Origin of the sequence: Maledivibacter sp., assembly GCA_025210375.1 — a bacterium.
Taxonomy (GTDB): Bacteria; Bacillota; Clostridia; order Peptostreptococcales; family Caminicellaceae; genus JAOASB01.
In genome coordinates, this window is sequence record JAOASB010000023.1 from 57,672 (window position 1) to 115,342 (window position 57,671).

At 33.4% G+C, this 57,671-nt stretch carries 48 protein-coding genes, 2 pseudogenes and 1 riboswitch (2 of these 51 cut by a window edge); of the genes and pseudogenes, 12 read left to right on the top strand and 38 right to left on the bottom strand.

Annotated features, from left to right (window positions below; all coding sequences use genetic code 11):
* The 3 genes in view from N4A68_07955 to N4A68_07965 are tightly spaced (at most 19 nt apart) and all read right to left on the bottom strand, a layout consistent with a single transcriptional unit that may run on beyond the window.
* A protein-coding gene (locus N4A68_07955) for an ABC transporter ATP-binding protein (GenBank protein MCT4564244.1) crosses the window boundary here: on the bottom strand, nt 1-1,030 show its 5' portion. It extends 497 nt beyond the left edge of the window; 1,030 of the gene's 1,527 nt are visible here — the first part of the coding sequence; the start codon lies at nt 1,028-1,030; its stop codon lies off the left edge, out of view.
* A gap of 9 nt (nt 1,031-1,039) precedes the next feature.
* Nucleotides 1,040-2,167: a BMP family ABC transporter substrate-binding protein gene (locus N4A68_07960; protein ID MCT4564245.1), complete on the bottom strand. Its 1,128-nt coding sequence runs from the start codon at nt 2,165-2,167 to the stop codon at nt 1,040-1,042.
* A 19-nt stretch (nt 2,168-2,186) separates the two neighbouring features.
* On the bottom strand, nt 2,187-2,756 hold the full coding sequence (locus N4A68_07965; protein ID MCT4564246.1) for a xanthine phosphoribosyltransferase: 570 nt from the start codon (nt 2,754-2,756) through the stop codon (nt 2,187-2,189).
* A gap of 159 nt (nt 2,757-2,915) precedes the next feature.
* Nucleotides 2,916-3,017: riboswitch (purine riboswitch) on the bottom strand.
* A 145-nt stretch (nt 3,018-3,162) separates the two neighbouring features.
* On the opposite strand from N4A68_07965, the gene N4A68_07970 reads away from it, so the two are divergent.
* Nucleotides 3,163-3,870 carry a zinc dependent phospholipase C family protein gene (locus N4A68_07970; protein MCT4564247.1) on the top strand — a complete coding sequence of 236 codons (708 nt, stop codon included), beginning with the start codon at nt 3,163-3,165 and terminating at the stop codon, nt 3,868-3,870.
* A 74-nt stretch (nt 3,871-3,944) separates the two neighbouring features.
* On the opposite strand, the gene N4A68_07975 is transcribed toward N4A68_07970, so the two are convergent.
* The 4 genes from N4A68_07975 to galU all read right to left on the bottom strand — a co-directional run bounded on the left by N4A68_07975 (nt 3,945) and on the right by galU (nt 6,955).
* The gene (locus N4A68_07975) at nt 3,945-4,136 is read right to left on the bottom strand and encodes a PspC domain-containing protein (protein ID MCT4564248.1); all 192 of its coding nucleotides are present in this window, start codon (nt 4,134-4,136) and stop codon (nt 3,945-3,947) included.
* A 13-nt stretch (nt 4,137-4,149) separates the two neighbouring features.
* Complete coding sequence (locus N4A68_07980) at nt 4,150-4,683, bottom strand: hypothetical protein (protein MCT4564249.1); 534 nt, start codon at nt 4,681-4,683, stop codon at nt 4,150-4,152.
* 195 nt (nt 4,684-4,878) lie between these two features.
* Entirely contained in the window at nt 4,879-6,006 is a 1,128-nt protein-coding gene (locus N4A68_07985) for a glycosyltransferase (protein MCT4564250.1), read from the bottom strand.
* A 76-nt stretch (nt 6,007-6,082) separates the two neighbouring features.
* Nucleotides 6,083-6,955, bottom strand: coding sequence for a UTP--glucose-1-phosphate uridylyltransferase GalU (galU, locus tag N4A68_07990; GenBank protein ID MCT4564251.1), 873 nt, complete (start codon nt 6,953-6,955; stop codon nt 6,083-6,085).
* A 490-nt stretch (nt 6,956-7,445) separates the two neighbouring features.
* Here galU and N4A68_07995 point away from each other — a divergent pair, with 490 nt between their 5' ends.
* Both N4A68_07995 and N4A68_08000 read left to right on the top strand, forming a co-directional pair.
* The gene (locus tag N4A68_07995) at nt 7,446-9,542 is read left to right on the top strand and encodes a methyl-accepting chemotaxis protein (protein ID MCT4564252.1); all 2,097 of its coding nucleotides are present in this window, start codon (nt 7,446-7,448) and stop codon (nt 9,540-9,542) included.
* Between the two features lie 316 nt (nt 9,543-9,858).
* Nucleotides 9,859-9,933 (top strand): annotated as a pseudogene (locus N4A68_08000) (cell wall hydrolase).
* A gap of 36 nt (nt 9,934-9,969) precedes the next feature.
* Here N4A68_08000 and N4A68_08005 read toward each other — a convergent pair.
* A complete protein-coding gene (locus N4A68_08005; GenBank protein ID MCT4564253.1) occupies nt 9,970-10,095 on the bottom strand; it encodes a hypothetical protein in 126 nt (41 codons plus the stop codon).
* Between the two features lie 433 nt (nt 10,096-10,528).
* Between N4A68_08005 and N4A68_08010 the strand changes: the two genes are divergently transcribed.
* The 5 genes and pseudogenes from N4A68_08010 (at nt 10,529) to N4A68_08030 (ending at nt 14,265) form a co-directional block, all read left to right on the top strand.
* Nucleotides 10,529-11,197 (top strand): hypothetical protein, encoded by a 669-nt coding sequence (locus tag N4A68_08010; GenBank protein MCT4564254.1) that lies wholly within the window; start codon nt 10,529-10,531, stop codon nt 11,195-11,197.
* 79 nt (nt 11,198-11,276) lie between these two features.
* Nucleotides 11,277-11,615, top strand: coding sequence for a YjgN family protein (locus N4A68_08015; GenBank protein MCT4564255.1), 339 nt, complete (start codon nt 11,277-11,279; stop codon nt 11,613-11,615).
* A gap of 91 nt (nt 11,616-11,706) precedes the next feature.
* Nucleotides 11,707-13,215, top strand: coding sequence for a recombinase family protein (locus tag N4A68_08020; protein MCT4564256.1), 1,509 nt, complete (start codon nt 11,707-11,709; stop codon nt 13,213-13,215).
* 54 nt (nt 13,216-13,269) lie between these two features.
* Nucleotides 13,270-13,647 (top strand): annotated as a pseudogene (locus N4A68_08025) (cell wall hydrolase).
* 219 nt (nt 13,648-13,866) lie between these two features.
* The gene (locus tag N4A68_08030) at nt 13,867-14,265 is read left to right on the top strand and encodes a hypothetical protein (protein ID MCT4564257.1); all 399 of its coding nucleotides are present in this window, start codon (nt 13,867-13,869) and stop codon (nt 14,263-14,265) included.
* Nucleotides 14,266-14,317: 52 nt separating this feature from the next.
* Here the strand turns inward: N4A68_08030 and N4A68_08035 are convergent, their stop codons facing one another.
* Entirely contained in the window at nt 14,318-15,067 is a 750-nt protein-coding gene (locus N4A68_08035; GenBank protein ID MCT4564258.1) for a transglycosylase SLT domain-containing protein, read from the bottom strand.
* 425 nt (nt 15,068-15,492) lie between these two features.
* Between N4A68_08035 and N4A68_08040 the strand changes: the two genes are divergently transcribed.
* Nucleotides 15,493-16,599 (top strand): DUF3810 domain-containing protein, encoded by a 1,107-nt coding sequence (locus tag N4A68_08040; GenBank protein ID MCT4564259.1) that lies wholly within the window; start codon nt 15,493-15,495, stop codon nt 16,597-16,599.
* A gap of 17 nt (nt 16,600-16,616) precedes the next feature.
* Here the strand turns inward: N4A68_08040 and N4A68_08045 are convergent, their stop codons facing one another.
* The 7 genes from N4A68_08045 to N4A68_08075 form a co-directional block, all read right to left on the bottom strand.
* Nucleotides 16,617-17,975 (bottom strand): citrate/2-methylcitrate synthase, encoded by a 1,359-nt coding sequence (locus tag N4A68_08045; GenBank protein MCT4564260.1) that lies wholly within the window; start codon nt 17,973-17,975, stop codon nt 16,617-16,619.
* A 91-nt stretch (nt 17,976-18,066) separates the two neighbouring features.
* A complete protein-coding gene (locus N4A68_08050; protein MCT4564261.1) occupies nt 18,067-19,068 on the bottom strand; it encodes an isocitrate/isopropylmalate family dehydrogenase in 1,002 nt (333 codons plus the stop codon).
* 16 nt (nt 19,069-19,084) lie between these two features.
* Complete coding sequence (locus N4A68_08055) at nt 19,085-21,013, bottom strand: aconitate hydratase (GenBank protein ID MCT4564262.1); 1,929 nt, start codon at nt 21,011-21,013, stop codon at nt 19,085-19,087.
* Nucleotides 21,014-21,324: 311 nt separating this feature from the next.
* Nucleotides 21,325-22,542, bottom strand: coding sequence for a 6-phosphofructokinase (locus N4A68_08060; protein ID MCT4564263.1), 1,218 nt, complete (start codon nt 22,540-22,542; stop codon nt 21,325-21,327).
* A 197-nt stretch (nt 22,543-22,739) separates the two neighbouring features.
* Nucleotides 22,740-23,873 carry a hypothetical protein gene (locus N4A68_08065; protein ID MCT4564264.1) on the bottom strand — a complete coding sequence of 378 codons (1,134 nt, stop codon included), beginning with the start codon at nt 23,871-23,873 and terminating at the stop codon, nt 22,740-22,742.
* 323 nt (nt 23,874-24,196) lie between these two features.
* Complete coding sequence (locus N4A68_08070) at nt 24,197-24,361, bottom strand: DUF1427 family protein (GenBank protein MCT4564265.1); 165 nt, start codon at nt 24,359-24,361, stop codon at nt 24,197-24,199.
* A 45-nt stretch (nt 24,362-24,406) separates the two neighbouring features.
* Nucleotides 24,407-25,225, bottom strand: a complete 819-nt coding sequence (locus N4A68_08075) for a purine-nucleoside phosphorylase (protein ID MCT4564266.1) — start codon at nt 25,223-25,225, stop codon at nt 24,407-24,409.
* 634 nt (nt 25,226-25,859) lie between these two features.
* Between N4A68_08075 and N4A68_08080 the strand changes: the two genes are divergently transcribed.
* Together N4A68_08080 and N4A68_08085 are read left to right on the top strand one after the other, a co-directional pair.
* Nucleotides 25,860-26,042 (top strand): hypothetical protein, encoded by a 183-nt coding sequence (locus tag N4A68_08080; GenBank protein MCT4564267.1) that lies wholly within the window; start codon nt 25,860-25,862, stop codon nt 26,040-26,042.
* 272 nt (nt 26,043-26,314) lie between these two features.
* On the top strand, nt 26,315-27,031 hold the full coding sequence (locus N4A68_08085; GenBank protein MCT4564268.1) for a response regulator transcription factor: 717 nt from the start codon (nt 26,315-26,317) through the stop codon (nt 27,029-27,031).
* Nucleotides 27,032-27,293: 262 nt separating this feature from the next.
* Here the strand turns inward: N4A68_08085 and N4A68_08090 are convergent, their stop codons facing one another.
* From N4A68_08090 to N4A68_08105, 4 genes are all read right to left on the bottom strand, one after another.
* A complete protein-coding gene (locus tag N4A68_08090) occupies nt 27,294-28,439 on the bottom strand; it encodes a 2-aminoethylphosphonate--pyruvate transaminase (protein ID MCT4564269.1) in 1,146 nt (381 codons plus the stop codon).
* 121 nt (nt 28,440-28,560) lie between these two features.
* A complete protein-coding gene (locus N4A68_08095; GenBank protein MCT4564270.1) occupies nt 28,561-29,862 on the bottom strand; it encodes an MFS transporter in 1,302 nt (433 codons plus the stop codon).
* 253 nt (nt 29,863-30,115) lie between these two features.
* Nucleotides 30,116-30,946, bottom strand: coding sequence for an HAD hydrolase-like protein (locus N4A68_08100; protein ID MCT4564271.1), 831 nt, complete (start codon nt 30,944-30,946; stop codon nt 30,116-30,118).
* A 376-nt stretch (nt 30,947-31,322) separates the two neighbouring features.
* On the bottom strand, nt 31,323-32,621 hold the full coding sequence (locus N4A68_08105) for an MFS transporter (protein MCT4564272.1): 1,299 nt from the start codon (nt 32,619-32,621) through the stop codon (nt 31,323-31,325).
* Between the two features lie 302 nt (nt 32,622-32,923).
* Between N4A68_08105 and N4A68_08110 the strand changes: the two genes are divergently transcribed.
* On the top strand, nt 32,924-34,714 hold the full coding sequence (locus N4A68_08110) for an ATP-binding protein (protein MCT4564273.1): 1,791 nt from the start codon (nt 32,924-32,926) through the stop codon (nt 34,712-34,714).
* Nucleotides 34,715-34,944: 230 nt separating this feature from the next.
* Here N4A68_08110 and N4A68_08115 read toward each other — a convergent pair whose 3' ends face one another.
* The 18 genes from N4A68_08115 to N4A68_08200 form a co-directional block, all read right to left on the bottom strand.
* On the bottom strand, nt 34,945-36,120 hold the full coding sequence (locus N4A68_08115; GenBank protein MCT4564274.1) for a M20 family metallopeptidase: 1,176 nt from the start codon (nt 36,118-36,120) through the stop codon (nt 34,945-34,947).
* Between the two features lie 21 nt (nt 36,121-36,141).
* On the bottom strand, nt 36,142-37,137 hold the full coding sequence (locus N4A68_08120) for a dipeptide ABC transporter ATP-binding protein (GenBank protein MCT4564275.1): 996 nt from the start codon (nt 37,135-37,137) through the stop codon (nt 36,142-36,144).
* Nucleotides 37,130-38,116, bottom strand: a complete 987-nt coding sequence (locus tag N4A68_08125) for an ABC transporter ATP-binding protein (protein MCT4564276.1) — start codon at nt 38,114-38,116, stop codon at nt 37,130-37,132. Before N4A68_08125 ends, N4A68_08120 begins: the two co-directional genes overlap by 8 nt.
* Before the next feature lie 15 nt (nt 38,117-38,131).
* The gene (locus tag N4A68_08130) at nt 38,132-39,067 is read right to left on the bottom strand and encodes an ABC transporter permease (protein ID MCT4564277.1); all 936 of its coding nucleotides are present in this window, start codon (nt 39,065-39,067) and stop codon (nt 38,132-38,134) included.
* Between the two features lie 4 nt (nt 39,068-39,071).
* Complete coding sequence (locus N4A68_08135; protein ID MCT4564278.1) at nt 39,072-40,037, bottom strand: ABC transporter permease; 966 nt, start codon at nt 40,035-40,037, stop codon at nt 39,072-39,074.
* A 96-nt stretch (nt 40,038-40,133) separates the two neighbouring features.
* Nucleotides 40,134-41,750, bottom strand: coding sequence for an ABC transporter substrate-binding protein (locus N4A68_08140; GenBank protein ID MCT4564279.1), 1,617 nt, complete (start codon nt 41,748-41,750; stop codon nt 40,134-40,136).
* Nucleotides 41,751-41,856: 106 nt separating this feature from the next.
* A complete protein-coding gene (locus N4A68_08145) occupies nt 41,857-42,720 on the bottom strand; it encodes a MurR/RpiR family transcriptional regulator (protein ID MCT4564280.1) in 864 nt (287 codons plus the stop codon).
* A 290-nt stretch (nt 42,721-43,010) separates the two neighbouring features.
* Nucleotides 43,011-45,122, bottom strand: coding sequence for an ADP-ribosylglycohydrolase family protein (locus N4A68_08150; protein MCT4564281.1), 2,112 nt, complete (start codon nt 45,120-45,122; stop codon nt 43,011-43,013).
* Between the two features lie 25 nt (nt 45,123-45,147).
* Complete coding sequence (locus N4A68_08155) at nt 45,148-46,317, bottom strand: ADP-ribosylglycohydrolase family protein (GenBank protein ID MCT4564282.1); 1,170 nt, start codon at nt 46,315-46,317, stop codon at nt 45,148-45,150.
* Nucleotides 46,318-46,391: 74 nt separating this feature from the next.
* On the bottom strand, nt 46,392-47,909 hold the full coding sequence (locus N4A68_08160) for an extracellular solute-binding protein (GenBank protein MCT4564283.1): 1,518 nt from the start codon (nt 47,907-47,909) through the stop codon (nt 46,392-46,394).
* A 29-nt stretch (nt 47,910-47,938) separates the two neighbouring features.
* A complete protein-coding gene (locus tag N4A68_08165; protein MCT4564284.1) occupies nt 47,939-48,826 on the bottom strand; it encodes a carbohydrate ABC transporter permease in 888 nt (295 codons plus the stop codon).
* A gap of 15 nt (nt 48,827-48,841) precedes the next feature.
* Entirely contained in the window at nt 48,842-49,771 is a 930-nt protein-coding gene (locus tag N4A68_08170) for an ABC transporter permease subunit (GenBank protein MCT4564285.1), read from the bottom strand.
* A 33-nt stretch (nt 49,772-49,804) separates the two neighbouring features.
* On the bottom strand, nt 49,805-50,689 hold the full coding sequence (rbsK, locus tag N4A68_08175; protein ID MCT4564286.1) for a ribokinase: 885 nt from the start codon (nt 50,687-50,689) through the stop codon (nt 49,805-49,807).
* 59 nt (nt 50,690-50,748) lie between these two features.
* Nucleotides 50,749-51,063, bottom strand: coding sequence for a DUF4387 domain-containing protein (locus N4A68_08180; GenBank protein ID MCT4564287.1), 315 nt, complete (start codon nt 51,061-51,063; stop codon nt 50,749-50,751).
* A gap of 2 nt (nt 51,064-51,065) precedes the next feature.
* Nucleotides 51,066-52,421, bottom strand: coding sequence for a DUF1446 domain-containing protein (locus tag N4A68_08185; protein ID MCT4564288.1), 1,356 nt, complete (start codon nt 52,419-52,421; stop codon nt 51,066-51,068).
* Between the two features lie 17 nt (nt 52,422-52,438).
* Entirely contained in the window at nt 52,439-53,134 is a 696-nt protein-coding gene (locus N4A68_08190) for a FadR family transcriptional regulator (GenBank protein ID MCT4564289.1), read from the bottom strand.
* A gap of 239 nt (nt 53,135-53,373) precedes the next feature.
* A complete protein-coding gene (locus N4A68_08195; GenBank protein ID MCT4564290.1) occupies nt 53,374-55,563 on the bottom strand; it encodes a DNA topoisomerase III in 2,190 nt (729 codons plus the stop codon).
* Between the two features lie 229 nt (nt 55,564-55,792).
* Nucleotides 55,793-57,671, bottom strand: the 3' portion of a protein-coding gene (locus N4A68_08200; GenBank protein ID MCT4564291.1) for a DEAD/DEAH box helicase. The gene runs 1,364 nt beyond the window's last position; the window shows 1,879 of its 3,243 coding nt (coding positions 1,365-3,243); its start codon lies beyond the right edge, outside the window — the gene reads right to left on this strand; the stop codon is at nt 55,793-55,795.

Sequence of the window (57,671 nt, forward strand, 5' to 3'; positions counted from 1 at the left end):
GCCTATCTTCGGGAATAAAACTCATGCTTATTCCCATTTTAATTATATCCCTTGGATTTTTTCTAACTATACTTTGCCCCTTATAAATAATGTCACCTTCAGAAACTGAATGAAGCCCGGCTATAGACTCACAGAGTTCCTTCTGTCCACTTCCTGCTACTCCAGCTACACCTAGTATTTCTCCTGATTTAATATCAAAGCTTATATTATCCATAGCCTTTGTACCATCTTCATTGGTAGAAGAAAGTTTATTAACGCTCAATATAGTCTTTTTATTTTCAGTCTCTATCCTCTGAATGGATAAATCAAGGGAGCGTCCCACCATCATATCCGCTAATTGCTTTGCACTTACATCCTGCTTATTAACTGTTTCAACAACTTCTCCCCTTCTAAGAACTGTGATTTTATCGCTTATCTCCATAACTTCATTTAGTTTATGAGTTATTATTATTACCGAGCAACCTGCTTCCTTCATTTTTCTAATTATCTTAAAGAGTCCCTCTGTTTCTTGTGGGGTGAGTACAGCAGTTGGCTCGTCTAATATAAGCACCTCAGCTCCTCTATATAGCACCTTTAATATCTCTAATCTTTGTTTCTCTGCGACTGACATATTATAGACTTTTTTATCGGGAGATATCTCTAGTCCATATTTTTCGGATATATCTTTTATTTCCTTTGATAGCTTCTTACCATTTATAAAAAAACTTCCCCTTTGGCCTGCAATAATATTTTCCTTTGCAGTTAAAACATCTACAAGCTTAAAGTGTTGATGTATCATACCTATTCCCATTGATATGGAATCCTTAGGTAGATTGAATTTAACCTTCTTATTTTTTACAAAAATAGAACCACTGTCAGGGGTATAAATCCCTGACAGCATATTCATTAATGTACTCTTACCTGCTCCATTTTCTCCTAAAATAGAGTGAATTTCTCCACTATAAAACTTTAAGCATATATCTTTATTTGCAATGACTTTACCAAAGGTCTTAGATATGTTGTGTATATCTATAAGTATATTTTTTTCCATGTCATCACCTTATTTTTCTATTTTGCCTTCTACTCCTTCTACAAACCAATCCATTGATAACATCTCGCCATCAGTAAGCATTTTACCGTCTTCAACTACAACTTCTCCCTCTTGATTCTTAAGTGGTCCACCAAAAATATTAAGCTCTCCATTTAAGATTTTTGCTTCCACTTCTTTGATTTTTGCTTCAGCAGCCTCAGGGGCATTTTCAGTAAGTGGTGCAAGCTCAACGATCTTATCCTTCATACCACCCCAATAGCTATGACTTTCCCAGCTTCCTTCCTTCGCTGCTTTAACCTGCTCTACATAGTATGGTCCCCAATTCCAAACCGGTGCTGTCATATATGCCTTGGGAGCCTTATCAAATGAATCTGTATTATAGCCAATTGAACAAGCTCCTGCTTCTTCAGCAGCTTGTTGTGGTCCAGCAGTATCTTGATGCTGTGCTATTACATCTGTACCTTCATCTAAAAGTGACTTAGCAGCTTCCTTTTCCTTAGCAGGATCATACCATGTATGGGTCCATCTAACCATGACCTTTGCATCGGGATTTACTGAACGTACTCCTAATGTAAATGCATTTATTCCTCTGATTACTTCTGGTATTTCAAATGCAGCAACATAACCAACTTTATTGGATTTTGTCTTTAACCCTGCAACTACACCTGATAAATATCTTGGTTCATACATTCTACCAAAATAATTTGACATGTTCTCAGTAGTTTTATATCCAGAACAATGAAGGAATTTAACGTCTGGATGTTCCTTTGAAACCTTTTCTACATAATCCATATAACCGAAGCTTGTAGCAAATATTACCTTGGCCCCTTGATCAATCATATCATTCATAACCTTTTCAACCTCTGGCCCTTCTGGTACAGACTCTCTATAAATGGTTTCAACGCCTAACTCTTGTTCAAGATATAATCTTCCCTCGTTATGGGAATAGCTCCATCCGCCATCACCAATAGGCCCTACATAAATAAAACCAACCTTAAAATCTTCCGACGTTGATTCTTCTGTCCCTGGGTTTTCCTCTACCGCTGATGCGGGCTTTTCTATAGCCTCATTCCCACATCCTGAAAAAAGTGATAATGCCAATAATAATGTCAATAAAACTGAAATAGTTCTTTTAATCATATTAATTCCTCCCTTTTCATCTAAACTTTACACTTCCATCTTCCATTGATTCAATAATTGCTAAGGATTTAAGATTTATTCCAATATCACGTAAAATCTTTCCTCCTTCTTGGAAACCCTTTTCGATTACAATCCCAACTCCTACGATATTAGCCTCAGCTTGTTCAACAAGATCCTTTAAACCAAGTACAGCCCTTCCATTTGCTAAAAAATCATCTAGTATTAATATATTTTCCCCTTTTTCTATATACCTTTTAGAAACCCTGATTTTATAAGTTTTATCCTTTGTAAAAGAATATACTTCACTTTCATATGTATCTTCATCAAGATTCTTTGACTGGGTTTTCTTAGCAAAGACAACGGGGACATCAAAATATCCAGCAGTTATACAAGCGATTGCTATACCGGAAGCTTCAACTGTTAGGATTTTATCTACTTTTTTATCTTTAAATATTTCCTTAAATTCCTTTCCGATTTCATTAAGGAACTTAATATCTAATTGATGATTTAAAAAATTATCAACCTTTAGAACATCATTATTTACAACTCTTCCTTCTTTAATAATTTTTTCTTCTAAGAGCTTCATCTATTGCCTCCTCTCCTACCTATAATTAAATTCGACCTTTACTTTATAAAATAGCCCACAAAAAAACTCCCACCAAAAGTAGGGAGTTCAGCATTCTATATTAATGTAACAAATATTATTTAAGTAAATTAAACAAAGATTATTTACTGTATCATTTAATATAGATCACTCAACACCCATAGTCAGACTATTTACGGTAGCCTGGTAGAAACTTATGGTCCATATTACCAGAATTATACGGGCGAACTTTATAAAGTTTTTTGGAGTTGATTGTTCGAATTAATGTTAATTCTATATCATCTATGGAAAAAAATCAATATTTATATAAAATAATTTTTCATTATTTGTATATCCTATAGATAAATTAAATATTATTACTTTACAAGCATTAAGGCAGGTGTGAAAAATGAATTTTATTGAAAAAACATATGGTAATGTTCTTCAATCTGCATTTACTTTTCTTAATCCCTTTAAGAAAATGGTCATTAATACACATTGCGATGTCCATAAGTTTATAAATATACAAGCATTAAGAATCATAAAAAATGACAAACATATAGAAGCCTTTGAGCTTTTCACCCTAAATATATCTCATATTAATGAAGGTGCTTTTTGGGCTGACCAAGACTTTAAAAGCAGTTGTCATCTATATAATCCCTACACAAAAAAAGGTCTTTATGGACGAAAAAATGCTATGGATCTAGCTGTGGAATATTACAATAAGGCTAAACTATTATGGATTCATAATAATGATAAGAAAGCAATGTTTTACTTAGGTGCTGCACTTCATATAATTCAAGATATGACTATTCCCCAACACGCAAATGTAAAATTGCTAGATAATCATAAACAATATGAGACCTTTGTAAAAAGAACCTATCAGTATATAGATAAATTTAAAGCATCCAAGGATGCTTATATACTAGATACTATTGAGGAATATGTACGATTTAATGCAAGAATTGCATTGAAGGTTTATAAAAAATTTAAGAACATTAAAGAAAATGAAATAAGATACTATAAAGTGGCAAATTGTACCCTTCCCTTAGCTCAAAAAACCACAGCAGGATGCATGTTGACATTTTATAATGACGTAATAAAAAAAATCCACTAGTGTGGATTTTTTTAGGATACCCTAAAGCTTTGAACTTAAAACTAACAAGTGTGTCTACAGACATATTTGTGTTTTTACGGTCTTTGGGGAATTATAAGCCAGGCTATTATATAGCCTAAAATACCTGATCCACCTAATAATACAAATAAAATCCATCCCAGCCTTACTAAGGTTGGATCAATGTCAAAATATTCAGCTATTCCACCACAGACTCCGGCAATCTTTGAATCAATTTCTGATCTATATAGTTTTTTCTTATTCTCCATGATAATTCCCCCTCTAACCTAATAATTCAATTATTTTTTCTTCTATAAAAGCGGCTATATCCTTATCCTCAATAAAGGTATTTTCATCATATAAAGATGGCTTTACTCTAAAGAAGTTTATGATCAGCTTATTATCAATAATATTATAGACATCTAAATGTCCAGGTACAAAACTCACCTCTATCTCTTCAAATTTTGAACTGTTATTTACATCCTTTAATTTATCAATCAAAGAACTTAAGTTCAATGTTTTTAGGGGAGTAACCATCATATCAGTATAACCTAGGTCCTCTAGCATCCACATATTATTATTCCAAAATCTACCTTCTTTTTTATTTTTACCGGAGAACATTTCCCTATTTGATATTGCGCTTAAAGCTCTTCTAACAGACTCTTCATTAAACTCTTCATCGTATATCAATTTCATAGCTGGCATATTGGCTATATCATTTAAATAACTCTCACCAACCTTTTCTTTTTCACTAGTAGCCTGCCAATAATAAAGCATGGCCTCTATAGCATCTAACTTTACTTTAATTCTCTTCATTTGTTTTTCTCCTTTCATTGATTCCACTCTAAATTTATTATACTCAAAATATTTTTCAGAAGCAAAATAAAATACAAATATTATTAACTATGAGCTAAAATTACTCTCTTGACTGAATTTTATCCAAGTATTCACCCCTTATATAGTATTATAAATAAAAAATGAAACCCATGCCTGGATTTCACTCTTTTCACATTATTCAGCTTTTTTCAAAGAATATTTTACTCTATACTTTTCAATCAGTTTTTCACCAAGCTTAACAATATTATCAACGGAATAGCTCTGAGCTATGCCTTCCATTCTTGACTTCATGTCCTTCAGTATTTGAGGTTCATTAACTAAATTGTCTACTATCTCATCTATTGTTTCAATATCCTTTACTACTACTGCTATTCCTGAATTCATCAAAAATTCTGCATTGTCCTCCTCTTGACCAGGAAGCATATATGGTATTAAGATAGGTAATCTCTTTACTATGGCCTCAGATACAGTTAATCCCCCGGGCTTAGAAATCAAAATATCTGCATTGTTCATTAACTTAGGAATCTCATCCGTAAAACCATAGACTATTACATTTTCATTGCCCCTATAATTTGATTCTATCCTATTCATCAAGGACTTATTGTTTCCACATACAACAATTATTTTCAGTGTATTTTTGCAATTTACTAAACCCTTTAAAACTTTTCCAATAGATTTTATTCCCATACTTCCACCCATTAAAAGTACAGTGAAATCATTATTTATTTTACTATCACAATTATCTTCATATAATAAGAATTCCTGTCTAATAGGTATTCCATAGGAATATAGTTTTTCTTTAGGTATACCTTTTTCAATCATACCTAGGTTAGTGTATGTGCTGCCAGTAATATATGCATCCACATGCTTATTAAAATATGTACTATGTGCTTTAAAATCTGTTACTACTGATATAAAAGGCATATATAATCTTTTTCTTTGCTTTAGATTACTTATTATATTCACTATAAATGGATGGGTCCCCACTATCAAATCAGGATCTATCTCACAAATAAGCTTATATATCTTTCTTTTAAAAATCCTGTATATATATTTAGTCAATTTAACATTTATAATCTTTTTATCACTATAATTATAAAGACTTCTATATACAATAGGTAAATTACAGGATAATATTTCATACCCTTCTGCAAATAATTTTTCCAATGCTTTATTGGTAACCTTTAATATATCTACTACCGTTACATCATAATCATACAATTTAAATTTAGAAGAAATGGATTTCGCTGCTTGATTGTGTCCTCCACCAGTTGATACAGTAAAAACAACCACTTTTTTCATAACTTTCCCTCCACATGTCATTCATATGCTTTAACCTTGATTATTTAGCATATATTATTTTTCTAACTTCTAGATTTTATAGGTCGTTTTTTAATAACTCACATAAGTAATCTTTGAAATCATTCTGCAAGTCCTCTCTTCTTAAAGCAAATTCTATTGTAGCTTTCAAAAATCCCAATTTATTTCCAACATCATATCTAATACCCTTAAATATATAGGCATACATAGCCTGCTTTATGGATAGTTCCTTTAAAGCATCGGTCAGCTGTATTTCGCCCCCTGCCCCAGGCTTAGTATTATCAAGAATATCAAATATTTCCGGTGTAATAATATATCTACCCAAAATAGCAATATTTGAAGGTGCTTCCTCTTCAAGGGGTTTTTCAACTAAATTTTTAATCTTATAAACATCATTTTCAATAAACTTTCCATCAATTATACCATATTTGCTCACATCCTTACTAGCAACCGTCTGAACTCCTAGTATAGATGTCTTATATTCATCGTATATATTTATTAACTGTTTCAAGCAGGGATATTGATTATAAACTATATCATCTCCAAGTAATACTGCAAATGGTTCATTTCCCACAAAACTTCTTGCACAATTGATTGCATGGCCTAAGCCTTTAGGCTCTTTTTGTCTAATGTAATGTATATTAACCATATTTGAAATGTCCTTTATCTGAGAAAGTAGTTGATTTTTTCCCTTCTTTTCTAAGGTCATCTCTAATTCAATTGACCTGTCAAAATGATCTTCTATTGCTCTTTTATTACGCCCTGTAATTATTAGTATTTCCTCTATTCCAGATTCTACGGCTTCTTCAATAATATATTGAATGGTTGGTTTGTCAACAATTGGAAGCATTTCTTTAGGTTGTGCCTTTGTAGCTGGCAGAAACCTTGTTCCCAATCCAGCCGCTGGTATTATAGCCTTTCTTACTTTCATAAATGGTGCCTCCTTAAATAATTAGATATATATTATATTCTACGTATTGATCCAATATTAAGAATTACATCTCATTTGAAACTAGAACACAAATTTTTCCATTGCTCTACAATTATATTATACTTTGATTACTGTCCAACTTCAACATATACAAGTGGCCTTACATTAATTACATTTCATATTATTTTTTTAAAAATCACTTCTATCCTTGTTGCTCTTTACAGATATATTGTCAAAGCGAAGAGGAATTTGTCTATTTTTGTAGAATATTATACATTGCTGTATTATTAACATAAATTGCCTAATGTTCATAAATATATATTTTCTAAATACAACAGAAAATATGTCAAAGCAAAGGGCACATATAACTAGCAGATGTTGTAATATTTGTACTAAAAATTTTACTAAAAGGAGAGAATGTAATGAACCAAAATCAATTTATTATTTTCAAACTGAAGGATGGGCAGTCTAAGGACAAGGAGGTCATACAATGTTCAAATTTAAAAGCTTAAAAACAAAACTTATAACAATGATTGGACTTGCTGTTCTGATTTCTTTTATAACCACAATTTTCTTTGTAACAATTAAGTCAAATAATATGGCAAGAGAATCCTCCTTTAAACAAACTGAGCAGCTAGCACAAAATTATGGAAATCATGTCAAAGCAGAAATTGAAGTTAGTATGAACAGCGCAAGAACTCTAGCTCAAACATTTGAAAGCTTAAAAAATGCAGAAAAGATAGATAGGGAAGGTTTAAATCTTATATTGAAAAATGTACTAGAAAAAAACCCAGACTTCCTTGCGGTTTGGTCATGTTGGGAACCAAATGCTTTAGATGGAAAGGACAGCGAATTAATAAATACAACTGGCTCGAATGAATTAGGAAGATTTTTACCCTATTGGGTTAGAGATAATGGAAAAATTATAGTAACCCCCCTTGTGGATGTTGAAACAAGCGAGTTCTATAAAATAGCTAAAGATACAAATGAAGAAGTAATTACAAATCCATACTACTATAATGTAGGAGGAAAAGATATATTAATGACAAGTTTAGTTGTTCCCATAATGGATGATGGTAAGTTTTTAGGTGTAGCCGGAATAGATATTTCACTAGAAACCTTTCAAAAAATGGTTTCTCAAATAAAACCCTTTGAAACAGGATATACTTCACTTATTGCATATAACGGTGTTTATGTTGGACATAAAGATTTAGATCATATAGGAAAAGATATGGGAAATACAACGGAACGAATAGAAGCTAAAAAAGCCATAAAAGAAAGTGAATCATATGAAACCATAACTATATCCAATTCCACAAAGGAAAAAGTTTATAGATACTATACTCCCATACATATTGGAAAAACTAAAACCCCCTGGTCTTTTGCTGTAAGTGTTCCAATGAACAAAATCCTAGAGCAGGCAAATAAGATTAGAAATTTTTCACTGCTATTTGGATTCATTTCTATAATCATTGTCCTCAGCATTTTATATTTTACCGCCAGCAATATAGTTAATCCAATCCATAAAACAATAGATATGCTTAAGGATATTGCACAAGGAGAAGGAGATTTGACAAGACGACTGGATATATATGCAGATGATGAAATAGGAGAACTTTCAAAATGGTTTAATTTATTTATACAAAAGATTCAGAAATTAGTTGCACAGGTAAAAAGAAATGCAGAGGCTTTAGCCGAATCATCTCATCAGATATCCTTGGGCATGGAACAAGCAAATAAGGGAGTAGAAGAACTGGCAAATGGTATATCAAATGTATCCGATAGCTCTCAAAACAATGCAAGTGTCGTTGAAGAAACGACTGCTAGTATCGAGGAACTAGCAGATAGTACAGATGTTGTTTCAAAGGAATCGAAAAATACATTTTCAAGCAGTCAATATATTTTAGAAGCTGCAAATATTGGTGAAAAAAATATACTAGAGGTCGTAAATGTAAATAACAGTGTAAAGGAATCAACAAATGAAGTTTATAATTCTATTAAGCAACTTAAAAATACATCGGATAAAATTGGAGAAATTGTATCCATAATAACAAATATATCAGAACAAACCAATCTTTTGGCATTAAATGCAGCTATTGAAGCGGCTAGAGCAGGTGATCATGGGAAAGGTTTTGCAGTAGTAGCCGACGAAGTTCGAAAATTAGCAGAGGAAAGTAAAAAATCAGCATTATCTATTACTTCATTAATATCCGAAATTCAAAATAAATCAGAAAGTGCAAATACATCAATTGTACAGGGGCAAAAACTAGTAGAAATGAGTGTAGAAAAATCAAATACCACAAATGAGCAATTTAAAAATATTTTGGGATCCATAAAAGAAATCAATAAAAAAATAGAAATTATATCCAATTCATCAATACAACAGTCACAGGTTGCTGAAGAGATGACGAAGGCAATGGATGAGATATCATCATCTACTCAGAATAATGCAAGCACAATACAGCAAATTAATAGCGTTATAGAACATCAAGCTAGTTCATTTGAGCAAATTGGATCAAGTATGGAAGAATTAAGTAATATGGCAATGGAATTGAAAAATCAAACTAATCAATTTAAAGTAGATTAATCAAAAAAACAGCCTCCTCATCACTTGGAGGTTGTTTTTTGTTATAAAATTGTCATTTCAAAAAATTTAATAGTGTTGGTGATATGTCTTAATAGATTATATATAGCTGATTATTTCCTATAAATATGGCTATATAATTTACTCTGATATATATTTGCTAACCCCCATGGGTTTACTTCTACCACAAATTTCTAAGAACCTTTATAAATCTAATGCATAAACTAATATTGTAAGTTCTATATATTTATGATTACTTGTATTGTCATATATAGATACTAGGTAACAATGATTTATGTCTTTAAGGAGATGAATGTTAATGGCTTACTCAGATAGAGAACTATTAGCAAGGGTTATTAAATGCGAGGCTGGTGGTGAAGGAGATAATGGATTGCATAACACATCATACCACCTATAAAAAAGAAAGAGTTTAACTTTCTTCAACTCCTTCTTTTTTTGCCTCTAACTCTCTTAAAAGCTGGTTAAGTATTTTATTTAGTTCTTTTTTAAATTCCTCCTCTGTCATTTGTCCTGTATATATTATTTCTACAGCCAAAGGTATTCCTCCTTTGGTAATATATATGAGTTATATAAATTGTCCTATAATAAAAAAATGGAGAGCCTTTGAAATTCTCCAATAGGCTATCCTTTAGTTATAAATCTTTATCAATCATATCAAATTGGATTGTCAATTTTTTATGTTATAATCTTTCTCCCACCATAAAATACTTTATAGCTACCTCTAAAAATTCCAATTGCAAAATTAACCAGTTCCTTAACTTCTTGATCATTTAAATTATCCACTTTTTTGATATTTGATGAATGATTCTTTCCCATACATTGTGTTATTTTAAATTTTTTACTTATAATTTTATATTATCAATATTTGCAATAAAATTTTTAGAAATCGACATACTTTACTAAAATTTTGCATATTAAATTTAGTATAATTAGTGGTATTAAAACTTAATGATAAGGAGATGAGTTTTTTGAAAAAAATACTTAAATGGATAGGCATTGTTTTTGTTGCCTTAATAATCATTGGCTCCATAGCAGGAGGAAACAACGACAAAAATACGGAACAAACAAAACAACCAGATGCAACTCAAGAAACTTCAAGTTCTGAAAACACAGAAAAGGTTACACAAGAAAATCCTAAGGAAAAAGAAGAAACTGAGCCAGAGGAAAAGTTCACAAAGTATAAATCAGGTAATTATAAAGTTGGAACAGATCTACCTGCAGGAGAATACAAGCTATTTACTAAAACGATGGCATATTATGAAGTCACTAAAGATAGTAGTGGGAACTTTGATAGCATAATCTGTAACGATAATTTTTCAAATTTCTCATATATAAAAGTTGAAGATGGCCAATATTTAAAATTGCAAAGTTGTTTTGCTGTACCTGCTGCAGAAGCCCCAGCATATGAACCTACCAACGGTAAATATATGCCTGGTAAATATAAAGTGGGTTTTGATATACCAGCTGGTGAATATAAAGTGGTTTCAGATGGTACAATGGCCTATATTGAAGTTTCTAGTAATTGTTTAGGTACAATGGATTCCATAATATCAAATGACAATTTCGAAAATAGCAAATACATAACTATTAATGATGGTAATTATTTTAAAATGCAAGGATGTTATATAGATCAATAATTTTATTCGGTCTCGACAAACTTTGTCAATATATTACACGGATAATCTGGTATTATAGTTATGTATTTACATACAGATGATGAAAGGAGGGCTCAAATTGGAAAGTAATATTAAAACTGCTGATTCATATTTTGATGGTGGTCTTTTGGGACTAATTGGAACTAATTTATTAGGTTATATCGTAACAGCTTTCACTCTTGGAATCTGTTTTCCTTGGTCTGTAGTTATGAAAGAAAGATGGATTGCAGAGCATACTGTTGTCGGGGGTAAAAGACTTAGATTTACGGGTACTGCTATGGGACTATTTGGTCAATGGATAAAAATCCTATTATTATGCATAATTACATTAGGCATATATGGTTTCTGGGCAAATTTAGCTATTAAGAAATGGGTTGTGCAACATACAAAATTCGCTTAATAGAAAATAAAAGCTGCTGGACATAGCAGCTTTTATTTTTTTACAGAAAAGTCTATAATTGTATTAACAATAACTTAAACGGGTGATAGAAATGAATGTATGTATTTACCTAAGGAAATCCAGAGCTGAGGAAAAAATGTCTGTAGAGGAAGTTCTGAATAGGCATAGGACTACCCTTTTAGCTTATGCTCAAAATGAAAATTATAGTATAGTTGATATTAAAGAAGAAATCGTAAGTGGTGAGTCTATCACTAGACGACCTAAGATGCTTGAGCTGCTACAGGAGGTTGAGAATGGTAAGTATGATGCGGTACTAGTTATGGATATAGATAGGCTTGGAAGGGGTAACATGAGAGAACAGGGTCTTATATTAGAAACCTTTAAAGAATTTGATACTAAGATTATTACTCCCAGAAAAATATATGACCTAACGGATGAATTCGATGAAGAGTTTTCTGAGTTCGAAGCCTTTATGGCTCGCAGGGAACTAAAGATTATTAAGAAGCGTCTACAACGGGGAAGACTTAAAAGCATTGAGGAAGGTAACTATATATCCCCTTATGCTCCCTATGGATATGATAAAAAGGATAGAACCTTAATAATAAATAAGGAAGAAGCCCCTGTCATTAAATTGATATTCGATCTATATGTCAATAAGGGATATGGAGATACGAAAATAGCTAAGTATTTACAAGATAGAAATATACTTAATAAGAATAAAAATACTTCCTGGGAAAAAACTACTATAAGAAATATCATTAAAAACCCTGTTTATATTGGCATGGTCACATGGAATAAAAGAATATATAGATACCAAGATAACGGGAAAAGAACAAGTATATCTAGGGACAAAGAAGAGTGGAGGATTTATAATGGTAAGCACAGTCCCATTATATCTGAAGATATATTCAACAAGGCTCAATTATTATCTAAGGATAGATACGTCCCCCATCTACATAGTAATAGAAGGTTGAGAAATCCTTTATCTAATCTTGTTAGATGCGGTGCCTGTGGTGCTACAATGACCACAAGAACAGCTAAAGGAAAAAAGGATAGCTTAAGATGCTATAAACATTGTGGCGGTGTTAAATCAAGCTATATATATTTAGTTGAAGAAAAAGTTTTAGACATTTTACTTAAGGAATTTAATAAAATTAAATTTGAATTTGAACATGAAGAAAAAAAACTGAATAATATAGAAATTGAAGTTTTAAAAGGCTCCATTAAGGCGAAGAATAAAGAAATTAATAAACTTAAGAAACAAAAGGAAAAGCTATATGACTTACTAGAGCAAGGGATATACCATAACAGTACTTTTTTAGATAGAATGGATACTATAACCAAAAAAATTGATGTAGCAAATAATGAAATAGAAAGGCTTGACAAGCAATTATTTAACCTCAATACTGATATTGATAAGGCAAATAATAAAATCCCATATATTAATAATTCCATTAAGTTCATTGAGGAAACCTATCACAGCCTTGATGCTGAACAAAAAAATAGATTTCTGAAAACCTTCATTGAAAAAATCATATATTTTAAAGACAAAGATGCTGGTAAAAATGACTTTGACTTAAAAGTCATCATGAAAATATAAACTTCCTATAGGCTGAACCCCTTGGAAATACTATGGTGGTATGATGCGTCTGTCAATGGAATGAAAGGCGTTGCCACGGTCGTGATGAATAGAGTGCGGGTTCCATATGGAGAGTATCAGAGAGTAGGTCAAGGAGATATTAGAAAGGTAATATATCAAAAAGGCCAATTTGACTGTGTACGTTCGGTGATCGGCGGTGTAGCGAACCCCCAAACAATATGGGCTAGCCCCCCTGAACAGATACATTATGATATAGCTGACTGGGCATTATCGGGAAATCGACTATTTACAATTGGCTACTCTCTGTGGTACTTTAATCCTTTTAAGCCAACATGCCCATATGCTTTCCCTCGTAATGGAACCGGAAGCTTCCAAGTAAGAGTAGGAGATCATTGCTTCTATAATCCTACTGAAAAATATGCTCAAACTTAAAAGTACAAATAGTCTGATGACGCATTAATAGTTATAAGTCCAATCTTTAGCATAGTCTTATGGAGCTTCCAATTAGGATCTTAATTTATATATATCAAAAATTCCCAAAACCATTGGATATTTCTATATGCATAAATTAAGACTTACTTAGAACTCTCTATAATTGGACTTAAAAAGAAATAACTTTAAATATATGTGATTTAGGGAGGTTTCAAATTAATGTTTCCAAATTATTTTTTTAGAATGCCTATGCATGGTATGATGAATAATCCTATAGGGGAAAATACCATGATGGGTTTACCCCCAGAAGAAGAAGCTGTTCAAGCTCAAGCTACACGTACTACTGGATTTGGCACTGGCTCACCTGATTTTGAATTTGAAGCTGGTCCACCTGTACAAGATGATATTAACTATACACAAGGTTATTTAAGAACTAAAATAGGTGAATATGTGAAAATTGAATTCCTAATTGGTACTAACCTATTCATCGATAAAGAGGGTATCTTAAAGGATGTTGGTATTAGCTATGTTGTTATAGAAGAAGCAGGCACAGGTGACGATTTAATGGCCGATATATATTCAATCAAATTCGTATCAATTATAGATGACCGAAATTAAATACACACTTACAACAAAACTGCCAGCACTATGTTATGCGCTGGCAGTTTTGTTAATCATTTAATCCAATAAATTTTTTTTCCCTACTCAAAACACCCCTTGAATAACTAGTTGAATAGGTCTTATGTTTTTGGTAATAGGCCTTTAAATTATACGGGCCCCTATTATATTCAGACAGAATTCTATCATAATTTTCTCCATAGGCTTCTTTTAAGATACTTAAATAAACTACACCCAAACCGATATTATATACTGGCTCAAATATACGCTGGGGATCATATTCAAATCCCAGTTTATATCCATATTTCTCCACCAACCACTTTTCTGTTGATGGTATAATCTGCATATATCCCCTATCCTTATGGGCTCCAACCTCAAATTTATTAAAGTTGCTCTCCAGTTTAATAACTGCTAAAATCAATGAAGGTTGTATATTAAACTTTTTTGAATAGGCCATAACTATAGCCGCCGATTGAAAATCTAGGGGAGTCTTCTCTACTATCTCCCCAATCTGTTTTGAGTCATGGGTTATATTCACACCTATTTGCTTTTGTATTTTTTCTAGCTCATCTAAAACCCCTTGATTATCCTGAAGCTCTTTTAGTAATTTTTCCATATCATCAATCTTTTTATCAATTTCAGCGGATAAAATAGAATATTCTTCCTTTAAGCCCTCTGTCTTAGCAATATTCACATTAGAATTATCTTTTATTGAATACTGTGCATAGCTAATGTATAAAGTATTTATAATTATACCTATTAATACAATTATATTAAGCATTCTTTTACTCTTTACTTTCATTTCATTCACTCCTTTCCTTTCGGCTATGAAAATATTATTTCACTATACCCTTATTTTTTAGTAACCTTTATCCTATAAATTTATTACATCCAATAATCTCCAAAATAAAAAACACCAATAGTCAAAACAACTCTTAGTGTTCTCGAAAAAAGATTATAATACATTTATAGTTTTTTTGCAACATATTCCATAAAATTTAGTTATATTTTCCTCTAAAAAATCATTTACAACTGCCTTAAACCCATGTAAAATCTAATGTTTACCAACAATAAATATATTTTTATAAATATTTTTTATAATTTTTTAATAATTAAACTATAATAAATCCATAGGGCACTATTTACTTTACAATCTTTTCATAGTATTATATATTTTTATAGTGAAATTCAATTTATACATGGGCAAATTGAAGGTTGGTTTAGATTATGAATATTAATAAACTAATAAAAAAGATTCTACTATTACTTTTTTTACCGATTGGAATAATTATATCTTTTTTTGCTTCCAAATCACCTAACATAATTGAAAGCATATATTCAAACAATATATATAGATTTATATCACAGTCCATCAGTTTGGTAACAAGTATTTTGCCATTTTCCGTTGGAGAATTTCTATGCTATTTTATTATTTTATTTTTTGTTCTGTTGTTATTTAAAACAATTTTGAAAACCATTAGAACCCCTAAGGGGAAAAAACATATTATTATGGATTTCATATTAAATACTTTAGCATTCATCAGTATAGGTTATTTTATCTTTATAACGATTTGGGGACTTAATTATCATCGCCTACCCTTTTCAGATATTTCGGGATTAGATACAAAACCTACTTCCATAGATGAACTAGTTATGCTTTGTGATGATCTCATAGATCATGGCAATGAACTAAGGAGTAAAATTCAAAAAGATTCATCTGGGGTGATGAATCTATCCTATAATAATGCTACTGCCTTTGCTAATGCTTCATTAGGATATGAAAAAGCTTCAAATATCTATCCAGAACTTGGTGGTAATTACGGTCAACCTAAAGGAGTAACTTTGTCTAAAGGTATGTCTATGGCTGGCATATCGGGAATGTATTTTCCATTTACCTGTGAAGCAAATGTTAATATAGAAATACCCGATTCCATGATTCCCTGTACGGCATCCCATGAAATGGCCCATCAACGGGGTTTTGCTAGGGAAGATGAAGCTAACTTCATAGCATATTTAACCTGCAATATGCATCCCGATGTTCAATTTCAATACTCTGGTACCCTCTTGGCTTTGATTCACTCAATGAATACCCTTTATAAATATGATAAGGAGAAATATCTAGAACTTCATAAAAAGTATGATAAAGGTATGCTTAAGGATTTACTGTTTATAAATGAATTCTGGCAATCCTACGAAGGTCCTGTAGAAAAGGCATCTAGTAAACTTAATAATGCATATCTTAAATCCAATTATCAAGATGACGGTATACAAAGCTATGGCAGGATGGTAGATCTATTATTAGCACATTATAGAGAAAAAAACAAAAGCAATTAAAACATTTTTATCTTTTTCTAGTATCTTTTATCCATGGGGATATACTTACTATCCATATCTATATTTGCATATGCCGGTCTAAGTATCTTTTTATCACTGACAATTTGTTCGATTCGATGGGCACACCATCCTGGTAATCTAGCGGCTGCAAAAATAGGTGTATAAAGCTCCTTGGGAATATTTAACATGTCATAGACAAAGCCCGAATACAAATCTACATTAGCACATATTAGTGAATTCTCGCCCTTTATCTCCTTAAATATTTCGATAGTCATTTCTTCAATATTTTTGTATAGATTAAACTCATCTATTGCATCCTTTTCAATGGCAAGCTCTAAAGCTTTATCCTTTAATAGTACAGCTCTAGGATCTGATTTAGTATATACAGCATGGCCCATACCATAAATTAGACCTTCCCTATTGTAAGCTTCTTTTCTTAATATTTTCAGTAGATAATCTTTAATTATACTCTTATCCTTCCAATTTGAAACATTTTCTTTAATATCCTGTATCATTTCTCTGACCCTAATATTTGCTCCCCCATGTTTAGGCCCCTTTAAAGCTCCTACCGCTGCTGCAATAGCAGAATAGGTGTCCGTTCCAGAAGAAGAAACAACATGGGTAGCGAAGGCTGAATTGTTTCCTCCACCATGCTCTGCATGTATCACAAGACATAAATCCAAAATTTCTGCTTCAGTTTTAGTATAGCTGTTATCCGGTCTTATCATAAATAGAATATTTTCCGCTGTTCCCATGCCTTTTTGAGGACAATGTATAAATAAACTTTTATCGTCAAAGTAATGAGCTTTTGCCTGATACCCATAGGATATTATGGTTGGAAATCTAGCAATGAGCCTTATACTTTGCATTAAAATATTTTTTACACTAATACCATCTGGATTGTCATCGTGGGAATACAAGACTAAAACACTTCTTTGGAGCTTATTCATAATATCCTTGCTCGGAATCTTAAGGATCATATTTTCTGTAAAGCTTGTAGGGAGCTTTCTCCACTGATCTAATAGATCATTAAATTCATTAAGCCTTTCTCTAGTTGGTAGCTCCCCAAATAAAAGAAGATATGCACATTCTTCAAAACCATATCGCCTTTGCTTTTGAAATCCATTTACTATATCGGTAAGCTTCATTCCTCTATATAATAGTTCTCCATCTGTGGGTATTTTTTCATTGTTTTGAAACGTATATCCTTGAATATGGCCGACCTTAGTAAGTCCTACCTTTACACCTGTACCATTACTATTTCTTAATCCTCTTTTTATGTTAAACATATTATATATTTCAGGTTTGATGAAGTTATTTTTCTCAGCTATAATTGATAGTTCCTCTAACAATTTTGCGGAGGAATTCTTAGACAATTTTTTTACCCCCTTATCTAGGACAAAAGCGTCCAATGCCGCTTTTGTAGTTCTAAGCTCTAAGTTCCAGATCCTAAGTCCTAGGATCATTTTAGCCCATCAGTTTTTCTATTATTGCTTTAGTCATATCCTTAGTTGATGCTAATCCTCCTAAATCTCGTGTTACATATACCCCTTCTTCAATGGTCTTATTAACTGCCTTAACTATTAACTGTGACTTTCTATTTTCCCCTAAATATTTTAACATCATTGCCCCGGATAATATTACTGCAGTTGGATTTGCAATGTTTTTTCCTGCAATATCTGTGGCACTTCCATGAACTGCTTCAAATATTGCCATATTCTTGCCTATATTGGCACCGGGTACGAGTCCAAGTCCCCCTACGAGGCCAGAGCATAAATCAGATAGAATATCTCCATATAGGTTTGTAGTTACAATTATCTCATACTTTGATGGATTCATTACTAATTGCATACACATATTATCAACTATAACTTCCTGTAGTTGTATGTCAGGATAATTTTTTGCAATCTCCCTTGCACAATTTAAGAATAACCCATCCGTAAGCTTCATTATATTAGCCTTATGAACTACAGCTACCTTCTTCTTATTATTTTTCTTTGCATATTTAAAAGCTTCATTGATAATTCTTTGGGAGGATTTTCTCGTAATAATCTTTATAGCTTCTGCTGCATCTTTACTGGTCATCCTTTCTATACCGCTATAAAGTCCCTCAGTATTTTCTCTGAATATAACTAAATCTATTTCTTCAAAGGGAGTCTTGATACCATTAATGTTTTTAACTGGTCTAACATTAGCAAATAAATCATACTTTTTTCTGAGCAATACATTTATACTTCTGAAGCCTGACCCAATTGGAGTTGTGATAGGGCCCTTAAGGACTACTTTGTTTTTTTCTATGCTTTCAAATACCTCATCTGGAATAAGAACTCCCTTTTTTGAATATACATCGGATCCTGCATTGACAATATCCCATTTTACATCTACGCCTACTGCATCAATAATTTTTTTCGTAGAATCCACTACTTCTGGTCCTATTCCATCCCCGGGTATAAGGGTCACATCATACATTTTCTCATCTCCCCCATCAATCCTTTAATTTCTTTGCAAAATTTAAATATCCACCGTGCTTTAATAGCTCTATATCCCTATCTGAACCCTCAAAGATTAACTGGACAGTAATGTTTTTTGTTTTATTATATAAAATTATCTCCAAACCATTTTCTAGAGACTCAATTATATTCTTCAATACTATCTCATCAAATTCATCTATAACATCATAATCTTCCTTATTTTTAAATACTAAAGGCAATATCCCTGTATTTATTAAATTCGCTTTATGAATTCTAGCGAAGGACTTGGCAATCACACCTTTTATCCCCAGATAAAGTGGAACCAGTGCTGCATGTTCTCTACTAGAACCCTGTCCATAATTTTCTCCACCTATTATAAAACCACCATTATTTTTTTTACATCTAAGATGAAAATCATCAACAATTGTTCCAAAACAATACTTAGATAATTCAGGTATATTCGACCTGTAGGGTAAAAGCTTAGCATTAGATGGCATAATGTCATCGGTGGTCACATTATCCCCAGTTTTTAGTAATATCCCTCCATTTAAACTAGTTATCAAAGATTCATTTATTGGAAAAGCTTTAATATTTGGTCCCATCCTCACCTTTAATCCCTCTCTATTTTCTGGAGGACATACAAAATAATTTTCATAGACATCAAAGCTTTTCGGTATTTCAACATTAAGCATCTTTCCAAAGGCAGATAAATCCTTTAAGTATCCCGTAATAGCCGAAACAGCTGCTGTTTCAGGACTAACCAGATATACATCTGCATCTTTAGTTCCACATCTTCCTTTGAAATTTCTATTAAAGGTTCTAAGTGAAACAGCCCCTGTTTTTGGAGCCTGCCCCATTCCTATACAAGGTCCACATGCAGCTTCAAGAATCCTTGCCCCAGCTGAAATTAGGTCTCCTAATGCCCCGTTATCGGACATCATTCTCAATATATTGCTTGAGCCCGGTGAAATAACTAGACTCACATCCGGGTGAACCTTCTTGCCCTTTAATATTTTTGCTACCTTCATCAAATCGGTATAGGAAGAATTAGTACAGCTTCCTATTGCAACTTGGTCTATCTTTAGATTCTTTACATTCTTGACATAGTCAACATTGTCAGGACTGTGGGGTAATGCTACCATAGGCTCTATATCACTTAAATTGATTTTTATACTTTCATCGTAATATGCTCCATCATCCGCTGAGAAATATCTGAAGTCCTTTTCTCTCCCCTGTCTAGCTAAAAAATCCTTCGTGGTTTCATCACTAGGGAAAATAGATGTGGTAGCTCCAAACTCTGCTCCCATATTAGTTATTGTTGCTCTATCAGTAACAGACAGTTCTTTAACTCCTTCACCAGAATATTCCACTATATATCCAACTCCACCCTTTACCCTTAATTCCTTTAAAATAAATAAAATTACATCCTTAGCCGAAACCCAGTGCCCCAATTTGCCTACTAACTCTATATTAAGGACCTTTGGAACCTTTAAATAATAATATCCCTTTGCCATAGCTACTGCTACATCCAAGCCTCCGGAGCCAATACTCAGCATACCAAGCCCTCCACCCGTAGGAGTATGACTATCGGACCCTATTAATACATCTCCAGGTTTACCAAATCTCTCTAAGTGTATTTGATGACAAATCCCATTTCCCGGCTTAGAATATATAATCCCATATTTTTCAGCTGCTGATTTAATAAAATCATGATCATCGGCATTTTCGAATCCCGCTTGAAGAGTATTATGATCTATATAGGCTACGGATAAATCCGTTTTAATATCTTTTATTTCCATTGCTTCTAATTGTAAATATACCATTGTCCCCGTGGAATCCTGTGTAAGTGTCTGATTTACCTTTATAGATATTTCATTTCCTTGTCTCACAATTCCCGATAATAAATTCTTGTCAAGAATCTTATAGGCTAAGCTTTTTTTCATATAAATCCCCCATTCAAATAGTCCCTAAAAATTTATTACTTTTTCGTAATGTATTATTGTATACGATTATACTTGCATAATTATTCCTTGTCAAGGAAATTTTCTATAGAATTTTATTGAGAATTTATCTTCTTATAGGGATTCTAGTATAGACTTTAACTTATACTATGAAAATCCTATATTTATGGTCAACTCAAAAACTTAAAAGACTCTGATCAAGGTTATCCCCAATCAGAGTCTACATTAAAGGTCTTGGCTATTAAGCCGTCTCGAAATTATAACAAGTATCATCAATATTTTATCATATCAATTTAATACAGCTTTATGTATTTAGGAAGTCCATTATCTAGTATAGGCTTTGGCGAACCCATTACTAAAGGAGTTATATACTCGATTCCTTCCCTTGTTATATTATTCTTTTCATCATTAATCCATTCAGCAGGAAAATACTTAATATTATTAGCCACTTTTGATGCTTCAACTTTACATGTCTTCATTTGATAAGGTTTATTTTGAACCCTTTCAATTCCGACCATAAATCCACTATCTCCTTCAATGGAATATTTCAAGGCTGCTTTACCAACCTCATATGCTTCTTCAACATCGGTTTCAGATATACAATGCATAGCACATCTTTGAGCAACTCCTAGTTCTAATACCTTAACTCTATTGGTAATACCTTTATTAATTAATAGACCTTTTAAATAACTACCCACGCCCCCTAACTGAACATGGGAAAAAGTATCATGTTTATTTGAAGACTTAGTATCAAAAATATAGCTTCCCCTTTCATCCTTTAATCCTTCCGATGCCACAATGAAAACTTTATTATTTTCATTAAATCTTTTCTCAACATCCTGTAAAAACTTTTCATTGGAGAATGGTACTTCCGGTAAATATATGAAATCCACAACGGATTCTCCATTCAATTTAGCAAGAGCCCCACTTGCCGCTAACCAACCGGTATCTCTTCCCATTGTCTCCATAATAAATATACCATTGTTAGTATAAACACTTGCATCCAAATAGGTTTCCAGTGCCGTTGTGGCTATAAATTTTGCGGCACTGCCGTAGCCGGGTGTATGGTCAGTGCTAAATAAATCATTATCTATTGTTTTAGGAATTCCAATTATTTGTTTATCAATTCCCTTTTCTTTGGCATACAAGCTAAGCTTGTTTACTGTATCCATTGAATCATTACCGCCAATATAAAAGAAGCTCTGAATATCCAGCTGATCTAATATTTCAAACAACTTTAGATATTCTTCTTCATTTATAGTAAAATCCTTCATTTTGTATCTACAGGAGCCAAGTCCTGCTGCTGGAGTATATTTCAAGGTTTCTAGATCCCTATCATCAAGCTCTGTTAAATCAATAATTTTATTGTTCAGTATGCCTTCAATACCATTTATACCTCCATATACTTTATCATAGCACTTAGCTTCTCTGTTTCCTCTTACAACACCAACCACGCTACTATTTATCACTGAAGTAGGCCCTCCAGACTGAGCGACTATACAATTTTTCATAACCTATCTCTCCTCAAAAATTAATCTATATTTCTATACCATTATACCCCATATATGACCCAACAAGCTATATTGAACTTCCATAATATAAGTATAATATTGTTAAGCCTTATCAGGGTATAAAAGCTTAAAAATGATCGATTCATAGCAATAGGGGAAAATTTCATCAATAAAAAAAGAGCATATAGCCCTTTTCATTAATCATTTATTCCTTTCTTATATATCCTATAGGTCTTATATTTTATTCCTCCAAATCTCTCTATATCCCTCATCATGACTTCATTATATTCCCAGATAGTAGAACCCTCTCCATATTTGTAGCCTTTGTCCACCGCTGCTCTATAAACATTACGATAAATAGCAGCTGAAACTCCTTTTTTTCTGTACTCTGGAATAACAAAAAGCACAAAAAATCTAGTTCTGCTTATTTTTCTTTTATCAAATAGAAACCGTAAGAATCCAAAGGGAAAAAGTCTTCCATTCATTTTTCTTAATATTTCATTATAGTCTGGAAGTGCCACATTAAATCCAATTGGTCGCCCATCACAGGTACGTGCAATATATATAAGATCTGGATCGGCAACGGGAACAAGCTGATTGGCGATGATTTCTATCTCTTCATCCGTGGGAGGAATAAAATCTTCCCATTCCTTAGGCATAGCATCATCAATTATTTTCTTTATATCTCTCATATCTTTATTGATGTTTTTTAAGTTTAGCTTATCAACTTTAAAATGGTATTTATTCATGGCATATGGTATATATTTTTCGTATCTTTCATCCATTCCATGGCATATATCAACTTTATACCCATAACAATCTAAATACTTTATAAATCCATGATCCTCAAAAAATCTTTTATAATACTCTTTATTATAGGTATTCATCACAAGGGTTGGATCGACGAAGTTATCAATAAGTAGCCCTCTATAATCATCTCCCCCGGGCACCGAAAGGGGCCCAATGATTTTTTCCATTCCCCTCTTCCTTAACCAATCTTCTGCGTATTGGAATAATGCTCTAGCAATGTCATCGTCATCAATACACTCAAATAATGATATATATCCTTCTTTATAGTTCTTCGCATGGTTTAGATGTTCATTTATTCCCACACATAATCTTCCACTAGGAATACCATCCTTATATGCTAGTATTAATGCAAAAGTTCCACTTTTGCTTAGCATATTATTTTCTCCCCTTATTGTTTTTCTAAATTCTGAAATTATAGGAGGTACCCAACAAGAATCTTCTTTATAAATTTTCCATGGTAATTTAATAAATTCATTTTCTTCAGATTTTGTCTCCACCCTTACAATACTAACTCTACCCATCTTATTCCCCCCCCAGCCAATATGTATTATTCCATTTAAAAATACAATGCAATATATATATTTCTATATATAGACATATTTCCCTTTTTTATTTGGCATTTTTGTGAAATCTATTGTAGAATTTATTATTTAAAGGATATAATCCATAATCTAACAAAGGGGTGCCTCAAAATGATGAATCTCTTCGTTATTTGAAGCTTCATTCATTCTGAAACACCCCCGGTGCTGAATCAAAAAATTATCCTTTGAGACAAAACTTCCAGATAGATTTTTCTCAAAAACAACCCTAAAAACCCTTGATTTTATAATAGTCCAATAATATATTAGAAAAAATTTCTAGCGTATTCCACAAGCTTTGATCCCACAAATATCCCAACTATTCCCGCTATACCCGCCAGAGTTGGAGGTGCAGGAAGGGGAAGCTTGCTCAATGAGAATATTGCTCCCGTAACAATACCTACAACCAAAGCTACTATTTCTACTTTCATACCTTCTCCTCCATTATTATTAAAATTTATTCTTAAACAGCTTATTTATGCATGTTTGATTATATTCTTCATAAGAGTTATAAATTTCTCTCTTGCCCTTGCAGAGGTTTCCATGACCTCACTGTGATCTAATGGTTGATCTAGAATACCTGCCGCCATATTGGTCATACAAGAAATACCAATTACATCTATTCCACTATGAATTGCCACAATAACTTCTGGAACAGTAGACATCCCAACTGCATCTGCCCCAAGTGTTCTGACCATCCTAACCTCTGCTGGAGTTTCGTATGTTGGCCCTGTCATACATGCATAAACCCCTTCCTGAAGATGAATATTAAGAGATTTAGCAATTTTCTTTACCTTTGCCCTAAGTACTGGATTATATGCATTAGACATATCCGGGAAACGTGTCCCAAATTCACTTAAGTTTCTCCCTATCAATGGATTATCAAAGGCTAAGTTTAAATGATCTTTAATAAGCATTAAATCTCCAGGACTATATGAAGTATTTACAGCTCCAGCAGCATTTGTAACAATTAATCTCTTTACACCCAATAGCTTCATTACCCTTACTGGAAAAGTAACCTCCTTCATGGGATATCCTTCATAATAATGAAATCGTCCCTGCATTGCTACTACTTTTTTACCCTCTAAGGTCCCTACAACTAATCTTCCCGCATGGCCTTCAACCGTAGATACAGGAAAATGTGGAATCTCATTATAAGGAAAATACGTAGCATCTTCTATTTGATCCCCAATAGCGCCAAGTCCTGATCCTAATATCAAACCAATCTCTGGCTCTATATTAATTTTGCTTAAAATAAACTCTGCCCCATGTTTAATTTTCATTTGTAAATCCATCATTATCACCTTCCAATTTAATATTATCCTTCAATATTGTATAACCAATGATCTATGCAATATTCATATAAATCTTCTTCATTTTGTATGTTTTAAATAAATATTTTGTCCTTTATATATTAAAATCGTCCCCTAGATAAATTAATATCTAAGGGACGAAATAGTTTTCGTGTTATCACCCTTTTATACCACGTATAAACCTGCATTGCACTTATTACCATGGTCATTAAAAAATTATTATTTTTATGGGAGTACTATCTTTCGAGCAAATTGCATAATTACTTTCTATAAAAATCATCTACTATATATAGTTTTAAAATCTCCGAAGCTATACCATATATATTATACAATTCTGCCAAGTCAGAGTTATACAATTTCCTCTTTCTAAAATAGAATATGAAAGCGGTTCCCTCTTTATTTAATATATTAGCTTTTTTTATAATTGTCAATAGAATTTTTTGGTGGCGTGATGCAATCCAATAACTTTTACTTTAATAATAAAATATCCCTCGGGAAAACGTTTGATTTTTCTTAATTTTCTGAAAATACTATTGACATTATGCATCTATATTGTTATAATACAAAACAACTAATAATTATCCCACAAATTTCAAAGAGCGTTAGGAGGAATAATATGTCCAAAAAAATTATGTCCACAAATGAAAAAAACAATAGAGTTATACCAACCATAATGGGCGGACAAGAGACCCTTGCTAAGTTTTCTAAACCTACAACAACACACCTTCAATCTCTTTCTATGAACTTTTGGGGTGAAGGTCGATTTAGTGATGAATTGATATTAGATTTCTATATTTAACAAAGCTCAATATAAGAAAAAAGAATTTCTCAAAAAACTATTCTTTGACTGGACCTAAGGCACAGCCACTTTTACAAGTGAACCTGCTTCTAGGTCCAGTTCACTTTGAAATATATCCCTATTCCCTATGACTTTACCCTAAACTCTCTATACGTTACTTAAGTTAGCAAATTGTATAATTACCATATCAAAAATCTTTTTATATAATCAGAATTTTCTACATTTTTTTAACAGCTTAATGTTTATAATATTTAATTGAGGGGGTGGTGAATATAGATACAACAAAAATTCTTGTGGTAGAAGATGAAGAAGAAATAAAAAATCTGATCAGTATGTATCTGGTTGAAGAAGGATTTCATGTGATATGGGCTTCAAATGGTAAACAAGCCTGTGAGCTTACCATCAAAGAAAATCCTGATCTGATTTTACTGGACATTCTACTACCAGGTCAGGACGGTATTGAGGTATGCTCTCAGTTACGTAGACATACAAACGCTCCTATCATATTTGTTACATGTAAGAAGGAAGATATAGATATGATTCTTGGTCTTAGCATTGGAGGAGATGATTACATAACTAAACCCTTTAGCCCGAGAGTATTGGTGGCACGAGTAAAAGCCCATCTTCGTAGGGGTCATATACAGACAGAAAAGTTAACTACCCAAAAAATTTTACATTATCCAGGACTTTATATAGATATTTCAAGTCGTTCAGTTTTTGTAAATGATATTCAAATTACTCTAACAGCTAAGGAATTCGATATATTAGTACTTTTGGCTAAAAATCCAAATAGAGTATTCTATACCAGCCAAATATTTGAAAAAATATGGAAAACCTATGTATTAGATAGAGATTTTAAAACGGTTATGGTACATATGAGCAATCTACGAAAAAAAATAGAACCGCAGCCTTCTAATCCTAAATATATACTTACTGTTAGAGGAATAGGATACAAATTTAATGGTTTTGCTGAAAGACTATCCAGTTAAGCAAATGGCATAATTACAATTCTCAAAAACTTACTACTACATATAATCTTAAATGGCCTATGGCTATACCCCATTTATTATGCAACTTAGCCAAATTAGAATCATGCAATTTCCTCAATCATAAACTTTTATATAAAAATAATATTCACTTTAGTGGATGACTTAAATCAATATCTATTTGTGCCACTAAGCTTAAATTGTAGGAGGTTTGCTAAAATCCTCCTACAACTTTTATTTTGAAGTAATAATATTTTTAGAAATATCAATCTGTTTCCTTAGAATTGTACTCTATTGGTACCTTTACATCTATAGCTATTAACGCTTGCTCTAATACAACAAAGAATTGTTCAATATCAGGTACATCTATTGCCCCTAGGCTGCATAATCTAAAGGTGGCTGTATCGGTAACCTTACCAGGATAAATCGTAAATCCTCTTTCAAAGCAATAATCATGAACCCCTTCAAAGCTCCAATTAGGGTCATCGGGATACTTAACTGAGATGACTAACCTAGACTGTTTGTCACGCTCAATTAGATCCTTAAAGCCTAGTTTTGTTAAACCCTCATGCTGTGCTTCCCAAATTCTTTGATGTCTAGCCCATTTTGCAGCTTCTCCTTCTTCCCAATACTCTTTTATGGCTTGCTTTGTTGCATAAACGGTTTGTACCGGTGGTGTGAAATGCATTTGTCCTTTTCTTTCAAAGAAATCATACTGCATATATAGATTTGTATAATATGAACGGGTAGGATATTCCTTAGACCTTTCTATAAGTTCTCTGTTTCCAACTACATAGGATAGCCCTGTCATTGACATTAATCCTTTTTGTGCAGAAGCCATTAGAAAGTCAATATTATCCTTTTCAATATCGATTGGAATCATAGCATATGTTGAAGTGGTATCAACCATAAATATACTTCCATAATCATGGGCTAGTTTTCCTATTTCTCTTATGGGATTTAATAATCCTGTACCTGTTTCATGATGACAAGCATATACCACTGCTATGTCCCCATCTTCCTTTAAAACCTTTTCAATTTTTTCTAAGTCTGGCAGTTCGGTTAGGGAGAACTTAAGATTTATATGGGGTAAATTATAATACTCACATACCTCAGCCGCCCTTGCACTATATGATCCATTGTTTATTACTAACATCTTTTTATTAGGTGGCAATAAGGAGTTAACACAAGCATCAATATTTATTGTGCCTGAACCACAAAATAAAACCGACGTATACTTTTGGAGATCCCCATGAACAATTTTTACTAGCTCTTTTCTCATATCCAACATAATTTGTGCGAACTCTTTTTCTCTAGGACAAATATCCGGTATTACTTGAGCAAATTTTACTGTATCAGTGGTTGTTGCAGGCCCTGGATTTAATAAAACATTCCTTTTCACTTTATACATTTAGGTATTCCCCCCTATACTTTATATTATCTATGAGGCACTCTCCTTTGAATCAGATGAGTTCCTCTATTTATCTTTCACATATTAATTTTAAAGTTCAAATAATTTTTAAAATTCCCGGTCATGCTTTAGCTTTATCCGTCGTTTTATTGGCTATTAATGCCAAGACCATCATCAAAACACATATTACGGCAATAGAAGTAAATAGAATGTTCCAATTACCCGTTTTATCTAATATCCTACCAAAGATTATAGCTTGTAGTGCAGCTCCCATATATGCTGACCAGTCTAACACACCGGCTGCGGTACCTGCAAAAACTCGACCTCCTACATCCGTTGAATATGCCCAAACCACACCATTGATAGCATAAACAAAGAATCCTGCAATAAATAATCCAATGGATGCACTCTGGATTGTTTTAAAACTAGGGAATAAGAAAACCGATACAGAAGAAACTACTGCACAAATAACAACCGCCGGCAAGCGACCCTTTTTACCAAATTTATCTGAAGCCCATGGTACTATGAATGTTCCTAGTGCCATCCCCACAGGTAATAATACTGATTTTAAAATCCCAGATTTTACATTCATATTTAAAACTTGTACATAATAGGTCGGTATCCATGTCAATAATCCATAACGGGCAATACTTGATATGGCTATGATACAACACCAAATAACAAATCTCCATTGGCTAAACAAATGAATAAAGGGATATAGCTTACCCTTCTCTACTACAATTTTTTGAAGCTCGGCTTCTTGTTCTTTTGTCTCTTCATCCTCTTCATATTCCTTTAACCCCACTTCACTTGGTCTTGCCCTAACCATAATCCAATATACTATACCCATGGCCACCATTGGAACTATTGGAATTCTAAATGCTCCTCGCCAACCTAAATCTGGAAATGCTGAAACTGCTTGTAAAACACTAAACCAAACAATAATTTGTGCAACTCCAGAGAATCCATTAGCAAAGCCAGTTGCAAATCCCCTTTTATGACTAGGCCACCACTTAGTTATTAAACTTATACCAGGAGACCAAAGCATGGATTGAAAATAACCATTTAATCCCCATAATATACCAATAAGCACAAGAGAGGATTGAAAGCTTATAATGACATTAGCCCCTGCAGATAAAAGTAATCCTGTAAGAATAATTTTCTTTGGTCCAAAAACCTCTCCAAGACGTCCATTTATCAAATGTCCAAAGCCATAAGTCCAAAAAAGCACCGATGAAAGAAGTCCAACTTGTGTCTTAGTCCATCCCATTTCTTCCATCATCATTGGCAGTGCCAATCCCATATTCAATCTACCGTTATATAAAAATGCATACAAAATGGAAAAACCTAACAGCGCTAGCCACGAATACTTTTTAAATTTCTTTGCATCCTTTTCCGTATATCCTAGAGAATTTTTTGCCATTACCTTCCCTCCTTATTAGTAGTACAAAACAAGTCATAAATATTAAAACTCCAGCAAGAGGATTGATATATCATTAATATTTATGGATATATCAAAATAAATTGATAATCATTGCTGGAGTTTACTTCTATATATTTTAGAAACAACTAAACATTTTAATTTTTCGGGTCAATGGTTTAATTCGAAAATCCACAAAGTTATTGCTATATTTCTTCAATAGATCATTTATAGAATTCAGTATAAATTAAATCCATTAAATAGACTCTATAATACCTTGCCCTGGTCTTTCACCTTTTCTTAGTCTTGGCTCAATCTCATAGAAGATAATATCAGGAACGTATTCCACGGAAGGCACTAGGAAATCTGGTTTTGCCAAAGCTAGATTATCATAATTATTACTTCCAGTGGCATAAAGACCTATGGTCCAACACCCCGCATTATTACCGCAAAGCATACCGCCGGCAGTATCATCTATCTTAACTACTGATTCGATAGGCCATACATTTAATTTTGACATACAATCATATACCATAAATGGGCTTGGTCTTCCCTCAACTATTTCAGAGTTGGTTGCAACATCAAACTTCATACCATAATTATCTTCAAGATACTTGTTCAGCATTTTTGAATCTCCATCATAATATCCGGTATCACAGCCAACATAAATTTCTGCTTCTCTTAATTTTGTAATACACTCAAGGGCTCCAGAAATTGGCTTAGCTAAATCCTCATCTACTATATATTTAGTCATTAATGGTTTAAATTCCGCTAGCAAGTCTTCAAAATCCTGCTCATTGGGTTTCCGTCCATATTTAGCTTCCCATTGTTCTTGGCACTCTGGTAATGCAAGAAGCATACGTAAATGTGTAGGTTTATAATTTCCCATGGGTTTCCTAATTGATTCCCAGCTTAAAGTTATGTCAAATTTTTTAAAGGCTTCATAAAAAGGTACTACAGGCGCCTTACAACCTCTTAAATCATCCTCTGGCCAACGATGTCTTAAATCCTGAGGTCCATCACAAAAAGTCCCGGCAGTATCTAGAACCGCTAAATTTATTTTCCCTGTATATCTTCTCGTATACATATAAAATCCCCCTTATTAATATTTATTAATTTATTAGTTCTTACTATGAAAAAATCTCAACTATCCTCCCTTCTTTATTAGAATTATGATTCGACCTTCATTGCTAACAACTTAAGTAATCATAATTAAGCTTGTTTAATTATGATTATAGACTTGCTCTTTAAAGGTACTTTAAAGAATACATAAAGTTTTGTTAAAATTTATAAAATTTTGAATTTAAAGAAAATAATACATAATTGTTTGATCAGCCATAATTATGCCCTAGGTGATAAGCCTTAAGGATTAATAAAGTAAAAAAAAAGAGCCTTTATTCCTAAATAAGGATAAAATTGCTCTTTATGATGCAAATACTTTTTAAGTTTTATTAACCTATCATCTATATGATGGATGTAGGCCTTTGTTCATCCACTATGATGGCTAAAACCACCATAACTATGCACAATATTGCGATCGATACGAAAACATACTCCCATTTATTAGTTATTTGAAGTATAAACCCAAAAACCATTGCTTGAACAGCAGCACCCATATAGGCCGCCCAATCGAGTATTCCTGCGGCTGTACCGGCAAACACCCTGGTTCCGACATCAATAGAATATGGCCAGAGAACTCCATTAATTCCATATAGAAAAAAACCAGACCAGAATAATGCAATGGTTACTGTTGTAGCAGTCTTCATACTAGGAAATATAAAAACCATTAATGCACTCAAAGCTCCAAAAATTATTACCGCGGGGGATCGATTCTTTCCAAATAATCGGTCAGTAGACCATGGAACTATAAAAGTCCCCATGGCCATTCCAAGTGGAAGCATCAATGAATCAAATATGCCAGTTCTAATTTGTATATCCATTTGTTCGGCGAAATATAATGGAATCCAAGTCAATAATCCGTACCGACAAATACTAGCTAAAGCAGATATTATACACCATATACAAAATCTCCACTGACTAAATAGGCATTTATATGGAAATAGTTTTCCCTTTTCATTATTCAATCTTCTATAAAGCTTTTCTTTTTCACTTATATTTTGATCTATCTCTTCATAATCCATAAGTCCTACATCCTTAGGACTTTCATTTACCATTATCCAATAAAACATTGATATTATTAATAAAAATGATACCGGAATTCTAAATAATTCTCTCCATTCCCTTTGATGAACTATCTTAAAAGTAACAATCACACTAGCCCATAGAACTATATGGGCTAATCCAGAAAAACTATGGGCAAAGCCTGCTGCAAAACCTCTTTTATTGCTAGGCCACCATCTAGATAATAGGCTCATACCCGGTGCCCATATCATTGACTGAAAATAACCGTTTATACACCATAAAATAGCAATCATAGTGGAAGAATTAGATAAACTAACTATCCAATTTGTTAGTATAGTTAATATTATACCTGCCATTATAAATTTTTTAGGCCCTAATATTTCTCCCAACCTTCCATTGATAAAATTACCACAGGCATAGCCCCAATATATTGTAGAAGCAATTATGCCTATTTCTATTTTAGAAAGTCCTAGATCATTTTTCATTAATGGCAATGCTATTTCTAAATTAAATCTGCCATTGTAAACAAAGGCATAGGTCAGTGCAAATCCCAATAAAGTCATCCATGAATATTTTTTAAATTTTTGATCAAACTTCTGTATAGTATCAATATTGTTCATTCCCTCAACTCCTTTTCATGATCATTTGTTATAAGAATGAACTATTACAAATATAGTATAAATGGAAGTCCCTATCAGAGTTATATACAAAAAATACTTATTATGTTAAAATTATACTTCAATTTCTTTATATGGGTCAATGCTATTAAAGAAAAATTTATTTAATACAAAAATAACCATCTAAGGGGTTCACTTAGATATATCATTAAATCCTTTATATGTAAATAAAAGAAAAAATATATTTTTCGCGAATATCATATAAATAATTAAGTTTTTTGATAAATATTTTTAGGAGGAATCCTATGTTTTTGATTACTCACTCGATAATAGCCATGAGTAGTATTACCTTTGTGCTAGGCTTAATATATTTTTATTTATTCCTACAGAATCACAACCGCTATATGGGTTTCTGGGGAGTCAGTTGGATAATGTATTCTCTAAGCTTTATATTCGATCTATTAAAGTTTGCCGGACAAGACTTTTCAATTTTTATTATTGAAAAACAAACATTCTACCTTATTATTAGTATCCTATTTCTTTTTGGCTCCTATAATTTTTGGAATAAAAGTATACCTAAATTCTGGATATATTTCTCTGTAATAAGTTTTTCAACCATAATCAGTGCTACTTTAACTGAAAATTTTTTTCTACCTTTAATGCTACATTCCTCAATCTTTTTATGCTTCATATCTGTATGGAATGGGCTACTATTTTTAACCCACTCCTTAGATGATAAAACAAGTGAAAAATATCTTACTGGATTTATTTTTATCATTTGGGGTATTTATCAAGGCTATTATCCTTTTATACATCCTAACTTTTGGTTAGCCCCTTGGAGCTATCTATGCGGTGTTGTTCTTATAAATATACTTAGCATCCTAATATTGCTACTTCATTTTAAGAAAAACAAAAATGAAATATTAAAACGTGAAAAGCGGTTTCGTCTTCTAGCAGAAAACGCCCATGATCTTATTTACCTTTACTATCTTAATCCAACCCCTAGATTTGAATACGTTAGTCCAGCAATAACAAAAATAATGAATCTTACACCTGAAAATTTATATAGTGATCCAATGATTTTCTTTGACACTATACACCCTGAAGATAAATTAATGTTGCAAGAAATTTTTACACAACCCCTCACTGAATCTGTTGAACCCATATGCCTAAGATGGATATGTAAAGCTGGCCAAATTATGTATGGTGAATTACATCACACAATCATTTATGAGCAATGGGGCAATGTAAAAGGAGTAGAAGGCATTTTGCGTGATGTTACAGAACGTAAGCAGGTGGAAGAAAACCTATTAAAAATTCAAAAATCTCGTCATGAATTGATAACTAATATATCCCATGAGTTGCGAACTCCTATAACCCTTATTCAGGGCTATGTTGAAGCAATGGTTGATAATCTTATAACAGATCCAAAGGATTTGGCAAAATATTTAAATATAATTCATACTAAGGTATTATCTTTAAATCGTTTAATCAACGACTTATTTCAACTTACACAGCTAGAAGCTAGGGAAATAGACTTTCAGTTTTTTGAAATCTCTATAAAAAATTTAATTCAAAGGATATACTATAAATTTGAATTAGATGTGAAAAATGCTGGATTGGAGTTATTACTTAATGTTCCTAACGATGATTGCATAGTCACAGTTGATTTTGATAGAATAGAACAAGTATTTGCAAACCTAATTTATAATTCCATTAAACATACTTGTATGGGAGGAAAAATATCTATAGAATACATAGTTCAATATAATATAAGTAATCCTATTCCCTCTGGAAATGAAAATACAGAAAATATCAATACAGATTATCAAATTGACAATTGCTTGTATGAAATCCCTTTGAACAATGTTATCATAATGATTAAGGACAATGGTTCAGGCATCCCAGAAGATGATCTTCCCCATATATTTACACGATTTTATCGAGGTGAAAAATCTAATGTTTATAAAATTAAAGGTCGTGGTCTGGGATTATCCATCACTAAAGAAATTGTTGAATCCCACGGGGGCAGCATATGGGTAGATAGCAAAATAAACCAAGGCACTACTTTTTATTTTTCTTTACCATTTTGCTAATTACTTCTACACGCAAAATTTCCTACAATAAAAAGTTATATTTGGCATTAAACCAAATATAACTTTTAAAGCAATATTTTTAACTAAGTAAAATTACATAATCACTTTGTGTAAAAGCCTCTACCATAAGGGCTTCCAGTCAAAATTTTGATTTATACATATCAAAACTCTCCATAGGAATAACCTATATTATGAAATTCTACTAAGTAAGAATTACTCAATTTCCTCAACTAATATATCTTTGGAACCTTTTCTTCAAATTCTTTGTTTATGCTTTGTCTTAGTCCTTCATTCGTCAATATATCATATCCAGTCATAGCTAGCCCTTTAGCCCCTTTTATTGCTACTTCCTTTGCTCTGGCTGAAATTGAATATCTTGTAAACTCGATTGAATGTGCATTAACACCATCATGGGCTATTGCTAAGTATGAATGAATAGCAGGAATTTTTAAGGTAACATTGCCTATGTCCGATGATCCCACCTTTTGTTCGGGATCGGGGTAACCCATTTTCTCACCTAGAAGTCCCATATTACTCTTAAATGCTTCCGCCATAACCATATTTGGATATCTTTCAGCATACATTCTACCTATATCCATAGAAGCCTTTGCCCCTGTAAGCACCTCAGCTGAATGTACCACCTGTTTAATTTTTTCAACTAAACTCTTAAGCTCTGATAATGTCTTAGCCCTCACACTGAAATCACAACGGGCATATTCTGGTATGATGTTTGCTGCTTCTCCACCCTTTGTAATTATACCATTTATATTTGATTTCATGTCAAAGGTAGCCCTTATGGCATCGATACCATTAAATACTTGGATAACCGCATTTAATGCATTTATTCCCTTTTCTGGTGACGAAGAGTGGGCGGCTTTTCCTTTAAACTCTATTGTTACTCTAACAGCGGCTAAACCCCCTCTACCTATTATTGACCTCGATGAAGTGGGATGTATCATTAAAGCATAATCAACGTCATCAAATTCATTGTTTTCTAGCAGAATTATCTTACCACCGCCTCCTTCTTCAGCAGGGGTTCCAATTAGCAGCACCTCTCCATCCAATTCCCCCATAATCTTACTTAAGCCAATTGCAGCACCTACCGAACAAGTGGCAATTATATTGTGTCCACAGCCATGTCCTATTTCGGGTAAAGCATCGTATTCAGCAAGAAATGCCACTTTGGGCCCTTTTTTTTCGCCCTTAAATCTGGCTTTAAATGCCGTATCTAATCCCCCAATCCCTTCACTTACTTCAAATCCATGCTTTTTTAATAATTCAATTATCCAGTTTGAAGCCTTGTACTCATTAAAACATATCTCTGGATTGTCATGGATTTTTTCACACAAGTCTAATAACTCATTTTCTATTAGGTCTATTTGACCTTCTATGCTATTTTTTTTCATTGTGATTATCACCCCTTTACATTATAAAATATGACAGGCTGCTTCATGTCCTTTCTCTATTTCCTTTAATTCTGGACGAATTTTTTTACATATGTCCTTTGCAAAAGGACATCTTTCATGGAAATAACATCCACTTGGCAGATTAATAGGACTAGGTATCTCTCCCCTAAGCTCTAGGGATTCAGTTATACTATCCTCATCTATTGTTGGGACTGCTGAAAATAAAGCTTTAGTATATGGATGCACTGGATTTGAAAAAATTTGTTCTTTAGTCCCCTTTTCCACTATACACCCTAAATACATTACTCCGAGTCTGTCACTTATATGTCTAACAACCGATAAGTCATGGGCTATAAATAAATATGAAAATCCGTATTCATCCTTTAAGTCCATTAACAAATTTAATATTTGGGCTTGTATAGAAACATCAAGGGCGGATACGGGTTCATCGGCAATAATAAATTCAGGTTCTACTGCCAGTGCCCTTGCTATACCTATCCGTTGCCTTTGTCCTCCACTAAATTGATGTGGATATCTGTTTGCTTGCTCAGGTCTCAATCCAACCTTCATTAATATTTCAATACATTTCTCAAATGCCTCTTCTTTTGTAGAAGCTATTTTATGAAATAGCATAGGTTCCATGATTATATCCTTGACTTTTTGTCTAGGATTTAACGATGCATATGGATCTTGAAATATCATTTGAATTTCTTTTCTAAGGGGCAGCATTTCCTTTGAACTTAATTTTGTTATATCCCTTCCTTTATAAATAATACTACCACCCTTTGGCTCAAGGAGCTTTATGATTGTTCTAGCAGTTGTGGATTTACCACAGCCGCTTTCACCAACCAAACTAAAAACCTCTCCCTTATCTATGTGAAAGCTTACACCATTAACTGCACTAACAACCTTATTTTCTATTTTGATTTTACCATCTTTCACCTTAAGCTTATCTAAAAAATCAGATGTCAAATTAAAGCTTTGAGCCAAATCCTTAACTTCTATTAGTTTACTCAAATTTATGTCCCCCCTTCAAAGGGAAATGACAGGCAGTATAATGTCCTTCCCTCATAATAGCTTTTACGGGTTCTTCATTTAAGCACTTCTCCTGACAATATTTACAACGGGGAGCAAATTTACATCCCTTGGGCAAATCAAACATATTGGGCACCATTCCCGGAATTTGCTCAAGTCTATGGGAATCCTTGCTCAATTTTGGTATTGAATTCAACAGGCCCTTTGTATAGGGATGAGCAGTATTATTTATTATATCCCTAGTACTTCCTTCCTCAACTATTTTTCCGCAATACATAACCACAATCTTATCCGCGGTTTCTGAAACTACGGCCAAATCATGGGTTATAAGTATTAGGGAAGCATCATTATTTTCTACCAACTCCTTCATTAGCTTTAATATCTGTGATTGGATAGTAACATCTAAAGCAGTGGTAGGTTCATCTGCAATTATTAGTGTGGGATTTGCGGCAAGAGCTATGGCTATGATAACTCTTTGTCTCATTCCTCCACTAAACTCATGGGGATAGGCCTTTAATCTATGCTCCGGATTTGGAATTCCCACTGATTTTAATAGTTCAATACACCTTTCTTTTCTTTGACTTTCATTAAGATTGCCATGTAATATTAGCATTTCTTCAATTTGCTGCTGAATAGTATATAATGGATTTAATGATGTCATTGGGTCTTGAAATATCATTGATATCTCTTTTCCTCTAACCTTCATCATTTCTTTTTCAGATTTTTTAGCTAAATCTTCTCCTTTAAACATTACCTTTTCTGCCTCTACAACACCGGGTTCTTCAACTAGCTTTAGAATAGAAAAACTGGTAACTGATTTTCCACTGCCCGACTCTCCTACTATACCTAAAACTTCCCCTTTGTCTAAGGAGAAACTAATTCCATCAACGGCTTTAACTACTCCTTTAAAAGTATGAAAATATGTCTTCAATCCCTTAACCTCTAAAAGTTTATTGCCCATGCTTTCACCTCTAAACTATTTTAACTTAGGATTTAACTCATCTCTTAAAAAGTCTCCAAGTAAATTTATTCCAAAAACTAACAGCATAATATAAAATCCTGGGAAAACTGAAACCCACCATAGTCCACTAAACAGTACGTCAAATCCATTTTTCACTAGAAGACCCAATGAAGGCTCTGTTATAGGTACTCCAACGCCTAAAAAGCTTAAAGTAGCCTCAGTCAGAATAAAGTCTCCAACTTTAATAGTTGAAATTACTATAACAGATGTAAAAACATTTGGTAATACGTGTCTAGGAATTATTTTTCTATCGGGAAGCCCTATTACCCTCGTGGCCTCAATAAATTCCTTTTTCTTTACCGATAGGGTTTCCCCTCTAACCGTTCTAGCAAAAATAACCCATCCAACTAATGTCAGCGCAAATAGTAGTTTATCCACCCCACGTCCAAAGGCTGACATAATAAATAGGGCAATGAGCATAGAAGGAAAGGATAGCTGAATATCTGCAATTCTCATGATAAAGGAATCTATTTTACCACCATAATATCCCGCCAATAATCCCAATGTAGTTCCAATAAAACAAGATAATATGGTAACAGTCAATCCAATGAATAGGGATATTCTACTTCCATATATTATCCCACTCACGATATCCCTGCCCTGATCGTCTGTTCCAAGTATAAATCTTGAATCTCCTCCCTCCTGCCAAACAGGAGGCTTATAAGCATCAGCCAAGTCTATTTCCGTTAAGTCATATGGATTCTGGGGAGCAAATGCAGGTCCAAATATAGCCAAAAATAATGCTATAAATATGATAATAGAGCCAATTATTGCAGGCACATTTCTTTTATAATTATAAAAAAACTCCGAAGATGTGACTCTATGTAGTTTCTCCTTAATACCAATTTTTTGTCCTACCTTAGGTTCCTGTGATTTTGTAGACGTTGTCATTTGATCACCTCAATTCAATTCTAGGATCAATCATTGTATAGATAATATCCACTACAAAGTTTATAACTACAAATATTAATGCCACGAACATAAGATATGCTACTATTACAGGTCTATCCGACATATATATTGAATCTATTAGTAGCTTTCCCATGCCAGGCCAAGCGAAAATCGTTTCTGTTATAGTTGTAAAGGCTATTAATTTTCCTATTCTGACACCGAAAACTGTAACTACAGGTATCAAAGCATTTTTAAGTGCATGTCCAAATAGCACCTTTCTAGAGGAAACACCCTTTGATCTAGCGAACTTTACATAATCCTGTCTCATATTTTCCTGCATGCCGGCCCTTGTAAGTCTAAGCATCATGGCGATATTTCCCAATGAAAGGGTAAAAGCAGGAAGTATAATATGTCTCCATCCACTAGCTGAGAATATACTTAATCTCATTCCTAAGATTTCAATGGCTTCTCCTCTACCTGAAGCAGGCAGCCATCCTAAAATTACTGAGAAAATATATATCATCATCATTCCCACCCAAAAGGATGGTAATGAAATACCCAATATTGATCCAGCCATTATCACTCTGCTACTATGCCTTTTAGGATAAGCTCCTGCATAGACCCCTAAGGGTATGGCAAGAACAATTGTCATAAGCACCGCTGTAATAACTATCTCCAGAGTTGCGGGAATCCTTTCTATAATCAAACCTAATGCAGGACGACTAAACATGTATGATTTCCCAAAGTTACCACTTGATATATCCTTAAGAAATATCCAATATTGAATATGGATAGGTTTATCTAGCCCAAGGCGTTCTATGGCTACTTGGATTTCCGCCTCTGAAGCATCCTCCGGCAGCAGCATAGATATTGGATCCCCGATATAATTAGTGAGTATAAATACAACCAATGAAACAACAAATAACACTAAAATCATCTGCATAAATCTTTTGACAAAGTATTTAATCAAATATCTCACCTCAATTCAATAAAGCATACGTTATATTTGTATCTAAGCTAGTTGTATGAATAAGAGGAAGTTAGAATAACTTCCCCTAGCAGCATACTAATCTACTATATCCATATCCCAAGTAAAAATATATTTATTTGGTCTTGGCTTATAGCTTATATTCTTTTTCTTTGCAAATAAATCTTTTTGGAAATGAAGTGGAATATATGCTACATCATCTGCAGCTACTTTAGCAGCCTGTGCAACTATCTTCGCCCTTTCTTCCTTATCGGCGGTCTGATATGCTTTATCTATTAATTCATTAAACTTAGGGTTGTTATAGTATCCTCTGTTGACATTACCATAACCTTCCTTTTCACCATAAGTATATAGTAAGTCCTTTAATAAAATGGCTCCTTCTCCGCCACTGTCAGCCCATCCAGTCATGCAGAAGCTGGTTTTATCCTCCCTTGTTGTTATATGCTTGAAGAATAGGGATTTAGGCATAAGATTTAGCTCAAGCTTTATTCCTACTTTTTGCAAGTAACTTGCAACTGATTGGGCTATCTGCTCATCGTTTACATACCTATTGTTTGGTGCATCGAGGGTAATAGTGAATCCCTCTGGATAACCCGCATCTGCTAAAAGCTGCTTAGCCTTTTCTGGATCGTATTCCAATCTCTTGATATCTGAATTGTGTCCAAGGAAAACATCGGGTATATATGATGCCGCAGGATATGCTTGTCCATTCATAACATTCTTTACAATTGTATCCTCATCTATAGCATGATAAATTGCTTGTCTAACCCTTATATCCTTTAATGGATTTGGTTTTTCAACCGTTGGAGAATCATCTCTCCACCCGTCAAAATTAAGATATATTACCCTTAAACTCGGTTGCTCTAAAACATCTATATCAGAATTAGACTTTAATCTATCCACATCCCTTACTGCTATATCTACAGTAAAATCAACCTCACCACTTAACATAGTAGCTGTTCTTGTGGCCTCATTCGAGATAGGTCTAAATCTTACCTTTTGTATAGAAGGTTTTTCTCCCCAGTAATCTTCATTTAAAGCTAAATCTAAATGATCCTCCTTAACATGCTCAACAAACTTGTATCTACCAGTACCAACTGGGTTTAAAGCAATTTCTTCATCTGACATACCTTCAGTATATTCTTTATCTATAATCATCACATTTTTCAGGTCTGATAATAATAGTGAATACGGGAAAGGCGTAACTAATTCAAGTGTATAGTCATTAACTTTATTCATACTAGCAACATTAGCCATATAACTCTTATTTGATGAAATCTCATTATTTTTTGCTCTATCATAAGAATATATAACATCATCGGCTGTAAAGTCATTTCCATTATGGAACTTTACGCCCTCTCTTAGCTTAAATACCCAAGTAACTCCATCTTCTTTTATCTCCCAGCTTTCCGCTAGTCCCGGAGTAGATTGCAGGTCATGATCATAGGAAATCAAAGTATCAAAGATATGTAGATTAATTGCACTTGTAACGGTTTCATCATAATCATGTGGATCCATTGATAATGCATCTGAAGCTAAGGCTATAGTGATTTCTTTTTCCTTTTTCTCCTCACTATTACTTTGCTCCTGTTTTGCTGGTTTGTCTGTTGTAGCTTCATTGGAAGTCCCACAACCTGCGAATAGTGACACTACCATTAAAGAAATCAACAATAAGGCTATTACTTTTTTTGTCATTATATTTCCCCCTTTAAATAAACTGTTTATATTTAGCTCTTTATGCTAGAAAGTTTTTTTATCTATATATTTGTCACTAGCATATTGAGATTAAATATTGATACCTTTACTCATAGACAATCATTGAACCGTCTTCAAACTTATCTTGAAATTCCTTTAACTGCTCTATACTATCTAGTATGTCTTGTTTTGACTCTATGGCCAGTGCTGTTAGTAATATATTTGAGATACTAATTAGGCCAGTGATAGTATTAAAAAACAATACAGAATTAGTTGCACATGTAAAAACTACATTTGCATACTTAGAAACCGGTGCCTTCATTGAATCTGTTAAAGCTATTACACTATGGCCCTTTTCCTTCAAATATTCTGTAAAGTTTAATACAAGCTTTGAATAGGTTGGTAGTGTTACAACTATAAAAACACTATTTTCAAGTCTCTTTGACATTTCTAGGCCAACTAAATGGAAGGGAGTAACATTAAATATTTCTGCACTTATGCCAAGATACTTTAATCTCAACAGCAAGAAATTTGTTACCCCAGCGGATATTCCCGATCCAACCAAATAAACTTTAGATGCTTCCTTTATTAATTTTATGGATTGCTTTATATCCTTTACATCAATACTTTTTATTGTATCTTCTACGCATTGCATTTCAGAGTTAATAATATCTGCTAAGTTACTATCTATACTTTCTATATTGCTTAATGCATTTGTCAATTTTTCCGGTGGAGAGGTTTTATATTTAATATAATCTTGAAATTCACTTTTGAGTTCTATAAAACTATTACAGTCTAATTTTTTTGCAAAGTTCAGTATAGTTACTTCTGCAGCTTTAACTTCTTCGCTTAAATTTTTTAAAGTCATAAACCCAACTCTGTTAGAATTACAGAGCAGATAATCTGCTATTTTTCTTTGAGTTTTACTGAACCTAGTATATTGACTCCTTATCCTTTCAATAATATCCATATTGACAAAACCACCCATTTGAATTTTTGAAATTTATAGACAATTCCGATATTAAGATTATACATTACTTAGTTTTTAATGTAAATAATATAATTTTTTTTATATGTTAAAGTGTTTACTTTATTTTTTAATGGAAAAAGTTTTTTGAGATAGTTTTTCTGTATAAACAAAAAATATTGCATACAAAAAACCCTTGATCCTTAACAATCAGAATCAAGGGTTTAGTTATCTATTGAGAAAATTGCATAATCACCTTTTATGAAAGCTATCCACTATATATACTTTAAGCATTATATCTCTTCAACACATATTTCCCCATAATTTGTCCTACCCATACTGTATTTACTAAAACCAAACATACCATAATCAAAATATGTATCTTCATCTATATACTCTAGTACTTTTTCCCCATCTATTAAAAAATCAATCCTATTCTTTTCTACTATTACTTCAAACTTATAATTTTTATTGTATTGCCAATTATAATCTAAACTGATAAGTCTTTTAAGTCCATGGTCATTTTTTATCAATGATACTTTGCTTTCTCCATCAAATCCAACATGATACCCCATCATAGCACCCTTTACACGAAAAGCTAAGTTATGGCTATAACCAAACTGAGGGTTGATATTTGCCGTGATATGAATATCCTTTGCATAATAATTGCCCGTATAAGCCTCAGCAGAATCTAGACACATTCCATGCATTACTCCATCCTCTATTGTCCATGAACCATTATTATGGGCAAATGGAGTGACGCATCCAAACTCTATACTCTCATTTTTAAAATCTATGGTGTATTTTGCCTTTCCTTCTACTTTAAACTCGTCTATAATAATTCTTCCTAAATGCTTATTTTTTTGTCTGGTAAAGCTCTCAATTATTATACCTACCTCATCAATTGAATGTCCACCTGTATCCGGCACCTCAAACTCTACATGATGCCACTTCCCATTTTCAAGCATTTGATATCCTGCTTTTATGTCTTTTTTTGTAACAGTATCACGTACATATGTTGAAATCCCTATATCATCACCATTCCACTTATCTAGATACACCTTCATGCTTACTTTTTGTCCAGGGTAAACTAAGGGTGAAAAAGCTGGACTATATCTTTCATCATCAAAATCATCTCGTCTATAATATGGCTTGTAATATATCTTGCCTGATTTACCTCTATAGGGTCTATCAAGCAACACTTGAAGGGCACCTTGACCACTATATACTATTTCATTTGTATGGGATATAGGAAATAGATTTTCGTTTGAGGATCTAAATCCATGGGTTGCCCCTGGTAGGTTGAAATCAAAATATAAGTTTTCTTGATTATTGCTAATGATGCTAGTAGGAGGTTCCTCTTTAGCCAATCTATAGCCTAGTATAGCCAGCTCCTTCGAAAATGTTGGTACATCAATAATATTCAAATATCCAGAAATACTGGATGCTACAACCATATCGTTTATAGGCCTTCGATAATTATCTTTAATTCCCTCTATTCCCCTGGCCACACCAATAATTGTTCCAACATTTCCTGCATTACAATCCGTATCCCAACCACACATAGTAGCTATTTCTACTGTTCTTGAAACATCGCCTTGACCATATAACAATGATAGTATGCAAACCCCAGCATTTGGTATCATATGACACACTCCCGGATAACGGTCATATCCCCAATTCTCTTTAAGATAATCTCTACATTTTCTAAAATCATCGGGATTATTCTTATAGAAATCTATAACAGCTCCTGTGACCCTAGCATATTCACAGTCAAGGGGTATAGTCGATAATCCAGCATCAATAATCTCCATCACATTTTCTGTTCCAAAGGCCTTAGATATACATGCCGCCATAAATCTTGCTCCATAAATACCGTTTTTGTCATGGGATACACTGGCAGCTATGCCAGCATAATCTGCAGCTTTTTCAATATTTAATGGCAGTACCAAACCCCATGAATCAATAAAAATCTGTCCTCCTATTTGCTCTGCAAGAACTATTCCATTTACATCTATAGACCCGGATTTCGGAGCCTCTATACCATTTTTTAGGTTCAAGTAGGCTGTATTTTCAGTACTTACACCATATCCACCCCACCAAAACATACCCTTGTTTTCACGGGAATAATTAAGCCATGCTTTTCCTACATCCTGGGGCTCAAGCTCTCTGTCACTAGCATAATCTATAAGGGCTCTAATAAAAAATATCGGTCCATTAATGTCATCATCTGCAGCAAAATTTTTATAATTTTTTACATAGGAAGTAATATCTCCATATGTAGATTCTATTTTTTCGTAGGTCCATATAGTAGGTTCAACAGGAGCCCCAAGCCTTACTCCAATAATTTTCCCTAGTAGTCCTGAATATACCTTCTCTAAATAATTTTTTGGTAAAACACCCATTTAATAAGCCCTCCTATTCAAACCCTTAATTATTTATATTATCGATATGATCTGATATTTCCCTTAATACCCTCATATCTTCATTAATTATTCTACTTGCCGTCCTAGCAAATTTATGGGCATCTTTGATCAAATCGCATTTATTAACTTTTTCTAATAATTCAATATCTTCATTTTTGACTATACTGCTTCCATACATTGCTCCCAGAATAGAAGCGATCATTACACCTATTGAATCAGTATCCCTCCCTGAGTTTACCCCATCTATAACAGCCGATGAAAAATCGCCTTCATGTAATACACAATATCCAAGGGCAATAGGCAACTCCTCAATACTAAACAATCTACTTGGGGTATAATGATTACTTGGCATACCCACTTTTTCAATTTTTCTAGCTACATCATCACCCATAGGAGAATATTTCTTGATGACTTTATGGAACTCATTAACTATTAAATCTTTATCATCCCTATACTCCCGAAGTTTTATAGCAGCTTCATATATATCCTTTATTGCCATTTGCGTTCCATCATTAGCAAATTGTATAGCTGTTCTGGCAACTTCATCAATAGTAGTATTTGGAACAAAGGCTTTTGCAACACAAGCAGCCAAAACTCCTGCAGCTTCTAATCCATAGCTGCATTGATGTCCCATGGCGAAAAGAATAGCTTCATCATAGGCTGCCCTTGGATTGCACGCATTAACTATACCTATTGGAGATATATACATTGCAGCCCCACAGTTAACCATATTTCCAACGCCCCCTTCTCTAGGGTCACAATTTGCAAGGGTATGCCTCATAAAGATGTATTTATCAGGATAAAATAAACGATCTATTATATGGGCTTCCTTTTGGAATTCAGGTATATATCTTTTCCTAAAGGCTATTTCCTTTATAAACTCATCTGCCATATCATATGAATCGATGTGTCTTTGAAGATTATTATAAACATTCATAAGGGCTAAGGTCATAAGGGTATCATCTGTTACTATGCCATTCCCCCTTGTCTTGTTTTTTCTGTCTTCTAGTGACCAATCCGACTTCCACCACTCAGTCCTTAAGTCATCTACTCTTCCATACCTAGCCTTTATCTCTTCATATGATAGCTTTTCTATTGTTGCTCCTAAAGCATCACCATAGGCTGTTCCAATTACTACTCCCTTTACTCTATCTTGAAAGCTTATATTACTCATACTTTCCTCCTGAATATTAGTTTAGATTAACTTAACTTATAAAAAAACAAAAGGGCTTAAGTGCCCTTAAGTTTCTACTTTAATGCTTCATTTGCATACTCAGTAATTTCTTTTCCACCTGCTTCATACCATAGCTTTACGAATTCATCGAATTTGTCAATAGATTTTTTACCAGTGATTATATCTGCAGAGTACTCCTTATAAAGGTTAGTCATTGCATCCCAGCTTGCTACATATTCCTCAGGTATTAGGAAGTTTACATCTTCTACATAATACTCTTCAGCCTTTTTCATGGAATCCACAGCTGGTTCAGATAATAAAGGTGTAGCAATTGATATAGTTGGCTGCCATGAATAAACTTCAAAGAATTTTGCAAACCATTCTTGGGATTTTTCAGTTAAATTGATTTCATTATCCTTGATTTCATAATGTTCTCCTTCAAAGCCTAATCTCTCTAGCATTTGTCCTTCATCACTAGCAATATACTCAATAACTTTAAATGCTAAATCCTTATTTTCAGATAATGAGGATATTGCAACTCCCCTACTTTCCTTAGTGACATCGATCGGTAAATATCCTTGGCCCTTACCCTTAGCCGGTGGCAGTACCATCAAACTCGCACCTTCCCCATTAGCCTTTTTCATTTTGCCATCATAGATATCGATTACTTTACCGGTTGAACCAATTATCATACCAACTGTGTTATCATAAAAGGCTTTTTCCTTGGTATCCCATTTTTTAGTTAAATACTCAGGATCTAAGATGCCTTCTTTATATAGTTTTTGATAGAAAGCTAGTTTTTCTTTTTCAAACCCACTAACTTTACCATAAACAAATTTACCCTCTGAATCCTTAACCCAAGCTCCTGTAACCCCAAAGGCTTGATTAAAAATTGAATCTAGCTCTAGGATTTTTCCAGAAACAGTTAATCCATATTTAGGCATACCATCTCCACTAAGGTCCTTCTCTTTTAATTCCTTTAAGAAGTTATAGTAATTGTCTAGGGTAGGATTTTCAAGTAATGCTTTTCCCGTCTCACTAGCTTCAAACCAATCCCTTCTAACAACTGGTGCCTTTGTCTTGATTGGATTTAGCCATATTAGGTATGGATAGTTCTCCATTCTCTTTCTATTGTGAGGCTGCATTGCTTTTTGTACTATTTCAGATTTCTCTATGTATGATGTTAGATCTTCAAGTATACCTTGTTCGGCTATCTGCTTGTCGCCACCTTGGAAATATATTATGTCAGGAATTTTTCCACCAAGTAGTAATAGGTTTAGTTTTTCAGCATAATTTCCCGCAGGCATTTCTACAATTTCAAGCTTAACATTGGTTCCTTGCTTTGCTAGCCCCTGTTCTAGTGCTTCAACATATTTGACATCCCCTGGATTTGATGGTGATAAATCCTTCATTACCATTTTTAAAGTAATAGTCTCAGTACTCTTTGTATCACTATTATTTGTTGCTTCTTGACTTTCAGTTGGAGTTGATTCATTGGATGCGGGATTAGTCTCCTCCTTTGAAGTACTGCCACAACCAATTAATGAAAAAACTAAAGCAATTGACAATAATAAAGCAAGAATTTTTCTCATTTCATTTCCTCCTTAAATATGATAATAGTTTAATATTTAACTCCACCATCAAAAGTACCCTTTGTAAAGTACTTTAATATTAGAGGATAGAGTAATAACACAGGAATCATAGCAATAATAATGGTCCCTGCTTGAAGAGCATTGTAATTAAGCTGTGCAGCATCACTAAAGGCTAACAGTTTTTCTGCCCCTATCATTGATGAGGTATCATCTAATACTACAAATTGTCTCAAAACTACTTGTAGAGGCCACTTTGCAGTATCATTCAAATAAATCGATGCCCTAAAATATTCGTTCCAATGAAAAACTGTATAAAATAATCCTACAGTAGCTATCGCAGGTTTTGCTAAGGGCAGCATTATTCTAAATAGAATGGTTATATGTGAAGCTCCATCTATCTTTGCCGCTTCTATTAAAGACTCGGGTACTTCTTCAAAAAATCTCATAAGAATTATCAAATAATAAACATTTATTGCCTTATATAAAATTACTGATAGATAGCTATCTACTAATCCAAGTCTTATAATATTTAAATATTCTGGTACTAATCCCGGCTCAAAAACCATAATAACTATAAGCATACCCAATAAAAATTTTCGACCTATTAAGCCCTTCCTTGTTAATACATAGGCAGAAATACTTGTCAATAATATGTTAAGTGTCGTTGCCGTAATCGTTATAAATAAACTATTAAAGATACTCCTTAAAACCTTAGGGTTTGAAAGTAATACTTTATAGTTAATTAATGAAAAACCCTTTGGGATGATTGTCATTCCTTTGACTTCATCTATCCTTGAAGGATCTGATAAAGAAAGTGCTAAAATATTTAATATAGGAACTAGCATAGTTAAAGTAACTATAAATAATACCACCAAGACTATGGTATAGAAAACCTTTTCACTTTTCCTTTTATTCATGGCAAACCTCCTAAACTACCATATTCCTTTGCCAGTTATCTTTTTAGATATAAAATGTGTACATGATATAAGTACAATACCTATAATACCTTTAAATAGACTGGCCGCTGTGGCATATGCATATTGTCCATTAGCCAAGCCTACACGATATACATATGTATCTAATATATCTACCACACTAATAACCGAATCATTCATCATGTTATATACTTGATCGAATCCCGCATTCATAAAAAATCCTAAGTTCAATATGAATACAGTAACTATTGTTGAGCTTAGCTCTGGTAAAGTAATATAAATAGTTTGCTGCCATCTATTTGCCCCTTCTACCATTGCAGCCTCATATAATGAATAACTTATCTTAGTTATTGCAGCTAAATAGATTATAGAATCCCAACCTGCACTCCTCCACATCTCAGAAAAAACGAGTACCCATCTAATATGTTGTTTACTAGTCATATAATCTACAGGAGTTCCATTGAAAACTTCAACTATTTGACTAACAGCTCCAGTGCTTGGAGATAATAGAGAAATCCATACTCCAGCAATAACCACCCAAGATAGAAAATGGGGTAAATATATTACTGATTGAATATATTTTCTATATTTACTAGATCTAATCTCATTAATTAATAAAGACAATACTATTGGTATTGGAAAGCATATAAATATTTTCATTGTACTTATAAGTACAGTATTTTTAAGAACATTAAAGAAAGCTGGAGAATTAAATAGGGTTTTAAAATGCTTTAGTCCTACAAAAATATTATCACCAATAATTCTATAATCCTCAAATGCTAACTTCATACCAATGAGCGGGAGATAGTGAAAGACAATAAAGTACAAAATACAAGGTATTATTAATAAATACAAAACACTATCTTCCTTTAACTTGCTTATTATTCTTCTTGAATTATTCTTTCTAAGATTTGAAAGGTTTTGCATCCAGCTGTCCTCCCCTTATTTGCTAAAAACTCCTTAAAGTTTATGAAGTACCTCCTTAAGACTAGGCATCCCAGTTTGGGCTCCTAGTTTAGTGACTGATAGTCCAGCCGCTGTATTGGCAAAATGAATTGCGTTTTTTAAATCATATTGATTTGTCAAAGCATATGCTAATGCTCCATTAAAGGTATCTCCGGCTCCTGTTGTATCAATCACATCGGCTTCTATGCTATCTACTGTAACCAAATCCTTACCGTTATTGAAAACAACGCCTTTATCCCCTTGTGTAATCAATAGTTTATTGGGATATTTTTTTAGTAATTCATTAATCTCCTCATTTGTATCAAAAACTATTTCATATTCATGCTCGTTAGGAGTTATATATGATACATTTTCAATTAGTTCCTTGGATAACTTAACTGCTGGAGCAGGATTTAGTATAACAGGAATATTTTTCCCCTTGCATAAACTAGCTACATATTCTACGGTTTCAATAGGTATCTCTAGTTGTAATATGACAATATCTGCTTTTATGAAAACATTTTCCATAGCTTTAATGATTTGAGGCGTCACCTCATAATTTGTACCTGGTATTACTATTATGCTATTTTCTCCTTCTTCTAGAGTAATAACTGCGGTTCCAGTAGATACATCAGCAATTTTCCTTATATAATCTACATTAACTCCTTCATTTTTTAAGGAAGTATATAAGTAATCACCATTACTATCCTTTCCGATGCATCCTACCATATAGGTCTCTATTCCTAGTCGTGATGCAGCCACAGCCTGATTTGCACCCTTGCCACCGGGTACTATGAAGAAATCTTCTCCAAGTACTGTTTCTCCAGGCAATGGCCTTTTGTTTGTTATTGCTACCAAATCGGCATTTATACTCCCTACAACAACTATTTTTGATTTCATTTATCTCACCTTCCTTATCTATACTTCTTAAGCTTTAATAAGTATGGTAATCATACAATTTATTGGGGTATTAATATTTTCATAAGGGGTGCATGCTGCTGTGCCCCATATACATCTCTATCTCCAATGGTTCCCGATGATATGTCTCTATTGAATGTGATCTTTATTCCTAATGCTTGATCAAAGAAAACTAAGCTTATTGAATTAGTCTCCAGGATATTATAGAGGCTGGCAATCCTTTCTTTTGTCAGCACACCTGACTTTTTAACTTTTTCATACTTACTTTTTTCATCAAATAACACATCAAGGGTGATGCTAAAAGGCCCAGAGTTTTTACTTCTTATAACCTTAGCCAACTCATATAATGTTTCCATTTCTAGCCTCCTAAGTATTCAATCTCAAATAATTCTAATCCATTTTTTACTTTGATTAAATGATACACTGAAAATTCATAAACTGCACCAAACTCAACATCACTAGGCGCAAAGGGAAATGCCAAGTTACCCGCCGTGGATTTTCTTCCCCCATAGGGATAATGTAACAGTGTAGACCGAAGGGCCGCACATATTGTATTCGCCAATTCCTGTGTTTTTGCTAAAACCTCCATCATTAAACCAATCTCATAACCTGCAAACTTCTCCGGTTCCTTTACTCCCATCACTCCATTTTTCCCATAATTGTAGAAGTTTATTTTATAATCAGTCGTGGGAATTTCCCTAAAATATGTTTCTACCTGAACCTTTATATCTTCTTCTATATCATCTATCCTATCTATCATAAGTGGATCCCTAATACCAGCCACTACAAAGGTTCTATAGGCCACTTTTCTGGCCCCCTCTAGTTTTATATAATAGGGATCAGTGTATTCTACCTCACTACCTGAAACCTTTACCACTCCTTCTTCATACTGCTCAAAATTACATCTTGCTAGATTGAGACGTATACCCGGCCCAAGAAGTAAATATGGGTGGTCTTTCTCATAAAAAGTATGGGCTGCGACGCTTGTAGGTGAACACCTTCTTTTATTATTTAAAGGTCTTACTAAAAAATCGTTTTCCCTTAGGACACCCAGAATACAATCTTTCGTTGTCCCAGGCTCTGCACATAAAGCTCCACATTCCAGTATCTTCCCTAGATGATATGCTAGGGCAGGCTTAAAACCATTATATATTCCAACTGCGGCAAAGGGTGCGGGATCATATGCTCTACCACATACAATTATCTTTACTCCTTTCCTAAGGACTTCTAAAATTGGTTCTACTCCCATTTGCCCTACTATTCCATTTGTTTGATCAACTATTTTTTCTGTCAATTCATGAACATTTTCTAGGGGCATAACTTCATTATTTTTTATTCCATATTTTACCCTATCCTTAGGTATATCCGCCCAAATTACTGCAATTTCTTCATTGATCTTGTTTTTAAATAAAATTTCTTTAATAATCTCCATAGTCCAATCTACATGGGGCTTTCCTCCCGCTCCACCCGCTGAACCTATTATCACAGGTATATCATTCTTCACTCCATAGGTAAGCATTGGTTCTAAATCCTTCTTAACTGCCATTCTACTAACTATACCTATTCCTGCTCCTAGCTTATGTGGCCCAGCATCGGTTGAACCTGCATCCACAACTATGGCATGTGGCTTATATTTTATTCCTTCAAGGAAAGATTCCATCGGATATCCATATCCTAAAATTCCACATGGAGATAATATTCTACATTCCAACAATATAATCAACCCCAAATCTAACTATCTATATCTAAATCCATTTTCATATTTCTAACCGTTTCTTTAACCTTCTTCAAATGGAAGCTCATCGTAGCCTGTGCCTTTTCGATATCTCTTTCCTTCAATGCTTTCAAGATATCCATATGCTCATTGATAAGCTGTTCTCTACGCTCTCCACTTCTTAAGGTCTTATTTGCTAAATCGTGGATCATATCATAATACACATACATAAAGTTGGTCAAAATAGTATTCTTAGTAAGGGATGCAATTTTTTGATGAAAGGCTTGATCCGATACCAAACTAAAATCATCTGGATTCTGAACTAAAGTTTTTTCAATTTCTTCTAATTCTTCATCTGTACTCCTTCTGATTACTAGCTCAACAATCTTAATCTCTAAAGGTTCCCTCATTTCTAGTAAATCTAGGTAAGACGCTTTTTGAAATGATTCTAAAATAGATCCTTGAAAATCCTTTTTCTCGAAAAATTCCCTTATGTAAGTCCCATCTTTAGGTTTTCTACTCACATACCCTTTACTTTGAAGAATAGTCAGAGCTTCCCTGAGTATACCCCTACTTATGCCCAACTGTTTTGAAAACTCTGTTTCCGAGGGCAATTTATCCCCAGGCTTCAATTTCCCCCGTTCTATCAAGCCCAAAATTTGACTAACTACTTTATCTGATAATCTCTCAGACCGCACTTTTTTAAAAGCCATATCACTCACCTCATGGTTAAATGGTTTAATTGTTTAACAATATAACTAATTAAAGATTACCACATTATTCTATATTTAACAAGGTATTTTTGGTAATTATGCCAAATAAGTTTTTATCTATGTCATAACAGGTAAATACCCCAATATTTATTAGCATTGTATTTCAAGGTAAAAAATAAGAAGCTGTTCTCATATGATACTGAGTACAGCTTCTTGATTTTGCAATTTGTTCTCTATAACTAATCAAATTTAAACTTTGCCAAAGCTTCCGCAAGGGCAGTATTCATAGGCTCACTATTCTCTTTTTTCTGCTTATTGATATACTTTCTTACATCCTGCTTAGAGGCTTTATTACTCTGGGCCTTTTTTCTTTTATTGAAAGAAGAAAGCTTTTCCCTATAACCACACTTACACGCAAATATCCTTCCCTCTCCTTCCCCACGAAGCTCTAGCTTTTTATGACAATTAGGGCACCTTGCATTGGTTATCTTAGATATGCTCTTTCTATATCCGCATTCTCTATCTTGACAAACAAGCATTTTTCCCTTCTTTCCATTCACCTCAAGCATATACTTGTTACACTGTGGGCATCTAGTTCTAGTGATATTATCATGTTTGAATTTTTCTTGACTATTTTTTATTTCGGTGACAACTACCTTTGCATAGTTCTTCATCTCACCTATGAAAGCATTTTTGTTAAGTTTACCCTTAGATATTGAGCTAAGCTTCTGCTCCCACTGGGCAGTTAATGCTGGGGATCTTAATCCTTCAGGAACCAACTCAAGGAGCTGTTTTCCCTTAGATGTAATAAATATATCCTTGCCCTTTTTCTCAATTAAAAAACTGTTATAAAGCTTTTCTATAATATCGGCCCTTGTAGCTACCGTTCCAAGGCCTCCAGTTTCCTCTATTGTCTTTATTAAATTTTTATTATCATTACCCATATACTTTATTGGATTTTCCATAGCTGATAATAAACTTCCCTCATTAAAAGGTGATGGTGGTTTTGTTTCTCCACTAGTTTGAGATACTTTAGATATATTTAAGGTATCTCCCTTTTTTACATTAGGTAGTGTTTGATCTAAAATATCATCCTTTAAGCTGTCGTCATCGAATCTATTGTCATAGATTTCCTTCCAACCCTTAGATATTATATTTTTTCCCTTTGCAATAAATATCTCATCACTAATTTTAGCTCTTATTGTAGTTTGCTCATACTCAAAGGGTGGATATAAAACCGCCAAGAAGCGTTTAACAACTAAATCATAGATTTTTCTTTCATTATTGTTTAATGAGTTCAGAATTACCGGTTGTTCAGTAGGTATAATAGCATGATGGTCTGAAACCTTGCTATTATTAACGAAGGATTTATTTGCCTTTATGGGCTTTTTCAAGACCTTGAAGGCTATTGGGGAGTATTCTCCAACCCCACAGGCTTTCACCCTATCCTTTAGTGTATCTACTATATCCGAAGTTATATATCTAGAGTCAGTTCTTGGATAGGTTAGAATCTTATGATTTTCATACAGCTTCTGCATAATAGAAAGAGTTTCCTTTGCTGAGTAACCAAATATTTTATTGGCATCCCTTTGAAGCTCTGTCAAATCATACAAATTAGGAGAATGTTTTTTCTTGTAAACCCTATCTACTTCTTGAATTGTGGAATTCTTACTTTTTATTGACATCAATATCTTATCACATCTATCCTTATCAAAGATTCTGGTGTTTTTTGTTTTGCTATCTTGCCAAATAAGCTTTATGCCATCACTAATAGCTGTAATTCCATAAAAAGCCTTAGGCTTAAATTTTCTAATTTCTTCTTCTCTTTTAGCAATCATTGCAAGGGTTGGAGTCTGTACTCTTCCACAGGAAAGCTGGGCATTATACTTACAGGTTAATGCACGGGTAGCATTGATACCTACAAACCAATCAGCCTCAGCACGGGCCACAGCCGAAGCATAAAGATTTTCATAATCCCTTCCAGGTCTCAGCTTATTGAAGCCATCTTTAATTGCTTTATCGGTAACCGATGAAATCCATAGACGTTTTATTGGCTTTTTAACCTTGGCCTTTTCTATTATCCATCTGGCAACTAGCTCTCCTTCCCTCCCGGCATCGGTGGCAATAACAATTTCACTAACATCACTTCTCTGCATTTGCTTTTTTACAGCATTAAATTGCTTCCCACTTCGCTTTATGACAACAAGCTTTGACTTAGGAGGCAGCATGGGTAAATCTTCTATTCTCCATGATTTATATTTTTCATCATATACCTCTGGATTTGCCAATGTTACTAAATGCCCTAAAGCCCAAGTAACTATATATTTATTCCCCTCTAAATAACCATTTCCCTTTTTATTACATTTCAAAACCCTAGCCAAATCCCTTCCAACGGAAGGCTTTTCAGCTAATACTAGTATTTTATTCATATAAACAATCCTCTCATAGTGATAACATACATGTTCGCAAATTGAGTTCAATTAGCGAAAGTAGACACTGAGGTCTCCTTTTGGCTCCCTTTACAAACTCGTTTTGTCCTTTTGCTATTTAGACCATAAACTGGTTTGTAGGAGGAGCGTAAAAGGATTCTCAGTGACTACTTGAGCAAGTTAATCTTTTTAAGCGAACATTTACAGCCAATAATACTACCTCTCATACTTAACTCAAGCTATTTAACTCAAAAAGAGATTTAATCTCTTCTTCACTTAATTTTGAAATCAATGTATCTCCAGGCTTCATAACCGATTCAATTAATTTCTTTTTCTTCTCTTGTAATTCATATATTTTTTCTTCAATGGTTCCCTTGGTTATTAATTTAATCACATGTACAGAATTTTTTTGCCCTATTCTATGGGCCCTGTCAGTAGCCTGCTGCTCAACGGCTGGATTCCACCAAGGATCAAAATGTATAACCGTATCTGCCCCTGTTAAATTCAATCCTGTTCCCCCAGCCTTTAAGGAAATCAGAAAGATGTCCCCTTCACCTTCATTAAATTCCCTAACTAATTTCCCCCTTTCTTTAATGTTAGTCGACCCATCAAGATATTTAAAATTGATGTTATTTTTATCAAGCATATCCTTAATAATACTTAGCATTGAAGTAAACTGTGAAAATAATAAAATTCTGTGTCCACCATTAATAGACTCATTTATTAACTCCTCCAATAAAAGAAGTTTTCCGCTTGTATCTTTATAATTCTCAATAAACATAGCTGGATGACAGCATATTTGTCTAAGTCTTGTTAAACCTGAAAGTATCTTAATATGACTTTTTTCAAAACCTTTATTGTTTATTTCTTCTTCAATTTCACCTTTTATTTTTTGTAGATATGCTAAATATATTTTCTTTTGCTCATTTGTAAGCTGGGCAATAACCCTATTCTCTATTTTTTCAGGTAATTCCTTTAATACATCCTTCTTTATTCGTCTTAATACGAAGGGTCTTATATACATGCTTAGTTCCTTTAAAGCAGTATTATCCTTTTCCTTAATAATAGGCCTTTCAAATTTCTTTATAAATTTGCCATGACTTAAAAGATAGGTTGGCATTACAAAGTCAAATATCGACCACAATTCAGTTAATGAATTTTCAATAGGTGTACCAGTAAGGGCAAAATAGCTTTCTGCCTTTATTGACTTCACGGATTTAGCATTTTGTGATTGATGATTTTTTATATGCTGAGCTTCGTCTAGTATACAAAATCTAAAGGAATTATCCTTATATAAATCTATATCCCTCCTAATAAGAGGATAGGAAGTAATAACAACATCGTAGTCACTAATATCATATATTATTTGCTCTCTTTCTTCCTTTTTACCAGCTATTATAAGGGGCCTTAATTCTGGAGTAAATTTTTCTATCTCAGCTAACCAATTATAAACTAATGAAGTAGGGGCAACTATAAGAGAAGGGGCTCTTCCCCTTTCATTCCTCTCAGAAAGTAAAAATGTAAGAACTTGTAATGTCTTTCCAAGCCCCATATCATCTGCCAAAATTCCCCCAAAACCATAGGAATTTATGGTTTTTAACCATTTAAAACCAAATTTTTGATATTCCCTTAAAACATTATCTAGTCCATATGGTATGACATAATCTATATCGCTTGGCTCTTTCACATTTTGAACTAACTCTTTAAACCTTAGATTTCTTTTAATTGAATTAATATTGGACTCTTTCAAGTGTTCGTCTATATATAGAGCTCTAAATTTTGGAATATTAATAGTATCCTTTTCAAAGTCTTTGAAGTCTAAATCAATATATTCAGCCAATCTAGATATTCCATGTAATTCCTCAATATCTAATGGCAAAAATGATCCACTCTTTAATCTATAATATTTTTTCTTCTCTTTAATCGAATTGAATACATCTTGCAATTCATTATTACCAATCCCTTCAATAGCAAAGTTGAATTCAAGCAAACTGCTATGGGAATTTAACCTAACTCCACCTGCAAAGGAACTGGATTCTTGGATTTTTATATCTTTAAAGCTTTCAGAGTAATAAACCTGTGTAATTTCTTGAAGTAATGGCAGCTTA

Bases quoted from the DNA above. Each gene is read 5' to 3' on its own strand.
- N4A68_07965 (MCT4564246.1), bottom strand. From the start codon at position 2,756: ATGAAGCTCTTAGAAGAAAAAATTATTAAAGAAGGAAGAGTTGTAAAT.
- N4A68_07970 (MCT4564247.1), top strand. From the start codon at position 3,163: ATGAATTTTATTGAAAAAACATATGGTAATGTTCTTCAATCTGCATTT.
- N4A68_07975 (MCT4564248.1), bottom strand. From the start codon at position 4,136: ATGGAGAATAAGAAAAAACTATATAGATCAGAAATTGATTCAAAGATT.
- N4A68_07980 (MCT4564249.1), bottom strand. From the start codon at position 4,683: ATGAAGAGAATTAAAGTAAAGTTAGATGCTATAGAGGCCATGCTTTAT.
- N4A68_07985 (MCT4564250.1), bottom strand. From the start codon at position 6,006: ATGAAAAAAGTGGTTGTTTTTACTGTATCAACTGGTGGAGGACACAAT.
- galU (MCT4564251.1), bottom strand. From the start codon at position 6,955: ATGAAAGTAAGAAAGGCTATAATACCAGCGGCTGGATTGGGAACAAGG.
- N4A68_07995 (MCT4564252.1), top strand. From the start codon at position 7,446: ATGTTCAAATTTAAAAGCTTAAAAACAAAACTTATAACAATGATTGGA.
- N4A68_08015 (MCT4564255.1), top strand. From the start codon at position 11,277: ATGAAAGGAGGGCTCAAATTGGAAAGTAATATTAAAACTGCTGATTCA.
- N4A68_08020 (MCT4564256.1), top strand. From the start codon at position 11,707: ATGAATGTATGTATTTACCTAAGGAAATCCAGAGCTGAGGAAAAAATG.
- N4A68_08030 (MCT4564257.1), top strand. From the start codon at position 13,867: ATGTTTCCAAATTATTTTTTTAGAATGCCTATGCATGGTATGATGAAT.
- N4A68_08035 (MCT4564258.1), bottom strand. From the start codon at position 15,067: ATGAAAGTAAAGAGTAAAAGAATGCTTAATATAATTGTATTAATAGGT.
- N4A68_08040 (MCT4564259.1), top strand. From the start codon at position 15,493: ATGAATATTAATAAACTAATAAAAAAGATTCTACTATTACTTTTTTTA.
- N4A68_08050 (MCT4564261.1), bottom strand. From the start codon at position 19,068: ATGTATGATGTGACCCTTATACCCGGGGATGGAATAGGACCAGAAGTA.
- N4A68_08055 (MCT4564262.1), bottom strand. From the start codon at position 21,013: ATGAAAAAAAGCTTAGCCTATAAGATTCTTGACAAGAATTTATTATCG.
- N4A68_08060 (MCT4564263.1), bottom strand. From the start codon at position 22,542: ATGAAAAATTGTATAGTCGCTCAGTCTGGAGGGCCTACTTCAGTGATA.
- N4A68_08065 (MCT4564264.1), bottom strand. From the start codon at position 23,873: ATGGGTAGAGTTAGTATTGTAAGGGTGGAGACAAAATCTGAAGAAAAT.
- N4A68_08070 (MCT4564265.1), bottom strand. From the start codon at position 24,361: ATGAAAGTAGAAATAGTAGCTTTGGTTGTAGGTATTGTTACGGGAGCA.
- N4A68_08075 (MCT4564266.1), bottom strand. From the start codon at position 25,225: ATGGATTTACAAATGAAAATTAAACATGGGGCAGAGTTTATTTTAAGC.
- N4A68_08080 (MCT4564267.1), top strand. From the start codon at position 25,860: ATGTCCAAAAAAATTATGTCCACAAATGAAAAAAACAATAGAGTTATA.
- N4A68_08090 (MCT4564269.1), bottom strand. From the start codon at position 28,439: ATGTATAAAGTGAAAAGGAATGTTTTATTAAATCCAGGGCCTGCAACA.
- N4A68_08095 (MCT4564270.1), bottom strand. From the start codon at position 29,862: ATGGCAAAAAATTCTCTAGGATATACGGAAAAGGATGCAAAGAAATTT.
- N4A68_08100 (MCT4564271.1), bottom strand. From the start codon at position 30,946: ATGTATACGAGAAGATATACAGGGAAAATAAATTTAGCGGTTCTAGAT.
- N4A68_08105 (MCT4564272.1), bottom strand. From the start codon at position 32,621: ATGAACAATATTGATACTATACAGAAGTTTGATCAAAAATTTAAAAAA.
- N4A68_08110 (MCT4564273.1), top strand. From the start codon at position 32,924: ATGTTTTTGATTACTCACTCGATAATAGCCATGAGTAGTATTACCTTT.
- N4A68_08115 (MCT4564274.1), bottom strand. From the start codon at position 36,120: ATGAAAAAAAATAGCATAGAAGGTCAAATAGACCTAATAGAAAATGAG.
- N4A68_08125 (MCT4564276.1), bottom strand. From the start codon at position 38,116: ATGGGCAATAAACTTTTAGAGGTTAAGGGATTGAAGACATATTTTCAT.
- N4A68_08130 (MCT4564277.1), bottom strand. From the start codon at position 39,067: ATGACAACGTCTACAAAATCACAGGAACCTAAGGTAGGACAAAAAATT.
- N4A68_08140 (MCT4564279.1), bottom strand. From the start codon at position 41,750: ATGACAAAAAAAGTAATAGCCTTATTGTTGATTTCTTTAATGGTAGTG.
- N4A68_08145 (MCT4564280.1), bottom strand. From the start codon at position 42,720: ATGGATATTATTGAAAGGATAAGGAGTCAATATACTAGGTTCAGTAAA.
- N4A68_08150 (MCT4564281.1), bottom strand. From the start codon at position 45,122: ATGGGTGTTTTACCAAAAAATTATTTAGAGAAGGTATATTCAGGACTA.
- N4A68_08155 (MCT4564282.1), bottom strand. From the start codon at position 46,317: ATGAGTAATATAAGCTTTCAAGATAGAGTAAAGGGAGTAGTAATTGGA.
- N4A68_08160 (MCT4564283.1), bottom strand. From the start codon at position 47,909: ATGAGAAAAATTCTTGCTTTATTATTGTCAATTGCTTTAGTTTTTTCA.
- N4A68_08165 (MCT4564284.1), bottom strand. From the start codon at position 48,826: ATGAATAAAAGGAAAAGTGAAAAGGTTTTCTATACCATAGTCTTGGTG.
- N4A68_08170 (MCT4564285.1), bottom strand. From the start codon at position 49,771: ATGCAAAACCTTTCAAATCTTAGAAAGAATAATTCAAGAAGAATAATA.
- rbsK (MCT4564286.1), bottom strand. From the start codon at position 50,689: ATGAAATCAAAAATAGTTGTTGTAGGGAGTATAAATGCCGATTTGGTA.
- N4A68_08180 (MCT4564287.1), bottom strand. From the start codon at position 51,063: ATGGAAACATTATATGAGTTGGCTAAGGTTATAAGAAGTAAAAACTCT.
- N4A68_08190 (MCT4564289.1), bottom strand. From the start codon at position 53,134: ATGGCTTTTAAAAAAGTGCGGTCTGAGAGATTATCAGATAAAGTAGTT.
- N4A68_08195 (MCT4564290.1), bottom strand. From the start codon at position 55,563: ATGAATAAAATACTAGTATTAGCTGAAAAGCCTTCCGTTGGAAGGGAT.